Origin of the sequence: Stappia sp. TSB10GB4 (assembly GCF_900185745.1) — a bacterium.
Lineage (GTDB): Bacteria > Pseudomonadota > Alphaproteobacteria > Rhizobiales > Stappiaceae > Stappia.
This window is the reverse complement of the sequence record NZ_FYAV01000024.1, coordinates 56,111-111,322: the sequence shown is the minus strand read 5'-3', so window position 1 is coordinate 111,322 and position 55,212 is coordinate 56,111. Positions and strand designations below refer to the sequence as shown.

At 66.4% G+C, this 55,212-nt stretch carries 53 protein-coding genes, 1 tRNA gene and 1 pseudogene (1 of these 55 running past the window's edge); 18 read left to right on the top strand and 37 right to left on the bottom strand.

Going from position 1 to position 55,212, the window contains the following annotated elements; genetic code table 11:
- From TSB10GB4_RS02490 to TSB10GB4_RS02475, 4 genes are all read right to left on the bottom strand, one after another.
- Window positions 1-367, bottom strand: partial view of an FAD-dependent oxidoreductase gene (locus TSB10GB4_RS02490; protein ID WP_186394418.1) — the 5' end (the start) only. The gene continues 1,421 nt to the left of window position 1, outside the view; only the first 367 of its 1,788 coding nucleotides appear in the window; its start codon is at window positions 365-367; its stop codon lies off the left edge, out of view.
- Window positions 368-383: 16 nt separating this feature from the next.
- Window positions 384-1,274: a dihydrodipicolinate synthase family protein gene (locus tag TSB10GB4_RS02485; protein WP_186394417.1), complete on the bottom strand. Its 891-nt coding sequence runs from the start codon at window positions 1,272-1,274 to the stop codon at window positions 384-386.
- Between the two features lie 22 nt (window positions 1,275-1,296).
- Entirely contained in the window at window positions 1,297-1,989 is a 693-nt protein-coding gene (locus tag TSB10GB4_RS02480) for an amino acid ABC transporter permease (protein WP_186394416.1), read from the bottom strand.
- A 374-nt stretch (window positions 1,990-2,363) separates the two neighbouring features.
- Window positions 2,364-3,008: a GntR family transcriptional regulator gene (locus TSB10GB4_RS02475; protein ID WP_186394415.1), complete on the bottom strand. Its 645-nt coding sequence runs from the start codon at window positions 3,006-3,008 to the stop codon at window positions 2,364-2,366.
- A gap of 74 nt (window positions 3,009-3,082) precedes the next feature.
- Here TSB10GB4_RS02475 and TSB10GB4_RS02470 point away from each other — a divergent pair, with 74 nt between their 5' ends.
- A complete protein-coding gene (locus tag TSB10GB4_RS02470) occupies window positions 3,083-3,808 on the top strand; it encodes a GntR family transcriptional regulator (RefSeq protein WP_186394414.1) in 726 nt (241 codons plus the stop codon).
- A gap of 25 nt (window positions 3,809-3,833) precedes the next feature.
- Here TSB10GB4_RS02470 and TSB10GB4_RS02465 read toward each other — a convergent pair whose 3' ends face one another.
- The gene (locus TSB10GB4_RS02465; protein ID WP_186394413.1) at window positions 3,834-4,862 is read right to left on the bottom strand and encodes a phosphotriesterase; all 1,029 of its coding nucleotides are present in this window, start codon (window positions 4,860-4,862) and stop codon (window positions 3,834-3,836) included.
- Between the two features lie 117 nt (window positions 4,863-4,979).
- Here TSB10GB4_RS02465 and TSB10GB4_RS02460 point away from each other — a divergent pair, with 117 nt between their 5' ends.
- The 3 genes from TSB10GB4_RS02460 (at window position 4,980) to TSB10GB4_RS02450 (ending at window position 8,168) form a co-directional block, all read left to right on the top strand.
- Entirely contained in the window at window positions 4,980-5,855 is an 876-nt protein-coding gene (locus tag TSB10GB4_RS02460; protein ID WP_186394412.1) for an ABC transporter substrate-binding protein, read from the top strand.
- A gap of 148 nt (window positions 5,856-6,003) precedes the next feature.
- Entirely contained in the window at window positions 6,004-6,819 is an 816-nt protein-coding gene (locus TSB10GB4_RS02455) for an aspartate dehydrogenase domain-containing protein (RefSeq protein WP_186394411.1), read from the top strand.
- 32 nt (window positions 6,820-6,851) lie between these two features.
- Window positions 6,852-8,168, top strand: coding sequence for a M20/M25/M40 family metallo-hydrolase (locus TSB10GB4_RS02450; protein ID WP_186394410.1), 1,317 nt, complete (start codon window positions 6,852-6,854; stop codon window positions 8,166-8,168).
- Window positions 8,169-8,236: 68 nt separating this feature from the next.
- Here TSB10GB4_RS02450 and TSB10GB4_RS02445 read toward each other — a convergent pair whose 3' ends face one another.
- The 7 genes from TSB10GB4_RS02445 to TSB10GB4_RS02415 form a co-directional block, all read right to left on the bottom strand.
- On the bottom strand, window positions 8,237-8,578 hold the full coding sequence (locus tag TSB10GB4_RS02445) for a RidA family protein (protein ID WP_186389120.1): 342 nt from the start codon (window positions 8,576-8,578) through the stop codon (window positions 8,237-8,239).
- Window positions 8,575-9,975, bottom strand: coding sequence for an NAD(P)/FAD-dependent oxidoreductase (locus tag TSB10GB4_RS02440; RefSeq protein ID WP_186394409.1), 1,401 nt, complete (start codon window positions 9,973-9,975; stop codon window positions 8,575-8,577). Before TSB10GB4_RS02440 ends, TSB10GB4_RS02445 begins: the two co-directional genes overlap by 4 nt.
- The gene (locus tag TSB10GB4_RS02435) at window positions 9,968-10,273 is read right to left on the bottom strand and encodes a (2Fe-2S)-binding protein (RefSeq protein WP_371328843.1); all 306 of its coding nucleotides are present in this window, start codon (window positions 10,271-10,273) and stop codon (window positions 9,968-9,970) included. Before TSB10GB4_RS02435 ends, TSB10GB4_RS02440 begins: the two co-directional genes overlap by 8 nt.
- Complete coding sequence (locus TSB10GB4_RS02430) at window positions 10,248-11,348, bottom strand: FAD-binding oxidoreductase (RefSeq protein WP_186394407.1); 1,101 nt, start codon at window positions 11,346-11,348, stop codon at window positions 10,248-10,250. Before TSB10GB4_RS02430 ends, TSB10GB4_RS02435 begins: the two co-directional genes overlap by 26 nt.
- Before the next feature lie 64 nt (window positions 11,349-11,412).
- The gene (gene dctP / locus TSB10GB4_RS02425) at window positions 11,413-12,402 is read right to left on the bottom strand and encodes a TRAP transporter substrate-binding protein DctP (protein WP_186394406.1); all 990 of its coding nucleotides are present in this window, start codon (window positions 12,400-12,402) and stop codon (window positions 11,413-11,415) included.
- A gap of 54 nt (window positions 12,403-12,456) precedes the next feature.
- Window positions 12,457-13,755: a TRAP transporter large permease gene (locus TSB10GB4_RS02420; protein ID WP_186394405.1), complete on the bottom strand. Its 1,299-nt coding sequence runs from the start codon at window positions 13,753-13,755 to the stop codon at window positions 12,457-12,459.
- On the bottom strand, window positions 13,752-14,222 hold the full coding sequence (locus tag TSB10GB4_RS02415; protein ID WP_186394404.1) for a TRAP transporter small permease: 471 nt from the start codon (window positions 14,220-14,222) through the stop codon (window positions 13,752-13,754). Before TSB10GB4_RS02415 ends, TSB10GB4_RS02420 begins: the two co-directional genes overlap by 4 nt.
- Before the next feature lie 135 nt (window positions 14,223-14,357).
- On the opposite strand from TSB10GB4_RS02415, the gene TSB10GB4_RS02410 reads away from it, so the two are divergent.
- Window positions 14,358-15,278 (top strand): LysR substrate-binding domain-containing protein, encoded by a 921-nt coding sequence (locus TSB10GB4_RS02410; RefSeq protein ID WP_186394403.1) that lies wholly within the window; start codon window positions 14,358-14,360, stop codon window positions 15,276-15,278.
- Between the two features lie 160 nt (window positions 15,279-15,438).
- Here TSB10GB4_RS02410 and TSB10GB4_RS02405 read toward each other — a convergent pair whose 3' ends face one another.
- Both TSB10GB4_RS02405 and TSB10GB4_RS02400 read right to left on the bottom strand, forming a co-directional pair.
- Window positions 15,439-17,169, bottom strand: coding sequence for a cation:proton antiporter (locus tag TSB10GB4_RS02405; protein WP_208984360.1), 1,731 nt, complete (start codon window positions 17,167-17,169; stop codon window positions 15,439-15,441).
- Window positions 17,169-17,384 carry a helix-turn-helix domain-containing protein gene (locus tag TSB10GB4_RS02400; RefSeq protein WP_186389128.1) on the bottom strand — a complete coding sequence of 72 codons (216 nt, stop codon included), beginning with the start codon at window positions 17,382-17,384 and terminating at the stop codon, window positions 17,169-17,171. Before TSB10GB4_RS02400 ends, TSB10GB4_RS02405 begins: the two co-directional genes overlap by 1 nt.
- A gap of 126 nt (window positions 17,385-17,510) precedes the next feature.
- On the opposite strand from TSB10GB4_RS02400, the gene TSB10GB4_RS02395 reads away from it, so the two are divergent.
- The gene (locus TSB10GB4_RS02395; protein ID WP_186394402.1) at window positions 17,511-18,386 is read left to right on the top strand and encodes a universal stress protein; all 876 of its coding nucleotides are present in this window, start codon (window positions 17,511-17,513) and stop codon (window positions 18,384-18,386) included.
- 74 nt (window positions 18,387-18,460) lie between these two features.
- Here the strand turns inward: TSB10GB4_RS02395 and TSB10GB4_RS02390 are convergent, their stop codons facing one another.
- The 10 genes from TSB10GB4_RS02390 to TSB10GB4_RS02345 form a co-directional block, all read right to left on the bottom strand.
- Window positions 18,461-18,802, bottom strand: a complete 342-nt coding sequence (locus TSB10GB4_RS02390; protein ID WP_186389130.1) for a RidA family protein — start codon at window positions 18,800-18,802, stop codon at window positions 18,461-18,463.
- 151 nt (window positions 18,803-18,953) lie between these two features.
- Complete coding sequence (locus tag TSB10GB4_RS02385; RefSeq protein WP_186394401.1) at window positions 18,954-20,267, bottom strand: aspartate aminotransferase family protein; 1,314 nt, start codon at window positions 20,265-20,267, stop codon at window positions 18,954-18,956.
- A 14-nt stretch (window positions 20,268-20,281) separates the two neighbouring features.
- Complete coding sequence (locus TSB10GB4_RS02380) at window positions 20,282-20,950, bottom strand: cysteine hydrolase family protein (RefSeq protein ID WP_186389132.1); 669 nt, start codon at window positions 20,948-20,950, stop codon at window positions 20,282-20,284.
- Window positions 20,947-21,975, bottom strand: a complete 1,029-nt coding sequence (locus TSB10GB4_RS02375) for a branched-chain amino acid ABC transporter permease (protein WP_186389133.1) — start codon at window positions 21,973-21,975, stop codon at window positions 20,947-20,949. The genes TSB10GB4_RS02380 and TSB10GB4_RS02375 overlap by 4 nt, the downstream gene beginning before the upstream one ends.
- 11 nt (window positions 21,976-21,986) lie before the next feature.
- Entirely contained in the window at window positions 21,987-22,877 is an 891-nt protein-coding gene (locus TSB10GB4_RS02370) for a branched-chain amino acid ABC transporter permease (protein WP_186394400.1), read from the bottom strand.
- Window positions 22,878-22,879: 2 nt separating this feature from the next.
- Entirely contained in the window at window positions 22,880-23,587 is a 708-nt protein-coding gene (locus TSB10GB4_RS02365; RefSeq protein WP_186394399.1) for an ABC transporter ATP-binding protein, read from the bottom strand.
- Entirely contained in the window at window positions 23,580-24,314 is a 735-nt protein-coding gene (locus TSB10GB4_RS02360; protein WP_186394398.1) for an ABC transporter ATP-binding protein, read from the bottom strand. Before TSB10GB4_RS02360 ends, TSB10GB4_RS02365 begins: the two co-directional genes overlap by 8 nt.
- Before the next feature lie 51 nt (window positions 24,315-24,365).
- The gene (locus TSB10GB4_RS02355; RefSeq protein ID WP_186389137.1) at window positions 24,366-25,538 is read right to left on the bottom strand and encodes an ABC transporter substrate-binding protein; all 1,173 of its coding nucleotides are present in this window, start codon (window positions 25,536-25,538) and stop codon (window positions 24,366-24,368) included.
- 122 nt (window positions 25,539-25,660) lie between these two features.
- Window positions 25,661-26,311: an isochorismatase family cysteine hydrolase gene (locus TSB10GB4_RS02350; protein ID WP_186389138.1), complete on the bottom strand. Its 651-nt coding sequence runs from the start codon at window positions 26,309-26,311 to the stop codon at window positions 25,661-25,663.
- A complete protein-coding gene (locus tag TSB10GB4_RS02345) occupies window positions 26,311-27,117 on the bottom strand; it encodes an N-formylglutamate amidohydrolase (RefSeq protein ID WP_186394397.1) in 807 nt (268 codons plus the stop codon). The genes TSB10GB4_RS02350 and TSB10GB4_RS02345 overlap by 1 nt, the downstream gene beginning before the upstream one ends.
- 157 nt (window positions 27,118-27,274) lie before the next feature.
- Here TSB10GB4_RS02345 and TSB10GB4_RS02340 point away from each other — a divergent pair, with 157 nt between their 5' ends.
- Both TSB10GB4_RS02340 and TSB10GB4_RS02335 read left to right on the top strand, forming a co-directional pair.
- Window positions 27,275-28,177 (top strand): MurR/RpiR family transcriptional regulator, encoded by a 903-nt coding sequence (locus tag TSB10GB4_RS02340; protein ID WP_186394426.1) that lies wholly within the window; start codon window positions 27,275-27,277, stop codon window positions 28,175-28,177.
- Window positions 28,167-29,480 (top strand): glutamine synthetase family protein, encoded by a 1,314-nt coding sequence (locus TSB10GB4_RS02335; protein ID WP_244296422.1) that lies wholly within the window; start codon window positions 28,167-28,169, stop codon window positions 29,478-29,480. Before TSB10GB4_RS02340 ends, TSB10GB4_RS02335 begins: the two co-directional genes overlap by 11 nt.
- Before the next feature lie 242 nt (window positions 29,481-29,722).
- Here TSB10GB4_RS02335 and TSB10GB4_RS24010 read toward each other — a convergent pair.
- The 5 genes and pseudogenes from TSB10GB4_RS24010 to TSB10GB4_RS02310 form a co-directional block, all read right to left on the bottom strand.
- A pseudogene (locus TSB10GB4_RS24010) lies at window positions 29,723-29,941 on the bottom strand (transposase); the annotation flags it as partial.
- On the bottom strand, window positions 29,941-30,522 hold the full coding sequence (locus tag TSB10GB4_RS02325) for a dienelactone hydrolase family protein (protein ID WP_186389141.1): 582 nt from the start codon (window positions 30,520-30,522) through the stop codon (window positions 29,941-29,943). The pseudogene TSB10GB4_RS24010 and the gene TSB10GB4_RS02325, both read right to left, overlap by 1 nt.
- 526 nt (window positions 30,523-31,048) lie before the next feature.
- Complete coding sequence (locus tag TSB10GB4_RS02320; protein ID WP_186394395.1) at window positions 31,049-31,597, bottom strand: GNAT family N-acetyltransferase; 549 nt, start codon at window positions 31,595-31,597, stop codon at window positions 31,049-31,051.
- A gap of 43 nt (window positions 31,598-31,640) precedes the next feature.
- Window positions 31,641-34,754: a multidrug efflux RND transporter permease subunit gene (locus TSB10GB4_RS02315; protein WP_186394394.1), complete on the bottom strand. Its 3,114-nt coding sequence runs from the start codon at window positions 34,752-34,754 to the stop codon at window positions 31,641-31,643.
- A 9-nt stretch (window positions 34,755-34,763) separates the two neighbouring features.
- The gene (locus tag TSB10GB4_RS02310; RefSeq protein WP_186394393.1) at window positions 34,764-35,948 is read right to left on the bottom strand and encodes an efflux RND transporter periplasmic adaptor subunit; all 1,185 of its coding nucleotides are present in this window, start codon (window positions 35,946-35,948) and stop codon (window positions 34,764-34,766) included.
- 160 nt (window positions 35,949-36,108) lie between these two features.
- Here TSB10GB4_RS02310 and TSB10GB4_RS02305 point away from each other — a divergent pair, with 160 nt between their 5' ends.
- Window positions 36,109-36,792: a response regulator gene (locus tag TSB10GB4_RS02305; RefSeq protein ID WP_186389146.1), complete on the top strand. Its 684-nt coding sequence runs from the start codon at window positions 36,109-36,111 to the stop codon at window positions 36,790-36,792.
- Window positions 36,793-36,794: 2 nt separating this feature from the next.
- Window positions 36,795-37,925, top strand: coding sequence for an ATP-binding protein (locus tag TSB10GB4_RS02300; protein WP_186394424.1), 1,131 nt, complete (start codon window positions 36,795-36,797; stop codon window positions 37,923-37,925).
- Window positions 37,926-38,055: 130 nt separating this feature from the next.
- On the opposite strand, the gene guaA is transcribed toward TSB10GB4_RS02300, so the two are convergent.
- A complete protein-coding gene (gene guaA / locus TSB10GB4_RS02295; protein WP_208984359.1) occupies window positions 38,056-39,621 on the bottom strand; it encodes a glutamine-hydrolyzing GMP synthase in 1,566 nt (521 codons plus the stop codon).
- A 245-nt stretch (window positions 39,622-39,866) separates the two neighbouring features.
- On the opposite strand from guaA, the gene TSB10GB4_RS02290 reads away from it, so the two are divergent.
- On the top strand, window positions 39,867-41,075 hold the full coding sequence (locus tag TSB10GB4_RS02290; protein WP_186394392.1) for a tetratricopeptide repeat protein: 1,209 nt from the start codon (window positions 39,867-39,869) through the stop codon (window positions 41,073-41,075).
- Between the two features lie 71 nt (window positions 41,076-41,146).
- Here TSB10GB4_RS02290 and TSB10GB4_RS02285 read toward each other — a convergent pair whose 3' ends face one another.
- A complete protein-coding gene (locus tag TSB10GB4_RS02285) occupies window positions 41,147-42,445 on the bottom strand; it encodes an RsmB/NOP family class I SAM-dependent RNA methyltransferase (RefSeq protein ID WP_186394391.1) in 1,299 nt (432 codons plus the stop codon).
- A gap of 379 nt (window positions 42,446-42,824) precedes the next feature.
- Between TSB10GB4_RS02285 and TSB10GB4_RS02280 the strand changes: the two genes are divergently transcribed.
- Window positions 42,825-43,061, top strand: coding sequence for a hypothetical protein (locus tag TSB10GB4_RS02280; protein ID WP_186394390.1), 237 nt, complete (start codon window positions 42,825-42,827; stop codon window positions 43,059-43,061).
- Window positions 43,062-43,163: 102 nt separating this feature from the next.
- On the opposite strand, the gene guaB is transcribed toward TSB10GB4_RS02280, so the two are convergent.
- The 3 genes from guaB to TSB10GB4_RS23745 form a co-directional block, all read right to left on the bottom strand.
- Entirely contained in the window at window positions 43,164-44,666 is a 1,503-nt protein-coding gene (guaB, locus tag TSB10GB4_RS02275) for an IMP dehydrogenase (RefSeq protein ID WP_186394389.1), read from the bottom strand.
- A gap of 188 nt (window positions 44,667-44,854) precedes the next feature.
- Window positions 44,855-45,553, bottom strand: coding sequence for an RlmE family RNA methyltransferase (locus TSB10GB4_RS02270; RefSeq protein WP_186389186.1), 699 nt, complete (start codon window positions 45,551-45,553; stop codon window positions 44,855-44,857).
- Window positions 45,554-45,562: 9 nt separating this feature from the next.
- Window positions 45,563-46,648 carry a Ppx/GppA phosphatase family protein gene (locus TSB10GB4_RS23745; protein WP_244293163.1) on the bottom strand — a complete coding sequence of 362 codons (1,086 nt, stop codon included), beginning with the start codon at window positions 46,646-46,648 and terminating at the stop codon, window positions 45,563-45,565.
- Between the two features lie 1,003 nt (window positions 46,649-47,651).
- Between TSB10GB4_RS23745 and TSB10GB4_RS02260 the strand changes: the two genes are divergently transcribed.
- Complete coding sequence (locus tag TSB10GB4_RS02260) at window positions 47,652-47,828, top strand: hypothetical protein (RefSeq protein ID WP_186394388.1); 177 nt, start codon at window positions 47,652-47,654, stop codon at window positions 47,826-47,828.
- A tRNA-Gln gene (locus tag TSB10GB4_RS02255) sits at window positions 47,819-47,892 on the top strand. The genes TSB10GB4_RS02260 and TSB10GB4_RS02255 overlap by 10 nt, the downstream gene beginning before the upstream one ends.
- A 185-nt stretch (window positions 47,893-48,077) precedes the next feature.
- Here TSB10GB4_RS02255 and TSB10GB4_RS02250 read toward each other — a convergent pair.
- A complete protein-coding gene (locus tag TSB10GB4_RS02250; protein ID WP_186394387.1) occupies window positions 48,078-49,355 on the bottom strand; it encodes an FAD-binding oxidoreductase in 1,278 nt (425 codons plus the stop codon).
- A gap of 116 nt (window positions 49,356-49,471) precedes the next feature.
- Between TSB10GB4_RS02250 and TSB10GB4_RS02245 the strand changes: the two genes are divergently transcribed.
- Window positions 49,472-50,359, top strand: coding sequence for a LysR substrate-binding domain-containing protein (locus TSB10GB4_RS02245; protein WP_186394386.1), 888 nt, complete (start codon window positions 49,472-49,474; stop codon window positions 50,357-50,359).
- Between the two features lie 91 nt (window positions 50,360-50,450).
- On the opposite strand, the gene TSB10GB4_RS02240 is transcribed toward TSB10GB4_RS02245, so the two are convergent.
- On the bottom strand, window positions 50,451-51,959 hold the full coding sequence (locus tag TSB10GB4_RS02240; protein ID WP_186394385.1) for an aldehyde dehydrogenase family protein: 1,509 nt from the start codon (window positions 51,957-51,959) through the stop codon (window positions 50,451-50,453).
- A 253-nt stretch (window positions 51,960-52,212) separates the two neighbouring features.
- On the opposite strand from TSB10GB4_RS02240, the gene TSB10GB4_RS02235 reads away from it, so the two are divergent.
- Window positions 52,213-53,112: a LysR family transcriptional regulator gene (locus TSB10GB4_RS02235; protein ID WP_186394384.1), complete on the top strand. Its 900-nt coding sequence runs from the start codon at window positions 52,213-52,215 to the stop codon at window positions 53,110-53,112.
- Between the two features lie 89 nt (window positions 53,113-53,201).
- On the opposite strand, the gene TSB10GB4_RS02230 is transcribed toward TSB10GB4_RS02235, so the two are convergent.
- Entirely contained in the window at window positions 53,202-54,137 is a 936-nt protein-coding gene (locus tag TSB10GB4_RS02230; RefSeq protein WP_244296420.1) for a site-specific DNA-methyltransferase, read from the bottom strand.
- Window positions 54,138-54,277: 140 nt separating this feature from the next.
- Here TSB10GB4_RS02230 and TSB10GB4_RS02225 point away from each other — a divergent pair, with 140 nt between their 5' ends.
- Complete coding sequence (locus TSB10GB4_RS02225) at window positions 54,278-54,505, top strand: helix-turn-helix transcriptional regulator (protein WP_208984356.1); 228 nt, start codon at window positions 54,278-54,280, stop codon at window positions 54,503-54,505.
- A complete protein-coding gene (locus TSB10GB4_RS02220; RefSeq protein WP_186394382.1) occupies window positions 54,505-55,107 on the top strand; it encodes a restriction endonuclease in 603 nt (200 codons plus the stop codon). Before TSB10GB4_RS02225 ends, TSB10GB4_RS02220 begins: the two co-directional genes overlap by 1 nt.
- Window positions 55,108-55,212 lie beyond the last annotated feature (105 nt).

Genomic DNA, 55,212 nt, shown 5'->3' with positions numbered 1-55,212 from the left:
CGACGAGAACCTCGACGGCGCGCGCGGGCAGCTCCGCCGGCACCGGCGCAAGATCGGCGAGCGAAGACGAGAGAATGTTGGGGCGCGCGGCCTGCCGCTCGACCCGCATGCCGCCGCGCACCTTGGTCATGCAGGCACGCTGGCTGCTGCGCCCGTCGATGGTGACGAGACAGTCGTGGCAGACGCCCATGCCGCAGAACAGCCCGCGCGCCCGGCCCGCCGCATCGCGCGAGAAGGCGACCCGCCCGCCGGCCGCAAGGGCTGCGGCGACGGACATGTCCCGATCGACACGATGCGTCTCGCCGTCGAGATGGACGATCACGAGGTCTTCGGCCGGCCTGGCACCGTGCGGGGCCGCAGCGGACATGGGCATCTGTCTCCGGTCAGGTCTCGAAGCGCAGGCCGAACCGCTCGACCAGCGCCTTCATTTCGGCGTCGCGCGCGGCCGGTAGCGGCAGGCGCGGCGGCAGCGGCGCGCCGACGGCAAGGCCCATATGCGAGAGCAGCGATTTGGTGCCGGCGACATAGGCCTGGCCGCCGACCGCCTGGATGATCGGCAGCCATTCCAGATAGAGCGCGCGGGCCGCATCGTAATCCTTGTCGTCGGCGGCGAGCGTGAAGATCCGCGCCATCGGCCCCGGCGCGACATTGGAGGCGACCGCCACCCAGCCCTGCGCGCCCATCACGAAGGATTCGAACCCGAGAATGCCGCCGAACGGCACCATGCGGTCGCCGGCAAGGCGGACGATGTCGCGGATGCGCGTGACCTCGAGGGTGGATTCCTTGACATAGTCGCAGCCGTCGATCTGCGCGATGCGGGCCAGCAACTCCGGCGTCATGTCGACATTCGACGTCGCCGGGTTGTTGTAGACCATGATCGGGATGGAGATGGCGGCGGCGATGGTGCGGTAGTGCTCGACCAGCTCGTCGTCGGTCGGGGTGCAGTAGAACGGCGGGATGATCATGACGCCGTCGGCGCCCATCTCCTCAGCCTTGCGGGCGAGCCGGACGCATTCGCGCGTGTCCTCCGCGCCGGTGCCGATCAGCACCGGCACCCGGCCGGCGGCGGTGCCGATCACCGTGCGCGCCACCGCGTCCTTGTCGTCCTCGGACAGCGACAGGAACTCGCCGGTGGAGCCGAGCGGGATGAGGCCGTGCACGCCCTCGCGGATCTGCCAGTCGGTGAAGGCCGCGAGCGCTGCAAGATCCGGCCGGCCGCTGCCGTCGACCGGCGTGATCATCACGGTGAAGACGCCGCGAAATGTCGTGGACATGTGAAGGTACCCTTATGAAAGTTCAGCGCTTTTCCGTGAGGCCGACGGCGGCGGTCGACTGGCCGAAGCGGCGTTCGATGCGTCGCTGGACGAAGTCCCAGAGCGTTGTCAGGATGAGGTAGTAGAGGGCGGCGACCGCGAAGAGCTCCAGCACCATGAACTTCTCCTGGATGAGCACCTGCGTGCGGCGCAGCAGCTCTTCCATGGAGATGACCGAGGTGACGGAGGTGGTCTTGAGCAGGCCGTTCACCGAATTGCCGAGCGGCGGGATGATCACCTTGAAGGCCTGCGGCATGATGATGTAGCGCATGATCTGGCGCTCGGTCATGCCCAGCGCCCGCGCCGCGCGCGATTGGCCCTCCGGCACCGCCTCGATGCCGGCGCGGATGATCTCGGCGAGATAGGCCGCCTCGTTGAGCGCAAGGCCGATCAGGGCCGCCTCGATCACCGAGAAGCGGATGCCGAGCTGCGGCAGCGCGGTGTAGATGACGATGAGCTGCACCAGGAGCGGCGTGCCGCGGAACAGCCAGATGTAGAACCAGGCGACGGCGCGCATCACCCGCAGCTTCGACCGGCGCATCAGGGCGATGACGAAGCCGAGAACCAGGCCGCACAGCAGCGAGACGCAGGTCAGCCAGACCGTCGTGAACACGCCTTCGAGAATGTAGGCGTTGGTGAGATAGTTGAAGAAACCTGACCAGTTCCAGACTGACATGGTGGGCCTTCCTGTGCGGGCCTTCTATCGGGAGCGGCAGGCGGCGGACGACGGCGCCGCCCCGCGCGGCGCGGACCGACGGGCGGCCGCTGGCGTGCGGAGGCGGAACGGGTCGACCGACGGGCGCGCGCCAGCGACAGGGTCGCGGGCCTCCCGTCCGGGAGGCGTCACGGGGTGAGATGGGGCCACGGGTTGGTTTGCATTTCCCGCATTCATTTGGTATACCGATTTAATACACAGCAACGGAGCCGGCGCAAGTCCCTTTGTCGGACCTGTGCACGTCCCCTTCGGGACGCCGCGCGTCCCGCTCCTTGCGAAGACCGAGCGTGCGAAAGAACGAGATGGCGTCCCGTCCCTGCCGCCCGGCGGCGATCTCAATAGGTGGAGAGCACCCGCTGGCGGACCTTGTCGAGGTGCCGCGCCATCGCCTGGCGCGCGGCTTCGGGATCGCGCGCGGCGAGTGCGGCGAGGATCTCGCGATGGTCCTCAAGGCCGGGCTTGCGCTGCTCGAGCCGGCGCTGGCGCTCGAAGATCGTCGTATAGCGACGCATCTGGACGATGGTCTCGGCCATGAACGGGTTGCTGCTGGCCTCGCCCAGCCCCTGGTGCAGCGCATCGTCGAAGCGCCAGATCGTCGCCGGATCGGGGTCGGGGTCGGCCTCGATGGCGTCCAGCATCGCGGACCATCGGCGCAGCACCGCCTCCGGCAGGTCCGGACAGGCGAGCGCGGCGGCCGCCGGCTCGACGAGCAGGCGCATGGCGAGGCTGTTGAGATAGTCCTTCAGGGTGATCACCCGCACGGTGAGCAGGCTCTTGCCGTTGCGCACCAGGAGCCCCTGCCCCTCCAGCCGGCCGAGCGCGTCGCGCATCGGCGAGCGCGAGACGCCGAGCCGGGCGGCAAGCCGGCGCTCCTGGATGACGACGCCGCCGGCAAGCTGCGCCGACAGGATCTCCTCCAGCAGGGCGCGATAGGTCTCGTCGGCGAGACTTGTCTCCGTGCCGGTGTCCTGCTCGGCCATGCGCCGTCTCCACTTCCCTATTTGACGATCAGGACTGCTATGCCGCATGGCTGTAGCCAAGGAAAGTCTTTCGCATGAGGCAGGATCCGCGCAGCGACGAGACGGGGGAGGAGCAAGCCAAAGTGAGCGTGACGGAGGAAAGCGGCGGCAGCGCAGCGGGTCGGGGAAGCCACAGCCTCGCCGCGCTGGCCTACAACGCCGTGTCGGACATGATTCGCCACCGCAAGCTCAGTGGCGGCCATGTCATCGTCGAGGCGCGGCTGGCCGAGACGCTGGGCGTGTCGCGCACCCCCTTGCGCGAGGCGCTGCAGCGGCTGGAGGGCGAAGGCCTCGTCCACAAGGGCGAGGGGCGCAACTACGTGGTCCGGCATGTCGATATCGGCGAGTATATCCAGAGCCTGAAGCTGCGGCTGCTGATCGAGCCGGAAGCGGCGGTGCAGGCGATGGGGAGCATCCCGCGCCGCAAGCTGATCGAGGTCCGCCGCGAGATCGACGAGTTGATGGGGGCGACCAGCTATCACACCGACGCCCACTGGTTCTCTGACGACCACCTGCACGGGCTGATCATCGACCATTGCGGCAACGACGTGATGGCGCAGGTGCTGCGCAACCTGCGCGCCACGACGCGGCTGTTCGAGATCGGCCAGTTGAAGGACCGGCTGACGCCGGATTCGACCGAGCACCTGATGATCATCGACGCACTTCAGCGGCAGGACGCCGACGACGTGCGCCGGACAGTGGCGAACCACATCGTCAGCCTGATCGACTTCGCCCGCAAGCACCTGAACATGGCCGACTGAAGGCCCCTCGCCCGCCCCATCCGACTCACACCAGCGTCAGCAGCCGCGCCGGCGTCTCTTTCAGCAGCAGGTCGATCTCGGATTGCCCGAAACCCCGGTCGCGCATCAGGGGGATGACGTTGCGCAGCATATGCGCATAGCCGTGGCCGCCCTGGCATTGCAGGCGCGAGCGGGTGCAGATGTCCTGCGACAGGACGACATTGCCACTGAGCCCCTCGTCGAACAGCCGACGCACCGCATGGATGCGCATGTAGTCGGTCGGCAGGTCGGCGACCGCCATCCAGTATTGCGACTGCTCGATGCCGAAGAAGTCGTATTCGACGACGCAGCCGCGCCGGGCCAGCGCGACGACCGCGTCGACGCCGTCATAAGTGCGGTCCATATGGTCGATGATGACGCGGGAGAGGTCGGCGCCTGCGGCCTGAAGGATATCGAGGATCTCGTGCGGGGCGTCGGGATGGCGACCCGGATGCACCGTGATCGCCGCGCCGGTGCGCTGCTGGGCGATGGCCCCGGCGGCGAGCGAGCGCCGCTCGAACGGGGTCAGCGGCCAGGAACAGCCGATCTCGCCGATGATGCCGCAGCGGATATCGGTGCCCCAGGCGCCCTCCTCGACCTGCGCCGCGACGATGTCCGCCAGCGCCTCGACCGGCAGCGCCAGCGTCGCCGCGTCCTGATAGCCTTGCGTATAGAAGCCGGCGCCGAGCACCACATGCACGCCGGTCGCCGCCGAGATCGCGGCGAGCCCTTTCGGGTCCGGACACAGCCCGCCGGTGGTCATCTCGACGATGGTGCCGCCGCCCGCCTGCGCGAAGCGGCGGGTCTCGGATGTCGCTATGCCGAGGTCCTGGAGCCGGTGATTGCCGTGATAGTCGTTCGGCCGGTAGGTGACGTCGAAGACGTTTTCCAGCGTGATCTCGACCTCGGGCAGGCCGCGGCCGCGAAGCGCGGGCGGGGTGAGGTCGCACAGCAGATGCTCGTGCATCAACGTGTAGCCCAGCGCCTGCGGCGCGACCGGCCCGCACACCGTCCGAACCGTTCCCGCATGCGCCATGCCGCCCTCCCGAATTCGTCGATTTTGCCCGCTTGCAGATCGCATATAAATGGTATACCGTCCTAATACAATAAATAACAAGCCCCGTCCCATCCCCCAGAGCGGAAGACAACTCCCATGAAAAACAAAGGATTCGATCACATTCTCGGCGCAGGCGTCTCCCGCCGGAGCGTGCTTCTCGGCGCGGCGGCGGCTGGTGCCGGCCTTGCCCTTGGCGGGCGCGCCGCCTTCGCCCAGCCGGCGCTGGCCCCGCCGCACATCATCAAGCCGGGCACGCTCGTCATGAGCACCAACCCGACCCTGCCGCCGCTCCAGTTCGTCGACGACAAGGGCGAGGTGCAGGGCATGCGCATCGAGCTCGGCAAGGAGATCGCCGCCAAGCTCGGCCTGACGCCGGAATATATCAAGGTCGAGTTCGCGGCGATGGTGCCGGGCCTTGCCGCCGGCCGCTGGGACATGATCAACACCGGCATCTTCTGGACCGAAGAGCGCTCCAAGCTGATGTACATGGTGCCCTATGAGCGCGCCGCCGTGAGCTTCCTGGCGCCCAAGGGCAACCCGAAGGGCATCACCAAGTGGGAAGAGCTGGCGGGCCTGTCCGTCGGCGTCGAGCTCGGCGGCATCGAGGAGCGCCGCACCCGCGAGGTCGACGAGATGCTCAAGAATGCCGGGCTCGAAGGCATCACCGTCCGGGTGTTCAACAACTTCTCGGAAGCCTTCCAGGCCCTGCGCGCCGGCCAGGTCGACGCTGCGACCTCGATCGACGCGACCGCCAAGTTCCTCGAGGACCGCGACGACTTCACCCGCGCCATCGCCGGCCTGTTCCCGCAGATCGCGACGCTGGCCTTTGCCGACAAGACGCTGGCCGAGGCCACCGTCGGCGTGCTCAACGACCTGCGCGCCAGCGGCTTCTATGACGAGCTGTTCGACCGCTACGGCGTGCTGACCATCGAGGAAGAGAAGTTCGCGATCAGCGGCCCCGGCCCGGCCTGATCTCCGGCTTAAAATCCGGTCTGACGCCTTTCCCCGTAAACGGACCCGCCCGGCCCTCCCCCGCGCCCGGCGGGTCCCGCGGCGGGCGGCGGCGCCTCCCCGCCGCCGCCCCTCCTCCCGCTGTTTTCGATACGGTCTGGACATCGTGATGAGCACCCGCCCCCGCGACCGGCTCGGGATCATCGGCTTCGGACCGATCGGCAGACGCTTGGCCGCGCGCTTTTCCGGTGGGAGCGACGGTCCCCGGCTCGCCGCGCTGCTGGTGCGCGAACGCCAGGCGGCGGACGCGGCCGCCCTCGCGCCAGACGCGGCGATCTGCACCGACCTTGCGAGTTTTCTGAAAGCGCGGCCGACCGTCGCCGCCGAATGCGCCTCCGCCGCGACGCTGGTCGCGGCGGCCCCCGCCCTGCTCTCCGCCGGCTGCGATATCCTGCCGCTGTCGCTCGGCGCCTTTGCCGACCGCGAGACCGAACGCCTGCTGAGGCAGGCGGCCGCCAGGGGGCCGGGCCGGATCGAAGTGCCGGCCGGGGCACTGGGCTCCATCGGCTTCCTGACGGCGGCGCGCGAGAACGGCCTTTCCCGCGTCGCCATGCGCATCGGCTATCCGCTGGAGCGCTGGCAGGCGATGGGGGCGGACCGCTACATCGACCTGGAGAGGGTCGCGGTGCCGACGACCTTCCTGGAGGCGAGCGCCCGCGAGATCGCCGCGCAGTTTCCCGGTCATCTCAATGTCACCATCGGCGTCGCGCTGGCCGGTCTCGGCCTCGACGCGACGCGGGTGACGCTGGTCGCCGACCCCACCATCACCCAGGCCTGGTTCGAGGTGGAGGCCGACTCGGCTTGCGGCCCCGTGCATCTTCGCGTCGACGGGCGCGATGCCCCCGTCCATGACGACCCGCTGGACCATACGACGTTCAGCCTCATGCGCCTGCTGCTGCGCCGCTCGGCCACCATCGCGACATGACGGCTGGCGACGGACACCGACAGGAGACCACCGTGACATCGATCCTGCAGGACATCGCCAGCGCCTCGGCGCGCGAGCGCACGCGCATCCTCGACGGGCTGCGGGCCTATATCCGCGCCGGCAAGGGCGGCGAGACGGCGGTGCAGGCCCTGTTCGCCGAGACCGCCGAGGCGCTCGGCTGTACCATCGAGGCCAGCTCCTACAATCCGGCGGAGGTGCGGATGATCGAGGAGTTCGCCGGCGCGGCGGCGATCGACCCGCAGGCGCGCACCAGCATCGTCGCACGCTGCAAGGGGACGGGAAACGGGCGCAGCCTGATCCTCTTCGCCCATCCCGACGGCGAGCCCGTCACCGGCACCGAGCGCTGGCGGCACGACCCGTTCGCGGGCGAGATCGAGGATGGCAGACTGTACGGCTGGGGCGTTGCGGATGATCTCTCTGGCGTTGCCGCCGGATTGCAGGCGCTGGACCTGCTCGCCTCGCTCGACCTGCGCCCGGCCGGTGACGTGCTGATCGCCAGCACGCCGAGCAAGCGTCATGCCCGCGGCGTCTCGCGGCTGATGCAGCAGGGCATGACGGCGGATGCGGCACTCTACCTGCATCCGGCCGAATCCGGCGCCGGGCTGCGCGAGATCAAGGCGTTGGCCTCCGGCCAGGTCGAGTTCCGGGTGATCGTCGAGGGCTGCCCGCCGCCGACGACCGAGCCGCTGCAGACCGCCTTCGGGCATCTGGGCGTCAATGCCATCGACAAGGCCTTCGTCATCTGGGAGGCCTTGAGACGGCTCGATGCCCGGCGCGGCGAAGAGGTCCGGCATCCGGCGCTGCAGGGCGAGGTCGGCCGTTCGACCAACATCATGATGTCCCACATCTCGGCCGGCGATCCGAAGCGGCTCGCCCGCCTTGCGACACGCTGCACGCTCGGCGCGGCGCTCGCCTTTCCGCCGCCGGAAAAGCTCTCCGACGTCTGCGCGCAGATCGAGGCGGCGGTGGCGGAGGCCGCCGCGAGCGATCCCTGGCTGGCGGAAAACCCGCCGCGCATCGTCTGGGACAGCGGCACCACCGGCGCGGAAGTGCCACAGGACCATCCGCTGCTGATCGCCGCCCATGATGCGATCCGCGAGGTCTGCGGCCTTAATGCCCACGTCAACCCGATGCATACGGGCAGCGACATCCGCAACCCGATGATCCAGAAGGGCATCCCGACCATCGGCATCGGCCCGCTGTGCGGCGATCTCAGCCAGAACGACGGCACCGACGAATGGGTCGATGCTGAGGATCACGTGCGCTTCGTCGGCGCCGTCGCCGGCATCATCGCCAAGTGGTGCGGGGTCTCGAAGATCGAGGCATAGGCGCACCCCCGCCCCTTCAGCTTCGGGCACATGCAGGCGGCGACGGTGTTCCGCCGCCGCAGGGAGCGTCAATCGCAAGCGGCAGTGACGATGATCTCGACCTTGAGGTCGGCGCGGGCGAGCCTGGCCTCGCCGCAGGCACGAGCTGGCGCGCAGCCGGCCGGCACCCAGGCATCCCAGACCGAGTTCATCTCGGCGAAGTCGTTGATGTCCGCCAGCCAGACGATGGCCTGCAGCATCTTCTCGCGCGAAGAGCCGGCACGCTCGAGCAGCGCCTCGACCCGGGCAAGGCATTCGCGGGTCTGGTCCGCGACGGTCTCGCCCTCGCCGACCTGGCCGCACAGATAGGCGACGCCGTTGTGCTTGACGATCTTGCTCATGCGCGTCGCCACATCGATGCGTTCAATCATTCCGCAGTCTCCTTGCTTTGCGAGGCGGCCAGTGCCGCCAGTTCACCCAATGTCACCGGCTTCAACGGCGGCCGGATGCGGTAATAGCCGGTCTCGCCCTGGCTGCGCCCGTTGGCGTCGGCCAGCAGCTCCGTCACGGTCAAGCCGCAATAGCGCCCCTGGCACGGTCCCATGCCGACGCGGCCGAAGGCCTTGGTCTGGTTGGGACCAAGGCAGCCGATGGCGGCATAGCGCCGGACGTCGCCCGCCGTCACCTCCTCGCAGCGGCAGACGAGCGTGTCATCCCCCGGACGCAGCGCGCCAGCAAAGGGCGGATAGGCGCGATCAAGGAACGGACGCACCGCCAGCTCGAGCGCCAGCGCCGCCCGCAAGGGCCGCGCGGCCCGATCCCGCTCGCCCTGTGTCAGGCGGCCGAGGTCGCCGGCAATCGCCAGCGCGGCGAGGCGGCCGGCCAGCGCCGCCGCCCCGGCCCCGCCGATGCCGCCGCCGTCGCCGGCGATGAAGACGCCCTCCAGTCCCGCCGCACGGCCCCAGGGATCGCGCTCGGGCAGGAAGGCCCGCTGGGCATCGTCCCAGCGATGCGGCACGCCGATGGAGCGGGCGACCTGGGTGTTGGGCACGACGCCGTGATGCAGCAGCACGGCCGAACAGGCGATCCGGTGCGCGCGCCCGCCGGCGGTAAAGCGCAGCGCCTGTGCCTGCGCGCCCCCTTCGACGGCAAGCTCGCTGGCGCCGGTGTAGCGGCGCACGCCGGCCCGGCGCAGTTCGGCCAGCAGGCCGAGACCCTTGGCAAGCGCCCGCCAACCGCGCAGCGCACCGCCGATGTGGCGCAGGGCGGCGAGCCGGTCGGCAGCCGTCTGCGTCTCGACCAAGGCGAGCGGCGGCGTGCCGGCACGGCACATCTGCGCTGCGACGAGATAGAGCAGCGGCCCGCAGCCGGCGAGCACCGCCCCCTCGCAGACGAGGCCCGACTGTTTCAGCAGGATCTGCGCGGCGCCAGCCGTCATCACGCTGGGCAGCGTCCAGCCGGGGATCGGCATCGGCCGCTCCAGCGCGCCGGTCGCGATCAGCAGCCGGCGCCCCTCGACCAGTTCGGCCTCGCCGTCGAGGGTGAAGGCAACGCGGCGCCCCTCCTCCACCTGCCAGGCGGTGGCGCCGGCGAGATGCCGGATATTCGGATACGGCAGGCCGCGGACGAGATCGGCGCCCTTGAGATAATCAGCCCCGAGGATCGCGGCGCGCCGCTCTCCCGCCCGCTCGACATCGCGGTAGATCTGGCCGCCGGCGCGCGGCTGCTCGTCGAGGAGCACCACCGCAAGTCCGGCCTCCGCCGCCGTTCGGGCAGCGGCCATGCCGGCAGGTCCGGCGCCGAGGATGACGAGATCGGCGTCACGCATCCCCGTCCCTCTCCGCAAACGGCATCGCGATCTCCATGCCGGGGCCGACCTCGCACAAGCAGGCCTGGCGGGTGACGCCGTCGATCTCCACCAGACAGTCGAAGCAGGCGCCCATCATGCAGAACGGAGCGCGCGGTGCCCCGGAAACGGGCGTGCGGCGAAACAGGGTGACGCCGGCGGCAAGCAACTCGGCCGCCAGATTGCCGCCCTTGCGCAACAAAAGGTCCTGGCCGGCGAAACGGACGCGGACCCTCGCCCCCTCCGGCTCCAGCTCACGAAAGGTCGAAGCGGTCTTCACTGAACACCTCCAGGTCGGGGGCCTGCGCCGTGCCTTCCAGCCAGTCGGGCAGGAAGCGCGCATGGGCGGCGGCGAGCGTCACCCCGCTGTGACAGGTCACGAGATAGGCGCCGGGCATCGCGCGGCTTTGCTGGTAGATCGGCAGCCCGTCGGGCGACAGCACCCGCAGCGCGCCCCAGGAGCGCACGAGCTGGGCCTTCGCCAGCACCGGATAGGCGGCGATGGCCTGCGCGGCGATCCCGGCCATGCCCTCCACCGTCACCGTGTCGTCGTGGCCGACCTCCTCGTTGGTCACGCCGATCTGGACGCCGCCCTCGTCCACCTGACGGGCGAGCAGCGACGGGCGGTTGAGGAGATTCGGCAGTTTCTCGGTGATCAGCACCTGGCCGCGCTGCGGCCGGATCGGCGCGCGAAACCCCATCTTCGGCCCCAGCGCCGCCGAGCCGAGCCCGGCGGAGAGCACCGTGCGCGCCGCCTCCACAAGGGTGCCGTCGGTGCATTCGATGCGGAACACGTCGTTGCGGGTGACGGACTGGACCGTCTTGCCATTGAGCACGCGCCCGCCCCGGCGCCGGACATCGGCGGCGAGCGCCCGCAGCAGCTTCAGCGGATTGGCGTGGCCGTCCTGGTGATGCAGGATCGCGCCTGCGACCTTCGGCCCGATCGCCGGCTCCTCCATGCGCAACTCGTTGTGGCCGAGCACCTCGTAAGGATAGTTGCCGCCGAGCTTCGCCTTCAGCACCTCGTAGCGGGCGACGGTCTCGGCCAGCGTCTCCTCGGAGAAATGCAGATCGTAGCCGCCGTCCTGCCGCAGCGCCGGATCCTCGCCCGTGCCCTCGCGCAGCTCCTCGGCAAAGCCGCGCCAGGCGGCCACCGACGCTTGCGACCAGCTTGCATAGCGCGGCTGGTTCATGCCTTTCGACTGCACCCAGACGAGGCCGAAATTGCCGCGGCTGGCGCGAAAGCTGCCGTCGTCGCCGTCGATCACGGTGACCGAGCGCCCGCGCCCGAGCAGGCCCCAGGCGACGGAAAGGCCTACAACGCCCCCACCGATGATGGCGTAGTCAGAATCCATGACGATGTCCGATCGGATTGGAAAGGATGCCGGGCAGCGCGGGACCGCCCGGCAGCAGGCAGGATCAGTCGCGGGTAGTCTCGAGAACGGAGCGCGCCCAGTCCTCGCCGATGTCCTTCAGCACCTCGGGCCATACGGTCTCGCGCACCTTTTCGGCCATGGCCGACAACTGCTCGTCGGTGAGCGCCACCAACGTGGTGCCGAGTTCGTCCGCAAGCCGTTGCTCGTTCTTCGCCTGGTCCTGTTCGGCAACGGTCCAGCGCAGGGTCTCGAACTCGGTCGCGACGCGCTGCATGGCCGCCTGGACATCCGGGTTAAGTCCGTCGAACACCTCGGTCGAGATGATCATGAACCAGACCTCGAAATGGGTGTTGGCGGGGATGTAGGTCTTGGTCACGTCGCGGAAGGAGGAATAGTAGCCCTCCGCTCCCGAGCCGATCACCCCGTCGACGACGCCGGTCTGGACCGCGGTGAAGGCTTCCGAGAACGGGATCGGCGAGGGAATGTAGCCGAGCGCCTCGCCGGTGAGCTGAAAGCTCTTGATGCCGGGAACACGCACCTTGATGCCCTTGGCCTCGGTCGTGCCGGGGGTGACCGCGTCGCGGTTGAGGGCGATGCCGCCGAAATAGACCGGATAGGCCGCCAGCATCGTGATGTCCTGCTTGGCGAAAAGCTCCGCCATCGTCGCGTGCATGGCCCCGCCACGGCCGTAGACCTTGCGCGCCTCCTCCCAGTTGGAGGCGAGGAACGGCAGGGAGGCGATCTGCATCCGTCGGTCGGCGGCGGTCGCCGCCGGCTGGACCGACATGTCGATGGCGCCGACCGACACGCGCTCCTGCACGGTGGTGTAGTCGCCGAGCGCCGAGGCCGCAAAGATCTGGATATTGACCTCTCCCCCGCTCGCCTCGCGGATCGCATCGGCGAAGACCTTCAGCTCGGTGTCGATGGTCGTGCCCTGCGGGCGGACATGGCTCATCTTCAGGTCGGCGGCCTGGGCAAGGCCGGCGGTGGCCAGCCATAGGGCGGCGGCGGTGACATGCAGCATATGTTTCATGAGGACCTCCTCTTCAGGTTATGCAGTTCAGGGTTCTTCTTGTTGTTGTCGGGGTCAGTAGCCGAACAGCCGCGGCAGGTAGAGCGACAGGTCCGGCCAGAACGACACTAGGAAGACCACCGGCAGGTATCCGGTGACGATCAGCAGCATCGCCGGCGGGATCACCTTGGTAACCTTCACCTTGCCGATGCGCGCGCCGAGATAGAGGATCGAGGCATAGGGCGGCGTGACCCCGCCCATCGCCGTGTTGACCCCCATGATCGCGGCGAACTGCACCGGCGAGACGTCCATCGCCTGCATCAACGGCATCAGGAGCGGGGCGACGAGCAGGATCGCCGTCGTGTCGTTGACCACCATGCCGATCAGGAAGAGCAGCACGTTGATCATGATCAGCAGCAGGATCTTGTTCTCGGTGATGCCGAAGATCGCCTGGACGAGCTGCTGCGGGACGCCCTCATAGACGAACATCTGGCCGACGATCATCGAGAACAGGATCATCAGCATGATCGCGCCGACGGCGGTGGCCGCTTCCTTGCCGGCGAACAGGAAGTTGTCGAGCTTCAGCCCCTTGTAGACGAGGAAGCCGACCGGCACGGCGTAGATCACCGCGAGCGCCGCCGCCTCCGTCGGCGTGACGATGCCGCCATAGATGCCGCCGAGAATGATCACCGGCATCAGCATCGCCGGGAAGGCATGGACGCCGCGCCGCGCCACCTCGCCGGCAAGGTCCCCGAGCGCCGGCTTTTCATCCAGCACCAGGTTGAACTTGCGCGACATCCACAGGTTGACGAGCGAGAAGTTGACCATGATCAAGAGGCCCGGCCCAAGCGTCGCCAGGAAGCAGGCAAGGATCGAGGTCTCGGTGACCCAGCCGAACAGGATCATGCTGAGGGATGGCGGGATCAACAGGCCGAGGATCGAGGAATTGGCGATCAGGGCCGTGGCGTATTCGCGCGGATAGCCGCGCTTTTCCATCTCCGGGATCAGGAGCGGGCCGATCGCCGAAATGCCGGTGAGGCCGGAGCCGGAGATCGCCCCGATCACAGCGCAGCTCACCGCCGCGACGATGCCGAGGCCGCCGCGCACATGGCCGACAAAGGCGTTGACGAAGCGCAGCAGCGAGGCGGCGATGCCGCTTTCCGACATCACCGCGCCGGCAAGCACGAAGAGCGGAATGGCCAGCAGCACGGGGTTGCCCAGTTGCTGGAAGCCCCAGAGCACCATACCCTTCATGGTGACGTCGCCGAGATAGTACATCACCATCAGCGCGGCACCGAAGCACCAGGGCAGCGGAACCCCGAAGGACAGGGTGACGACGAGGGCCGCGATGGCCAGAAGCGCGATCTCGATCATCGTGCGCCCTCACCCGCCAGGGCACGGACATGGCCAACCATGTGGATCGCCGTGTAGAGCATCATCAGCGCAAGGCCGACCACCAGCGCCACATCCGAATAGAAGGTCGGGATGTAGAGGGTCGGGCTCTCCTTCCACACGCGCCAGGCGTAGCGGGTGAAGTCCCAGGCCCAGTAAAGCAGCCAGAGGCCGATGATCAGGCTGAGGATCTCGCCGATAATGGCAAGGATCGTGTGCTGACGCTTCGTCTTGAGGAAGATCTCCAGCACGTTGGCGCGGATGTGGCTGTTCTCCCGCGACGCATTGACCGCTCCGAGAATGTAGAGCCAGAGCGTCGGATACATCATCGTCTCCTCCAGCCCCATCACCGGAATCTGGAAGACGTAACGCGTGAGTGCCTGAGCAAACTGACCGAGCGCCACGATGCAGATCAGCGTCGTCAGCAGGTATTTCGCAAACCGGTCCAAAACACGCCCCCCTCTCATGGCGGTCTTGCGAGCGCCACAGCAACCTCCATTGCAGTTGCCATTGTCGGATCTGCTATGGCATAAAATCAAATTAGAATTACTGCTATATCGATAAAGTTGGCCTATGGGATGGACATGAACCTGTCATTCCGCCAGTTGCAGACTTTCGTGGAGGTGATGCGCACGGGCTCGGTCTCCGAGGCGGGCCGTTCCCTCGGGCGGACCCAGCCGGCGGTGAGCGCGATGATTTCGGGGCTGGAGCGGGAAATCGGCTTTCCCCTGTTCGAGCGCGAGCGCGGCCGGCTGGTGGCCCGGCCTGAGGCCCATTACTTCCTGGAGGAGGCGGAATTCGTCCTGGAGCGCCTGTCACACTCGGCGCGCACGCTGCAGGAAATCGGCAACCTGGAAAAGGGCAAGCTCAGGATCGCCTGCAATCCGGCCGCATCCGGCTTTTTCATGCCCAAGGTGGTGGCAGGGTTCCTGCGCGGCCGCCCGCAGGTCGAAGTCTCGCTGATGATGCAGTCGTCGGTGGTCATCACCGACTGGATCGCCTCGCAGCAATACGACATCGGCCTTGCCGAGACGTCCGAGCCGCGGCGCACGATCCGTTCGCAGGACTTCGTCTTTCCCGGGCTTTGCGCGATGCCCGCGGACGATCCGCTCACCGAACGGGAGGCGATCACCCCGGCCGACCTCGACGGCCGCCCGCTCGCCATGCTGTATGACGAGCACATCACCGCGGTGCAGACCTACCGTGCCTTTCGCGACGCGGGCGCGCGCCTCAACCGCCGCTTCGAGCTGCGCACCTTCCTGCCGGCACTGCAACTCGTCTCGGAAGGATTGTGCTGCACGATCTGCGACAGTTTCACCGCCATCAGCCATGAGGAAACGTTCGGGACGTCGAGCCGCATCGTCTTCCGTCCCTTCGCCCCCGAACTGCACCACAACCTGTCGCTGATGACGCCCGCCAACCGGCCGCTCTCCATGCTGGTGCAGGAGTTCGCCGCGGAGCTGGCCGATCAGCTTACCGAGCTTGCCGCAAGGCGCGACTGGTAGCCAGGCCCGCGCAAAGCGTTGCGGAAGCCAGGTCGTGAACCCATCGATATGGCGGCTGGCTCGCCGAGCGCATCCCCGGCGTCACCCGGACCTATCTGGCCCGCGAGAGCGCCGAGATGGACGAGGCGAAGCGCTGACCGAAAACGGCGGCAGGGCGGCCTCAGGAGGCCTCCCTCGCCTCGCTCTCGATCAGCGGAATGACCGTGCGCTCCTCCTTGCGGGCGCCGCAGAGCAGCTCGACGGCACGGTCGGCAGCGTCCTGGAACGGCTCCAGCACCATGTCCGCCCCGGCCTTGAACATCGTCTCCGTATCGCTGGCGTGATGCGAGGAGACGGCGATCCGTCCGCCGAAGCCGGCGCTGCGGGCCAGTTGCAGCAGGGTCGTGCGCGGATCCTCCTGGCTGAGCCCGGTGACGTGGCTCGGCACGGTCGACACCAGCCACTCGGCATGGGACATCGGCAGTTCGGAGATGAACTCCGGATCGGTGGCGTCGCCGAACTCTGTCTCCAGGCCGAGTTCGCGCCAACGCCGCACCGCCAGCGGATTGAAGTCGACGCCGAGCACGCGGATGCCCCGCCGCTGCAGCCGCAGGCCGATCGCCGTGCCGAAGCGGCCGAGGCCGAAAACGATCACCTTGTGGCCGGTGTCCTCATGCGCGGATGCCTCGCTCGGCTCGCGCGGGGTGCCCCGGCGCTCGAACAGGCCGAGCAGCGGCTCGCACAGGGCATAGAGCTGGTGGGAATAGGTGATCATATAGGTCGAGGCGGCAATGGTGACGAGGCCGACCATCGTGACGAGGCCGAGCGCATCTTCCCGCACATGCCCGAGCGAGACGCCCATGGCGATGAAGATCAGCGAGAACTCGCTGATCTGCGCCACGGTCAGGCCGGCCAGGAAGCCGGTGCGCTTGCGGTAGCCCATCGCCCCCATGATCGCCAGCACGATCAAGGGATTGCCGATCAGCACGAACAGCGAGAAGATGATGGCGCCGGTCACATGCGCGCCCAGCAGCGACAGATCGAGCGTCGCCCCGAGCGCGATGAAGAAGAACAGCAGCAGAAAGTCGCGCAGCGGCGCCAGCCGCGCCGCGATGGTCTCGCGATAGGGCGTCGAGGCGAGCGAGACGCCGGCCAGCAACCCGCCGACCTCCTTGCCGAGCCCCACCGCATCGCCGATGGCGGCGAACATCGCCGCCTGGGCGATGGCGAAGATCACCAGCAGCTCCGGCGCCCGCGCCAGCCGCTCGGTCAGCGGGGTGGCGACGAAACGGACGAACAGAACCACCAGCGCGACCATGGCGATGCCGGAGACCAGCACCGTCAGCACCGAGCCGCCGCCATGTCCCCCCGCCCCCTCAGTGGCCGCGCCGATGCCGATGGCCGACAGCACGATCATCGCCAGCACCACGACCAGGTCCTGGACGATGAGGAAGCCGAGGGCGATCTGCCCGTGCAGCGAATCGATCTCGCGCTTGTCGGACAGCAGCTTGACGATGATGATCGTCGAGGAGAAGGTCAGCGCCACCGCCACATAGAGGCTCGTCGTGTGGCCGAGCCCGAGCGCAAGGCCGATCAGATAGCCGAAGAACGAGGTGAAGGCGACCTGGCCGAGCCCGGTCAACAGCGACACCGCGCCGAGCGAGCGGATCAGCTTCACGTCCAGCTTGATGCCGACGAGAAACAGCAGGACGGCAATGCCGAGCTCGGCGAGGAACGCGATCTGCTCGTCCGCATGGACGAGGTCCAGCGCCGAGGGTCCGGCAATCAAGCCGACCGCGATGAAGCTGACGATCAGCGGTTGCCGGAGCAGGATGCCGACCAGCCCGACGGCCGCGGCCATCACCAGCAAGGCGGCAATCTCGGCAAACGGAGACTGGATCAGCACGTCCATCAGGCACTCCTGTCCTCGGGCGACGCCATATCCGGCCGTGCCCTTGTCGCATGATTGTTCAGGAAGGTATCGAAATCACTGTCTGCAATCCGCCATCCCTTGCCGATGTCGATCGCCCGCAATTCGCCGCTGCGGATCCACAGCCGCACCGTCGCCTCGCTGATCTTCAGGCGCTCGGCCACCTCCCTGACTGTCTGATACTGCTCTCGGGTCATGGGTATGCCATTTTGCACGTGTTTGTCGCAGAATAGCGAAACATGATGATCCCCGCCTGATCCAGATCAAGGAAAGTGTCCTTTTCTCGTGTCTGTGTAGGTCGGGAACGGCGGAGAACACGCGCAATGAAGACAATCATGGTGGCCACCGATTTTTCCGAGCGGTCCGACCGCGCGCTGCGGCGCGCCACGCTGCTGGCACGGCAGACCGGCGCCAGCCTGTCGCTGGTTCATGTGGTCGACGACGACCAGCCGCAACGGATCGTCGACGCCGAGCGCGAGGTGGCGTTGCGCCTGCTTTACGAGCAGTCCGCGACGCTGCGCCGGATCGACGGGGTGGCTTGCGAGACCCGCGTGGTCCTCGCCTCCCCCTTCGCCGGCATCGCGCAGGCGAGCGAAGATGAGACGCCGGACCTGCTGGTGCTCGGCCCGCATCGCCGGCAGGTGCTGCGCGACGCCTTTGTCGGCACCACGGCCGAACGTGCCATCCGCTTCGTCGCCTGCCCGGTGCTGATGGCCAACGCGCCTCCGGTCGGCCCCTATCGCAACGTCCTGCTGGCCACCGACCTGTCCGACGCCTCGCGCGCGGCGATCGAAACCTTCCGCGCGCTCTCCCTGCACGGGCATGCGCGGCTTTCCGCCCTCCATGTCTTCGACGCCCCGGCGATCGGCCTTGCCATGGGCCATTCGCTGAACAAGGAGGACAAGGAGCATTATCTGGAACGGGAGCGGAGCGAGGCGACCGGCAAGCTTGCGGCCTTTTTCGACGGGCTCGACATCGCGCCGGCCGAATATCTGGCGCGCCACGACGCATCGGGCACGGCCGACGAGATCCTGGCCGCGGCGCGGCAGGACGAGGCCGGGCTGGTCGTCGTCGGCACGCGCGGACGCGGCGGCCTTGCCAAGTTCCTGCTCGGAAGCGTCGCCGAGGAGGTTCTGCGCAACGCCACGATGGATGTGCTTGCGATCCCGCCGGGTCCGGCCGCGCCGGACGCCGGTTGACGCACGGCACGACGCCGGCCCGCAACGCGGGAGCGAAAAAGGGACGGCGGGTCGCCCCGCCGTCCGCGATCAGATCAGTCGCAGGCGGCGGTGACGATGATCTCGACCTTGTATTCGGGCGTAGCCAGCTTCGCCTCGCCGCAGGCGCGCACGGGCGCGCAGCCGGCCGGCACCCAGGCGTCCCACACCGAGTTCATCTCGGCGAAGTCGGTCATGTCCGCCAGCCAGATGATCGCCTGCAGCATCTTCTCGGGCGAGGAGCCGGCGCGGGCGAGCAGCGCCTCCACCTCAGCGATGCAGTCGCGGGTCTGCTCGGCGACGGTCGCGCCCTCCCCGACCTGGCCGGCCAGATAGACAACGCCATTGTGCTTGACGATCTGGCTCAGGCGCGTCCCGACATCCATACGTTCGATCATTCCAAGTCTCTCCTTGTGTGCCGACCCGGCCAGACGACCGGCGCGGCCCGTCCGCCCGGAATCGCCGGCCTCAACGACGGGCCGAGGGTCTGTCTGACAGGCTTCGGGCCAGCCATGCAAGGGATGATGGGAGCGCCGGGACGAAGGAGCCTTACCAGCCGGCGAATCCGGCAAGCAGGTTCTCGTCGACGCGCCCGTTTTGAACATCGTCAAGCGCCTGGCCCAGAATGGCGGCGCCCTCCAGGGCCTGCGCCTCGGTAAGCGTCAACGGCGGCGTCAGTTCCAGGACATTGGAATGGACTCCGACATAGTAGAGCACGAGCCCCAACTGATAGGCGCGGTAGACCGTCAGTGCCGCCTGCCGCGATGCCGGCCGACGGGTGCCCCTGTCGGTGACGAGCTCGATCCCGAGAGCGAGACCGCGGCCGCGCACCTCCCCGATCAGCGGCTGCGTTGCCGCCAGCCTGCCGAGAGCCTCGAAGAGCACACGGCCTGTGGCGTTGGCATTCTCCGCCAGCCTGTCGCCCTCGATGGTTTCAAGCACCGCCAGAGCCGCGGCCGAACAGACCGGATTGCCGTGGACGGTCTGCAGCGAGAACGCCACCGCATGGTTCATCACGGTTTCGGGCCCGACGACGGCGGAGATCGGCAGGCCTCCGCCCAGTCCCTTGCCGAAGACGACGATGTCCGGCTCGATGCGACAATGCTCGAACGCGTTGAACCGGCCGGTGCGACCGAGTCCGACCTTCACCTCGTCGGCGACGATGAGAATGCCGTGCTTCCGGCAGATCGCCTCCACGGCCTGGAAGTAGCCGTCCGGCGGCACCAGCATCCCGCCGTCGGACTGAACGGGCTCGATGAAGAAGGCTGCGATCTCCTGCGGCGGGGCTTCGCTGGCGAGAGCCCGCTCCAGCGCCTCCAGCGCTTCCCGCTTTGCGGCTTCCGGACCGCCGCTGGCATAGCTGTCGGGATAGGGCACGAGCGTCAGCCCCGCGGCGCGCGCCCCCTGCTGGGCCGGATGGCCGGACACCGCCATCGAGCCGACGGTGCCGCCATGATAGGCACCTTTGAAGGCAAGGATGCGGGGGCGGCCGGTTGCGGAGACGACCATGCGCGCGACGGTCTCGTTGGCATCGGACCCGGAATGGCCGAACCAGACGCGGCCGCGGGCACGCTCCGGCACCAGCGTGAGCAGTTTCTCGGCCAGCCGCACGCAAGGCTCGTTGGCGCTCGACAGATAGCTGGCACCGGCCTGGTTCGACAGCGCCCGGTTCACCGCATCGCGCAGCGCCGGGTGGGAATGACCGAGGCTCGCAGCCCCCCAGGAGGCGGAGAGGTCGAGAAGCCGGCGCCCATCCTCCCCGGTCAGATACGATCCGTGACCGCCTGTCACCGCCTGCGGAAAGAACCGCAGATGCGCCATCGTGGAGACCGATCGGCTTTCTCGGGCATAGAGACCGGACATCGGCGCGCGCCCTTTCACTTGAAGAAGGTCACGACCTCGTCGAGCTGCGCGACGTGGCAGTAGATCATGTTGATGATCTCGAGCTCGCGCCTGTGCAGCTCATCCGTTGCGGCGGCGGCGCAATCATCGACGACGATCACCCCGAAGCTCTCGTCCGCCAGGCTGCGCACGGTGGACGACACGCACTGGTCGGTGAAGATGCCGCAGCAGATGACGTCCTTGATCCCCATGTTGTGAAGGATCAGGCGCAGGTTGGTTCCGGTCAGGGCGCTGTCGGTCGTCTTGGTGATGACGATCTCGTCCGCCCTCGGCGCAAGCTCGTCGACGATCTGCCCCTCGGGCAGGTCCTTCGGCAACAGCAGGTAGTTGAAGCCCGGCTTCTTCTGGCTCAGCGAGCGGTCGCGGCCGTCGGGTTTCAGGCAGGCGATGCGGGCGAAGATCACCTCGACCTTGCGCTTGCGGCAGTCCTCGATCAAGCGCGCGGTGTTCGGGATGACGGTCTGGCGCATGCGATCATAAAAGGGCTGCCAACGGGCCGTTTCCTCGGGCGTGTCCTTGGGCGCGAGATAGGTGTTCTGGATGTCGATGACCAGCAACGCCGTGGTTTCCGGGTCAAGGACGATATCCTCCGGCTCCTCGGCATTGGCATAGTAGAAGGAGCGATAGTCGGTCTTCCAGGTCATGAACGTGTCTCCTTCCTGGCGCGGAGGCGGGCGAGGATGTCGCCGATCTCGCGACTTGGGAAAATGCCGCCGGGCTTGAGGATCATCACGGCGATCATGGCGAGCGCCAGCACGATTTCCGTCAGGCCGATGACCTGTCCGGCGCCGAACGACGTGGCGTTGAGCATGCTTTCGGTTCCGCGCAAGCCTTCATAGGCCACGGTTATCAGCACGGTTCCGACAACCGCGCCGGTTACGGTGTTGGCGCCGCCGACGACCAGCATGGTGACGATCAGGAAGGTCTCCTTGAGGTAGAAGGCCTTGGGCGAGAACGACGTGATGAAGTGCCCCCAGAGCGAGCCGCCGACGCCGGCGAGGAAAGCGGCAAGGATGAAGGCGCGCCACCGCAATGCGGGAATGTTGGCGCCAAGCGCGGCGGCGGCGACCTCATCCTCGCGAGAGGCGCGCAACAGCTTGCCGGTGCGGGACTCCTTGAAGACCAGCGCGGCGATCACCGCCAGCACCGCCACGCTCGCCGCCGTGGGAAGGTCCGTCGTCCGTGGCAGGCCGAAGAGCGTGCGCGGACCGTTCGTCAGGGCACTCCAGTTGTTCATCACCGTGTAGAGCACGACCAGCAGCGCGAAGGACGTGATGACGGCCGCCGCATCGGACAGGCGCATCAGCGGATAGGCGATCGCCGCCGCCACTGCCGCCGCGACCAGGCCGCCGGCGACCATCGCGAGAAGCGGCGAGACCTCGACGGCCGTCAGGAACGGGTAGAGGTCGGGCAGCGCCATCCCCTTCATCTGCGAGGGAATGGTGAGAACCGCCGATGTGTAGGCACCAAGGCCCATGAAGCCGATATGGGCGAAGGACAGGAGGCCCGAATTGCCCATGAAGGTCTGCAGACCCACCACAAGCACCAGCGAGATCATCAGGTTCGTGGCAATGCGGTCATAGAGACGGATGCCGATGAGGTGGCTGCCGACACCGATGATCACGATGACGGCAAGCAGGACGAGGGCGGTGAGATGGGAGGGTTTCAAGGCAGCGCTCCTCAGGTCCGCTGCCCGCTCGCCGGGCCCTTGATGAGGCCATCGGGACGCCAAAGCAGGATCAGGATCACGAGTCCGAAGGTGAAGGCGTCGCGGAACTTCAGGAGATCCTGCGACAGGGTGTAGTTGAGCGTGGTGTCGATGAACGCCAGCAGGAAGCCGCCGATGACCGCCCCCGGCAGGCTGCGCATGCCGCCGATGACCGTGGCAATGAAGGCGACGAGCAAGGGTTCGAGGCCGATCCCCGGCACGACCGTGCCAATGCGGCCGATCCACAGGATGCCGACCACTCCGGCGAGAAAGCCCGACAGGGCGAAGGCCAGCGAGATGATGAGGTTCGCCGGAACGCCCAGCATGCGCGCCATGGTGAAGTTGCTCGCCGCCGCACGCATCGCGATGCCGAGCGTCGTCTTCCGCATCAGGAAGGCGACGGCCGCCAGCAGCACGATCGACGCGGCGATCGTCAGCAGGTTGCGGACCGGCGTGATTGCGCCCGCGATCACCACCGTTTGCGAGAAAATCTCCGGCAACGGCACATAGCGGGGACGCGGCGAGATGAACAGAAGCGCCGCGTTCTGCAACAGGTTGGAGAACGCGAAGGAGGTGATCAGCACCGCCGTCACGGATTTGGCGCGCACGGGACGGAACGCGGCATAGTCCGTGAAGATGCCGAAGACGACCGCCATGGCCAGGGCAAGGACCGCCATGACGATCCAGGGCAAGCCGGAGCCGCCGGTCAGATACAGCGTGTAGCCCGCGACCATGATCAGTTCGCCGTAAGCGAAGTTCACGAGGCGCAGGATGCCGTAGATGATGACGAGGCCGAGGGCCATCAGCGCATAGGCACCGCCAAGGCTCAGCACGTCGATGACGAATTGGACGGTGAACGCCATGCTCAGCCTCCCAGATAATGTGCGCTGAGATCGGTGGTCGACCTGATCTCGTCGGCGGTTCCGGAAGCGACGATTTTTCCGAGCCGCAGAACATAGGCGCGGTCGGCAATGGCCAGCGCCTGGTTCACGTTCTGCTCCACCAGGAAGATGGTGAGGCCCGTCCGCTTCAGCGTGTCGATCATCTCGAAGATCCGGTCGACGATCGCCGGCGCCAGACCGAGCGACGGCTCGTCGAGCAGCAGCACGGTGGGACGCGACATCAGGGCGCGGGCGATGACCAGCATCTGCTGCTCGCCGCCCGAAAGCGTCCCGGCCGCCTGATGCTTGCGCTCCGCAAGACGCGGAAAGAGCGTGTGGACCCGTTCGAGATTGTCGCGATTGCCGGCGCGGTCCCGGCGATGGATATAGGCGCCGAGCATCAGGTTTTCCGCGACCGTCAGATCGGGGAAGACGTCGCGGGTCTCCGGCACGGTCGCAAGACCGGCACGCACGACCTGCTCGGGGCTGCTGGAGGTGATCGCGACCCCGCCGAGCGTGATGGAGCCGCTGGAGGCCTTCAACGCGCCGGCGATACATTTGAGCGTGGTGGACTTGCCGGCGCCATTGGCCCCGAGCAAGCTCACCAACTCGCCCTTTGCGAGATGGAAGCTGATGCCGCGAACCGCCCGGATCGAGCCGTAGTCCACGGAGAGGTCCCGGACATCAAGCATGGGTCGCCCCCTTGCCGAGATAGGCTTCGATAACCGCCGGATGGCTGCGGACATGGGCGGCATCGCCTTCCGCGATGGTCCGGCCGGACGCCAGCACATGCAGCCGGTGACACAGCCGCATGATCAGGCTCATGTCGTGATCGATGATGATGAGACCGAGCCCCCGGCTTTTCGGAAGCTCGGCAAGGGTGTGAAGCAGCGTTTCGGTCTCGGCATCGTTCATTCCCGCGGCCGGCTCGTCGAGCAGCAGGAAGCGCGGTTCGGCAGCAAGCGCGCGCGCGATTTCCACCCGGCGCTTGTCGCCATAGCTCAGGCTCTCGCCGAGTTCGTCGGCCTTCTCGCCGAGGCCGAATTCGCCGAGCAGGGTCCTGGTCCGCTCCCGCGCCTCGTCACGCGACGTCCCCTTGGCCAGCGCTGCGGCTTCGACATTTTCGAACACCGTCATCGCGTTGAAAAGCCGGACGATCTGGAAGGAACGGCTGACACCCTGAAGGGCGATCTCGCGCGGCGAGAGGCCTGAAATGGTCGTATCGCCGATGCTGACACGGCCGGCGGCCAGCTTCACATGGCCGGTGATGGCGTTGATCAGCGTGGTCTTGCCGGACCCGTTCGGCCCGATAAGTCCGACGATCTCACTGGTCGAAACGGCAAGAGACACGTGGTCGAGGGCGCGCAGGCCGGCGAACTCCACCGACACGTCGTTCAGCGCGAGGCGCGATTCTGACATGGCTTTTCCAAACGAAGATGGGCCGGCCTGTCAGCCGGCCCAAAAGTGCAATCAGGGCTTGGGAAGCGAGTCAGGCTTGCGCCAGCCGACGAAGCTCGGCGTGCCGCCCTTCAATTCGATCATCGCCGCGGCCTTGTTCGGAACATGCCCCTCCTCGGCGGTGCCGTAGTCGAGATCGCCGGTCAGAAGCTTGAACTGGCCGTCCTCGAGAGCCTTGGCGAGCGCCGCGCCCTCGGTGGTTCCGGCGGCCTTGATGCCCTCGGCGATCAGCATGATCGTGTCCCAGCCCGTGGAGACGAAGGACGTGTCGGGCGCCGAACCATGCATGGCGGTGTAGAGCTCGATGAATTCTGCCATGTCGGGATGCGCCTCGGGGCCCATCCAGGTATGCGTGACGAAGAAGACGTCGTTGCCGAACTTCTCGCCGAGCGCCTCGTGCATCGCCGGATCGTCATAGGCGTCGCCGCCCAGCACAGGCGCGTCGTAGCCGACTTCACGCAGAGCGCGAATGATGATGCCGATGTCCTGACCATAGGACGAGACGAAGATGACGTCGGGCTTCGTTCCGAGCGCCTGCAGACGCGCAAGCTGCGCCGAGAAATTGTTGTCGCCGTTGGTATAGGTGTCTTCCAGAAGGATCTCGCCGCCATTCGCCTTGAACTGCTCGACGAAATACTTGGAGAGCGACTTGGTATAGGCGATGAACTGATCGGTGACGACATAGGCCGTCTTCCAGCCCTTCTCCTTGATCGCGAAATCGGCCGCCGCCGCCCCCATCGTGGTGTTCCACATGGAGAGCGTGAACTGCTTGTCGCCCAGCGACCACGACGAATAGAGCGGATCGGACGCGCAGGTCGAGATGCCGACGAGGCCGGCAGCCTGGGCTTCGCGGCTGGCGGGCGAACCGAAATCGAAATCGCAGGGCGCAACGATGACCGCCGCGCCCTTGTCGATCAGTTCGACCGCGACATTGCCGACCGTGACCGGATCGGACTTGCCGTCGATATTGATGAACTCGATCTGCTTGCCGAGCACGCCGCCATTGTCGTTGAGGTATTTCACCGCCACCTGGGCGCCGTAGTAGCCGGGCGTGTCGAGCGGAGCCTGAATGCCGGTCATCGACAAGGCGCCGCCGATCACGATCTTGCCGTCGTCGGCGAGCGCCGCGGAGCCGGCCAGCGCCACGCCGGCGGCTGCCATCAGAATTCTGGACGTCTTCATCATGGTTGTTCCTCTTTTCTGGAAGGTGCCTTTCGGCTGCGAACTGACAAGCGGGCCTGCCTTCTTGGGCTTATTCGCCGCGTTCTCGGGTGTCTCCTTGGTCCTTTCCTCAATCCGCCTTTCGCTTACTGGCCGATCTCCTTCAGAAGATCGGCGGTCGAGATCTGTCGGCAGTAGCCTTTGATGGCGTTGAGCGAGAAGTCGTGACGCTCCTGCGAGTAGGTGCCGCAGGCATCCGGCACGAGCGTGACCAGGTAGTTGAGGTCGCAGGCGTCACGAACGGCGGATTCGACGCACTGATCGGTGAGCAGTCCGCACAGCACGATCTGCTTCACGCCGAGATTGCGCAGCACATAGTCGATATGGGTCGAAACGAAGACGCTGGACGAGCTTTTCGGAAAGACGATTTCGTCCTCAAGCGGCGCCAGCTCGTCGATCACCTTGCCGTCATGCGATCCCTTCGCCACGTTGAAGCCGGTGATCTTGTAATCGAGGCTCCGGTCGCGGCCATCCTTCGTCAGACTCTCGATCGTGGTGTGCAGAACCTCGATCCCTGCCCTGCGGAACCCCGCCAGCAGCCGCTGCATGTTCGGGATCGCCACCTCGTGGATGCGCTTGAAATAGTACCCGTATTTGCCGGCGATATCCTCGTCCGAGACATCCTTGAACTCGCCGCCGTCCCGCAGGACCGAGAAGTTCTGGACATCGATAAAGAGGATCGCGGAGGCAGCCGGATCGAGCGGGATATCGCGTGTGGTCGGATGGGCTGCGGCCATCATACGCTTCCTTCAAGGCTTTGCGCCGCCAGACGAAGGGAGGCGGCCAGCCGGTCCGCCCACTCCCGCTGTCCGCGGTCATCGGTGATGAGATCGTTGCGCGTTTCGATCAGCACGTGCGGGATGCCGCGCCTTTCGCCGTGAACGGGTATCGTGTAGTCGGAGAGATCGTCGACGACATAGGGCTCGTTGAGCTTGACCGTGACATGCGGATTGGCGCGCGCGAACAGGTCGGCCAACCGCTCGGCAAGACGGGCGTCGCGATTGTACAGCAGGCCGAGCTCGAAATCCCGCCGGGCGCCCGTTGCGCGCATGACCGGAGTGAAACTGTGGACGGTGACGAGAAACAGCGGGCCGCCGCCGGCTTGCCGATCATCGAGCGCCGCCGCGATCGCGGCATGCAGCGGCCGGTGGATTTCCTCGAAGCGGCGGCGCCGGTCGATCTCGGCAACCTCCGCATTGGCGGGCACCACGGTGCCGTCGCTCTGCCTGACGACACAGCCGTCGGACTCGTAGGGACGATTGCAATCGATCACGAGGCGGCTGTAGCGCTGCAGGATGAGAGGCGCGTCAAGGCGCTCGGAAAGCCCCCGGGCAAGCCCCTCCGCGCCGACGTCATAGGCGATGTGCCGGTCCATTTCCTCCGGATCGATGCCGAGATCGCCAAGCGCCGAAGGCACGGCACGCCCCGCATGTTCGCAGATCAGGAAAATGGCGGATCGGCCGGAGATGTTGACCCATTCCACCGGATGCGGGTCGCCCGACTGCAGCAGTCCAGTGATGTCGGGATCTGCGAACCTGAGCATGGAGGACGGTATCCGTGAGGCGGCCAGGACGATCTCGGCACGCGGGGCTTCGATACCGCAAATCAAAGAAATTTATCGATCATAGTCAATCGCATTTTTCCATTTGACTAATTTTTTCCAAAAAGGGAATATCCGCTCCAACAAGGGGAACTCGCCAATGAGCGATGTGACTTCGTCTTCGACGATCCGCACAAGAATTCGGGAAGCATCCAGCCAGCTCACCGCAAGCGAACGCAAGATCGCCAACGCCATCCTTGCCGACTATCCCTTCGCTGGTCTGGAGAATATTCAGGAGCTTGCCGCCAGGACCGGCGTCAGCGCTCCGTCGATCACGCGATTTGTCAGCAAGATCGGCTGCGGCGGGTTCCAGGATCTACAGCGGCAGTTGATCGCCGAGCTGAAAGCCGGACAGAGCTCGCCTGTCGACCTGATGTCCAGCCAGACCCCGGTCGGCCACTCGGATTTTCTTTCGGAGTATGTGGCGCGCCTCTCGGCCGTGATGCAGGAAATGGTCGAGACCGTGCCGCAGGCACAGTTCGACAGTCTCGCCAGCCTCCTTGCGGACCCAACCCGCAACATCTTCCTGCTTGGCGGCAGGGTGAGCGACTGCATCGCCTCGTTCCTGTCCGTTCATCTCCGGCAGATTCGCAGCGGCATCTATCACATGGCCGACAATCCCGAGTTCTGGCCGGAACATGTGTTGCGCATGCGCAAGAAGGACGTGGTGCTGATCTTCGACTTCCGCCGCTATCAGATCAGCTTCTCCCGGCTTGCGAAATCCATTGCGGAACAGCGCGGAGCGACGATTATCGTCGTGACCGACAAGTGGATGTCGCCGGCGGCAAGACACGCCGATCACATCGTGGCGCTGCCGATCGATGCCGGCACGGCCTGGGATACGGCCGCGGCCGCCCTGGCCCTTGTCGAGGCACTGATCGTGCGCGTCTCCGAGACCGACTGGGAAGCCACACAAAAACGCATCAGGGACTGGGACGGCATTCGCTTCGCAATGCCCGGATACGACCAGGACAGACTGAACGGGGATGTCGATGAGACGTGAGGAAATGATGGTCGCCTGCTGCGGCGACCTTTCGGGCAAGGTGCGCGGCAAGGCTTTCCCTGTGTCGCAGTTCGACAAGCGCCTCAAGCGGGGCGTCGGCTGGACGCCGACCAACGTGCAGATCACCTGCTTCGATGCGATCGCCGACAGCCCGTTCGGCTCGCTCGGGGATCTCGTGCTCATTCCCGATCCCGCGACCCGCGTCAGCATCGAGAGCGAGGCGGGAGCGCCGAACGAGAACTTCGTGCTCGGCAACATCCGCTATCTCGACGGCCGCCCCTGGGAGTTCTGCACGCGCTCGATCCTCGAGGCCGCGCTCGCGCGGTTGAAGACGGTTGCGGGCGTGACGCTGTACGGCGCTTTCGAACACGAGTTTCAGATCAAGCAACTGACCGGGGAGATCGGCAAGGCCTTCACGCTCGCCGCTTTCCAGGAAGAACGCCATTTCTGCGAAGCCGTCGTCGCCGCCATGCGCGATGCGGGCGTGACCCCGGACACGATCCTGAAGGAATTCGGCGCCGGCCAGTTCGAGGTGACGATGGGGCCGCAAAAGGGCGTGACGATCGCCGACCATTCGCTGGTCACACGCGAAATCGTCGGTCTCGTGGCGCGTGAACTCGGCTACGATCCGACGTTCACCCCGATCCGCGATCCGGCCGGCGTCGGAAACGGCGTCCATGTTCACCTGAGCATGCTCGATGATGCGGGCACTCCGGTGACCCACGACCCGCAGGGCAAGCACGAGCTCTCCGACGTCGCCGGCATGTTCGTCGCCGGGATCCTGAAATATCTGGATGCGATCATCGCCATCACCGCCCCGAGCGTCGTGTCCTATCTCCGGCTGACGCCGCACCGCTGGAGCGCTGCCTTCAACAATCTCGGTTTTCGGGACCGCGAAGCCTCGGTGCGCATCTGCCCGGTGTCCGACATCAGCGACATCGCCCGCGCCGCCCAGTTCAATTTCGAGTTCAGGGCAGCGGATGCGGCGGCCAACCCGCATCTGGCCCTGGCGGCGATCGTGCATGCCGGTGTCCAGGGCATTGAAGAGCGATTGCCGGTGCCGGAGGCAACGCAGGAGGATCTGTCGCTGCTCGACGCCGACGCCCTTGCCGCCCGCGGCTTCATTCGGCTCCCGCAGACGCTCGAGGCCGCCCTGGAGCGGTTCGAAGGAAACCCGGTCGTTCGCGACTGGTTTCCCGCCGGGTTTACAGAAGTCTATGTCAAACACAAGAAGGGCGAGATCGCCTACCTGGACGGCAAGACGCAGGGCGAAATCTGCGCGGCCTACGAAGCTGTCTATTAGCGCGGCGACCCGCGCGATCCGAAACGCACCGCCGGTCCCCGAAGGGCCAAGCGACAGCCCTTCGGGATGCCGAAGACGTCACGCCACTCTATTTTTCCGAAACAAGCATCTGATATCCCTGGAGAAAGAAAATACTGGGGCGAGAATACCATGTGATCTGGGCCCTGGGGGCCCTGGGGTCCCTGCCGCTCAGCGCAGAGCCCTTGGATTGATTTTTGGCCCCATGCGGCCTGGTTTCCCGGTCTCCATTTGATGGCGTGTTCGTACGGCGTCATGTTACCGAGCGCCGAATGTGGCCGGGTGCGATTGCAGTCCTTACGCCACCTGGCGATGCCCGGCCTCGCCTGACCGAGGGTGGTGAACAGCGTCTCGTTCAGGCATTCGTCGCGGAAGCCGCCGTTGAACGCGTCCACCCCGGCGTTCTGGGCCGGTTTGCGCTCAAGCGAGGCGCGCGCCTGGATCATAGGCGATCCAGGAACTCAAGCACTCGGAGGGTGAGCAGCGCGGTCGCATCCGCGTCGTACGACGGAAGCGAACTGTCAGCGAAGTAGTGCTGATCGCCTGGGTACAGGAAGAGTTCCGCCTCCGCGACTTTCTCCACCAACTCGCGGGCGGCGTCGATATCGCCCTCGCCGACGAACATCGGGTCATTGTCCATCCCGTGGATTTGAGCTGCCACGCCGTCCGGCCAAGGCCCGAAAGCCCACTCGCCAGTTATCGGCAGGCAAGAGTGGAAGAGCAAGGCCCCACGGGCGCCGGGCCGGGTCTGCGCAAGCTGCTGTGCCGGCAGCACACCGAACGAGAACCCTGCGTAGACAAGTTCGAGAGGCAATCCGTCGGCGGCTCTGACGCCGCGCTCCCGCATTTCATCGAATCCCGTCTCCCCGATATAGGCAAGCCCCTCGTCGATACTTTGAAAGGTGAGCCCGTTGAACAGATCGGGCGTGTGAACGACGTGCCCCCCGGCTCGCAAGTCGTCGGCGAAAGCGCGCACACCCGGGGTCAGCCCCTGCGCGTGATGGAACAGCAAGACCTCAGCCATATGGAACCTTCCGGTTGGATGATCGCGGGCATGTCTGACCTGCTACTGCGCGACGAATGCCGTCAACATGCAGAGAGTATTGGAGCGCGGATCGGGACGGAAGGCGCCCGCGAAACAAACTGCAGCCATCAGCAAGGCGCGATCTTGAGACTTCCCGGAAACCAGCCTCGTTCATCCAGGTGCGAGAGAGACTTTCGGGGTATGAGCCACCGTGCCGGTAGGGGTTCAAAAAAGTCAGGTTCATGAAAACGCCTTCGAACGGCCCCATCCCCATCGGCGAGGTGCACCGCCACGGTCCGCGGCCTTGTACCTTCGCCTTTGATATCAGTGCCTTAAAAGCCGCGTCGGTGAGCTTGGACACTCCCCATTCTGATTTTTCAATGCCATAAGAGATTGATTTTATTTCAAAAAAACTTGCTTTGCCCGTCAGCGCCGAGGAGTAGGCCGTCAAAGCTGGCGCAGTCAACGCTCACCCTGCCATCGCCGATCGCCGCGATGGCGGACGTCCAAGACGCCATCCTGTGCTCTACGCGACCAGGCCCCGCATATGCTTCTCGAAGCGGAACATGTCGTCGTCGCCGGGCAGACCCGGCTCACTCGGACGGTGAGGATCCGGGTGGCCGGCGTGGTGGTATTCGACGATGTGGAAGCCGCAGACGTTGACGTAGAAGTGGATGTTGCGCTTCTCGAAGTAGGGCGTGTGGGTGATCCAGACCTGCGTATCCGGATACGCCGCCTCGATGGCGGCCCAGGCCTTGCGGCCGATGCCGCGCCCCAGTTCATCGGAGCGCACGTAGAAAAAATCGAGCGAGTTATGCTGCGTTTCGGTGTCGATCGACACCACGGCACCGCCGACCCAGCGGCCGTCTTCGAGAATCCGGTGAACGACGGCGTTCGGCGCCGCAAAGGAGGCGGCCACGTCGTCGTCGGACGGAATCGGGGCGTCATCGACCGATCCGAAGGTTTCCACGACCGCGACCGCGAAGGCGTCCTGAAGATCTTTGCGGAAGCGCGGCAGGTCGTCCTCGCGCGCGATGTCGAGGGTTACCTGGCCAGTTGTGGTTGCGGATTTCATCAATATTCTCCGAAATCTATGTTGAGATGCGGTTGGCCATTGGTCACGTTGTGACCGCTTCGGCAGTTTCTTGCTTCGTTTTCCGCCCAGCAAATCGCATCACTAGCGTGAAGAAGACAGGCACGAAGAGCACGGCAAGGACCGTGGCCGAGATCATGCCGCCGAAGAGGCCCGTCCCCAGCGCGTTCTGCATCTCGAAACTCGGCCCCTTGGCGACGACCAGGGGCACGATGCCGAGCGTGAAGGCAAGCGAGGTCATCACGATCGGCCGCAGGCGGAGGCGCGATGCCGCTATGGCCGCCTCCCCGAGGCTCCTGCCCTCCGCGTGCAGCTTTCGCGCGAACTCCACGATCAGCACCGCGTTCTTCGCCGACAGGCCGATCAGCGTGATGAGGCCGACCTTGAAAAACACGTCGTTTTCCATGCCGCGCAGGTGCATCGCGATGACCGCTCCGAGAATGCCCAGCGGCACGACCAGCATGACGGACAGCGGAATGGCCCAGCTTTCGTAGAGCGCTGCCAGAACCAGGAACACCACCAGGAAGGAGAAGGCGACGAGGATCGGCGCCTGCGCCCCGGCCTGGCGTTCCTGGAACGACTGCCCGGTCCATTCCACGCCATACCCACCCTGCAACTTCGATGCGAGGCGCTCGATCTCGGTCATCGCAGCACCACTCGACACGCCCGAGGCGGCATCGCCGGAGATGCTCAGCGAGGGATAACCGTTGTATCGGTTAAGCTGGAGAGGGCTGACCGACCACTCCGGCGTGACAACTTCAGCCAGCGGAACCATCCCGCCCTTGTCGTTGCGCACGTGAAGCTTGAGGACGTCTTCGACCTGCATGCGGTCCTTGGCTTCGGCCTGTATGATGACCTGCTGAAGCCGGCCCGCACGCGGGAAATCGTTGATGTAGGTCGAGCCCATCGCGGCGGCAAGCGTATCGCTGATCATCGAGAAGTTGACGCCGAGCGCCCCGGCCTTCGCGCGGTCGATGTTGAGGCGGACGCTCGGACCGCTCGGCAATCCGTCGACCCGGACGTTCTGCAGGAGCTTGCTGCCTCCCGCCAGCTTGATGAGGTCGTCGGCAACTTTCTGCAGCGCCTCCGCCCCGTTGCCGCTGCGATCGACAAGGCGCATCGCGAAGCCGGACGTCGTGCCGAGTTCCTCGATGGTGGGCGGCTTCATCACGAGGATTTCGCCTTCTGTCGTTTCCTGCATCGCCGCGCTGGCAGCCGCCACTTCTGCGTCGGTGCTGCCCGTCCGTTCGCTCCAGTCGCGCAGCGTCGTGAACGACATGGCGGTATTTGGTCCAGATCCGGAGAAGCTGAAGCCCATGACGGAGAGGTTGTTCGCAATATCGGGACGCGTCGCGACATGGCGGTCGAAGCCTTCCACGATCGCCTTGGTGCGCTCGGCCGTCGCGTCGGCCGGGAGCGTGTAGGACGTCATGAATGCGCCCTGGTCTTCGTCGGGCACGAAGGCGGTCGGCAACGAAGTGTAGCCGAAGGCCAGCGCGCCTACGATCGCGGCGTAGACCAGCATCACGCGCATACCGCGTTTCACCAGTGCTCCGACCCAGGCAGTGTAGCGGCCCGTCAGCCGCTCGAAACCGCGGTTGAACCACGCGAAGAAACCCTTGCGCTCGTGATGAGGCGCGACCGGCTTCAGGATCGTGGCGCAGAGCGCAGGTGTCAGGCTGAGAGCGAGGAAGGCGGAGAAGAGGATCGAGACCGCCAGCGAGACTGTGAACTGGCGGTAGATCGCGCCGACAGAGCCCGTCGCCAGGCCCATCGGCAGGAACACCGCGGTCAGCACCAGCGTGATGCCGATGACGGCGCCCGCGATCTCGCGCAGGGCGCGACGCGTGGCATCCCGCGGCGAAAGGCCCTCGGTCGCCATCAGGCGCTCGACGTTCTCCACCACGACGATCGCGTCGTCGACGATGATGCCGATGGCCAGCACCATGCCGAACATCGTCAGCGCGTTGATCGAATAGCCGATCATCCACATCACCGCGAAGGTGCCGAGCAGCGCGATCGGCGCGACGATCGCCGGGATCAGCGTGTAGCGGATGTTCTGGAGAAAGAGCAGCATGATGAGGAACACCAGCACCATTGCTTCGATCAGGGTCTGCACGACCTTGGTGATCGAGACCTTCACGAAGGGTGCGGTGTCGTAGGAGACCGCGTGAGTGACGCCGGACGGCATCGACGGTGCCAGTTCGGCCAGTCGCGCGCGTACACCCTCGGATGTGCTGACGGCATTGGCGCCGGGCGCGAGCTGGATCGCCGCCGCCGTCGCCCGCTTGCCGCCGTCGAAGATCGAAAAGCCGGAGGACTGGGCACCGACCTCGATGCGGGCGACGTCGCCGAGCGTCAGCTTCGATCCGTCGGTATTCGACCGCAGCACCACCGCTGCGAACTGTTCCGGCGTCTCGAGTTGTCCGCTGACACTGAGGGGCACGCTGATCGTCTGGCCGGGGACAGCCGGCTCCTCTCCGAGCCGCCCCGGAGCAACCTGAACGTTCTGCGTCTGAATGGCTTGAATGATCTCGGCCATCGACAGCGAGTAGGAGGTCAGCAGCGCGGGATCCACCCAGACGCGCATCGCTGCCTCCGAGCCGAACGACTGCACGCGGCCAACGCCGGGCACTCGCTTCAATTCAGGCGCAAGGCTTCGGGCGAGATAATCATCGAGCGCGAGAGGATCGACCGCGCCGTCGTCCGACCGCAGCGAGACGATCATGAGGAAACCCGAAGACGCAGCCTCCACGGACAGTCCGCCGCGGCGCACCTGCTCAGGCAGGCGGGGCTCGACCGACTTCAGACGGTTCTGCACGTCGACCTGAGCAAGCTCGGGGTCGGTCCCCGGCTTGAAGGTCACCGTGATGGAGGCGTTGCCGGAAGCGTCTGCCGAGGATTCGAAATAGAGGACGTTCTTGACAGCCGACAGCTCGCGCTCGATCGGCGCCGTCACGCTGTCGGTGACGGTCTGGGCGCTCGCGCCGACATAGCTCGCATTGATGCTGACGCTGGGCGGCGCGATCACGGGAAAGCGCGAGACAGGCAGTTGCGGGATCGCGACGATGCCGGCGATCGTGATGAAGATGGCGATGACCCAGGCGAAGACGGGGCGGTCGATGAAGAATTGGGGCATGGGGCGTCTCTACTGTGTGTCCGTCCGGACGACAGGCTGGTGCGCCACCGTCTGGAGCTTCATTCCGTCGGTCGCGCGATCCTGGCCCCGGACCACGACCTCGTCGCCGGCGCTGATGCCTGACAGGATCACGTACTGCCGGTCGACCAGCGGACCCAGTTCGACATTGCGGCGCCATGCCGACTTGTCGGCTCCGACGACCGTCAACTGCGGCCGGCCGGAGCTGTCACGCACGATGGCTTCCTGCGGCACCGTCAGGGCGTTGGGATGGACTGAGCGAGGGAGTCTTGCGCGAAGGTACATGCCGGGCAGCAGTTGATCATAAGGGTTCGGCACCTCGACGCGGATCGTAATGCTGCCCGTTCCCGGATCGACAGCGCTGTCGGAGAAACGGATGGTGCCTTGATACTCATAGGGCTTGCCCGTGATGGTGAGAATGTCGACCGGCAGCCCGCCCGCCTCGTCTGCCTGTCCGTTCGCAAGCGCCTCTTCGAGTGCCTCACGGCGCATCGACGGCTGGTGGACATCCAGGAAGAGGTGGTCCAACTGCTGGACGACGGCCATTGGGTTGGTAGCGCCCGCCGTAGCGAGTCCGCCTTCGGTGATGAGTGCTTGCCCCACCCGCCCGGCGATCGGGCTGGTCACGGTGGCATGGGCCAGCTCGAGCAGGCGACGCGTCAGGTTTGCCCGCGCCTCTGCCACGCTCGCACGCGCCTGTGCCAGCGCCGCCTTCGCGTCTCCCAGGGCGGCGGCGGTCGCGGTCCGGCTTTCGGCCAAGGCCTTGATACGATCATGCTTGAGGGAGGCGTTGAGCTCGTCAGCCTCAGCGCGCGCCAGCACCGCCGAAGCGGCCTCCACATCGGCAGCGAATGGCGCGGGATCGATCTCGAACAGAGGCTGGTGGGCAGAGACCTCGGAGCCCTCCTTGAAAAGCACCTTGCGGACGATCCCGCTGACCTGTGGCCGTATCTCCGCGGTGCGCCGCGCGGACACGCGTCCCGGCAACTCCTCGTAGACGACGACGCGACGGGGCTGGACGGTCAAGGTCGCCACGCGTGCGACCGCCGGTTCAGCCTGTTCCCGCGCACTTGCAGCCTGAGACGCTCGCGGCTCCCCGTTGTCGGAACAGGCGGCGAGAACCAGCAAGGCAATGCCGAGAACTGTGCGGGTGAAGTGCCTGCGGACACGCATCATCGGGACATCCTTCAAGACCATCGATCGCTCGAAGCGACGACGCCCATATCAACCCGGACCGTTTGCGCAATGTGGAGGTTTTATGGAGACTTGATGGACGAGAGGCCAAAGCACTCGACGGCAGTCGCTACGGATGGCATCCCTTGAGCAGGAGAACGCCATGGCCGCCCTTGTCCTGATTGCCGAAGACGACGAAGAAATCGCTTCTATCCTGGACGCCTACCTCCAGCGGGAGGAGTTCAGGACCGTGCTCGCCCGCGACGGCCGCACCGCCCTCGATCTCCATCTCGCTTTGAAGCCGGATCTCGTCCTGTTGGATGTGAACATGCCCCGTCTCGACGGCTGGGAAGTCCTGGCGGAACTTCGCCGGCGCGGCACCACCCCAGCCATCATGATCACTGCGCTCGACAAGGATATCGACCGCCTTCAAGGTCTTCGCATCGGCGCTGACGATTACGTCGTGAAGCCGTTCAATCCGATTGAGGTTGTGGCGCGCGCCAAGGCCGTGCTCCGGCGCTCGGGGCTGGCGACGGCGGGCGGCGTTCTGCGCGTGGGCGATCTCTCCATCGATCTCGATGGCTATCAGGCGAGCTTCGGGACCGGCAGCGAGGCCAGGCCGCTGGCGCTGACCCTGACCGAGTTCCGCATCCTCGCCCATATGGCGCGCAACCCCGGCAAGGTGTTTACGCGCGGCGAGCTTGTCGATGCTTGCCTCCCCGGATCGGACGCCCTGGACCGGACGGTGGACAGCCACCTCAGCAAGCTGCGCAAGAAGCTCGAACAGGCAGGGGCACACGGGCTCCTGCCCGGCGTTCGCGGCATCGGCTACAGATTGTCGGCGTGACGATGGACGCGCGCACTGGGCTGAGCCGTCAGATCCTTATCGCCATGTCAGCGATCACCGTCCTGGCTGGCATCCTCGTGTTCTTCGGCACCTATCTCATCTACTCGGTTTTCGTCGCCGTCTATCCATTGCCGGAAGCGGATGGCTGGCTGACATCACTTGACCTCGTGATCTTTGCCGTGTTGGTCCTCGTCACCCTTCCGATTGCCGCCTTGGTGGCGCTGCGGCTCGCGCGCCGCATCCTCGATCCGTTGGAGTCGCTGGCCCGCAGCGCTCGCCAGATCGCCGCTGGCGACCTGTCGGCCCGGGCTACGGCAAGCGACAAGGCGCTGGGCGAAACGGCCTCACTCGTCGGCGACTTCAACACGATGGCGCAACGACTGCAGGACATGGCCGCCGACATGGCGCTGTGGAACGCGACGATCGCACACGAACTGCGTACACCGCTGACCATCCTCAAGGGGCGCCTCCAGGGGATCATCGACGGGGTGTTCGAACCGGACGAGCCCACGCTTCGACGGCTGATCCTTCAGGTCGACGGCCTCGCCCGGTTGGTCGAGGATCTGCGCACGGTGACGCTTGCCGATAGCGGCCATCTCGATCTCCGTATCGTGCCGACCCGCCTGGCCCAGGAGGTCGAGGAAATCGCCGCGCTCCTATCGCCCGATCTGGCTTCAAGCGGTTTCGCTCTGGCGCTCGACCTCGACGACATCGTTGTCGACGCGGATGTGACACGCGTGCGTCAGGCGGTTCTCGCCCTGATCTCGAATGCGCGGCGCCACGCCATCCGGGGCACGATCACCATCAGCCTGAAGGCGGTTAACGGAACAGCGGTGCTCGCCATCTCCGACCAAGGACCAGGCATCGACACCGATCTAGTCGGCCGGGTGTTCGACCCGTTCGTGCGCGGCGATCCCGAGCGTGCGAAGGAAACTGGAGGAAACGGGCTCGGTCTCTCCGTCGTGCGCGCGGTCATGGAGGCGCATGGGGGAAATCTTCGGTACAGGACCGCGTCAGGCGGCGGCGCACTCTTCGAGATGGATTTTGCAGCATCCAAGGAAAAGCGCTCTGCCTTTGAGGCGTATAGCTCGCTGGCTCGTAGCAGTGTCACCGACCCGCGCACCCGTTCTTAGCCCTGAGACCACGGCAGCTTGACTTGTGGAAGATTTGAGCGCTGACAGAAGGCTGGTTGGAATTACCCTGCACTTCAATGTGTTATGGCGTATCGGAGCGTAGAAATGGATACTGCCGGAGGGGCCAAAATCATTCCCACTCGATGGTGCCCGGCGGCTTCGAGGTGATGTCGTAGGTGACCCGGTTGATGCCCTCGACCTCGTTGATGATCCGCGTCGCGGTTTCGCCGAGGAACTCGTGGCTGAACGGGTAGTAATCCGCCGTCATGCCGTCGACCGAAGTCACCGCGCGCAGGGCGCAGGCATAGTCGTAGGTCCGCCCGTCGCCCATCACGCCGACGGTGCGCACCGGCAGGATCGCCACGAAGGCCTGCCAGATCTCGTCATAGAGCCCATGGCGGCGGATCTGGTCGATATAGACCGCATCCGCCTTGCGCAGGATGTCGAGCTTGGCCCGCGTGATCTCGCCGGGACAGCGGATCGCAAGGCCGGGGCCGGGGAACGGATGGCGGCCGATAAAGCTGTCCGGCAGGCCGAGCTCGCGCCCGAGCGCCCTCACCTCGTCCTTGAACAGCTCGCGCAAGGGCTCGACCAGCTTCAGGCCCATCTTCTCCGGCAGGCCGCCGACATTGTGGTGGCTCTTGATCGTCACCGACGGGCCGCCCGAGAAGGACACGCTTTCGATCACGTCCGGATAGAGCGTTCCCTGCGCCAGGAACTCGGCACCCTCGATGCTGTTCGCATGCTTCTGGAACACGTCGATGAACAGCTTGCCGATGGTCTTGCGCTTCACTTCCGGGTCGCTGACGCCCTCCAGCGCCGACAGGAACAGCTCCTGCTCGTCGGCATGGATCAGGCGGATATTGTAGTGGTCGCGGAACATCGCCACGACCTCCTGCGCCTCGCCGAGACGCAGCAGGCCGTGATCAACGAAGACGCAGGTGAGCTGGTCGCCGATCGCCTCGTGGATCAGCACCGCCGCAACCGAACTGTCGACGCCGCCGGACAGGCCGCAGATCACCTTCTTGTCGCCCACCTGCTCGCGGATCTTGCGGATCGCCTCCTCGCGATAGGCGCCCATCGTCCAGTCGCCGGTGAAACCGGCCTGTCTGACGAAGTTCTCGTAGAGCCGCCGGCCGTTCGGCGTGTGGTGCACCTCCGGGTGGAACTGCACCGCATAGAAGCGGCGGGCCGGATCGGCGGTGATGGCGAAGGGCGCGTTGGGCGAGGTGCCGAACACTTCGAAGCCCGGAGCAAGCCGGCTGACATGGTCGCCATGGCTCATCCAGACCTGCTCGCGCCCCTCCTCGAACCAGCCGTCGAGGAACGGCAACCGCTGCTCGGTCGGTGTCACATAGGCGCGGCCGAACTCCGCCGTGCCGCCGCCGCCGGAGATCTTGCCGCCCTCCACCTGGCCGCCGAGATCCTGCATCATCACCTGCTGTCCGTAGCAGATGCCGAGGATCGGCACGCCGAGCTGATAGACGGAGGCCGGCGGGCGCGGCGATCCCTCGCGGACCACCGAGTCCGGGCCGCCGGAGAAGATCACCGCCTTTGGCCGGAACTCGGCCAGGAAGGCGTCGGTGACGTTCTGGAAGGGATGGATCTCGCAATAGACGTTCAGCTCGCGCAGCCGCCGCGCGATGAGCTGGGTTACCTGCGAGCCGAAATCGATGATGAGGAGCTGGTCGGTCATGGGCAGCTAATAGCCAAAGCGCCGCAGGTTTTGAACAGGAATCTTGTCCTCACGGCCCTGCGCCTGCCGCAATGCCGCAATCTCGCCGGACGGCTGCGGATAACTGCGGGAACGGGCGTGGGAACTTTGACCATGCGGGCGAAGAACCCTACGCTCCCGCAATGACCTGCCCTCCGGAGGCGCGGCCGAATCGCCGCGACCCGAGCCGGGGAAGCACAAGCGCGGCTCAGGAGCCCACCCGATCCATGGCCTCATTCCTCTCGCCGCCCGAAGCCTCCGACGCCCTCATCGCGGCCGCCGCGCGCGAGGCCGCCGGCGACTTCGACGGTGCGCTCGACATCTACCGGGCGCTGATGACCCGCGACCCGGACGATTTCGAGGCCCGCTACCGCGCCGGCACCGCGATGATGCGCAAGGGCGACCTCGACGAGGCGGTGACGCTGCTGCGCCAGGTGGTGTTCTCCCGGCCCGAGCACGGCCCCGCCCGCGCCAATCTCGGCAATGCCCTGCTGCTGCTCGGCCGCGACGAGCAGGCCCGCGAGGCGTTTCTCGCCGTGCTCGACTTCGACCGCGACAACCGCAACGCCCTCTATGGCCTGTCCACCATCCTGATCCGCTCCGGCCGCCACGCCGAGGCCGCGCCCCATGCCCGCCGCCTGCTCAAGGCGATGCCGGAAAGCGCCGCCGCCCTCACGCTCGACGCCGACGCCCAGGCGCCGCTCGGCAATGTCGCCGCGGCCATCGCCCAGTACCGCCAGGCCCTGCGCCTCGACGAGACCTATGTGCCGGCGCTCAAGGGACTTGCCCGGACCCTGTTCCGCCAGGCCCGCGTTGAGGAGGCACTCGACGCCGCAACCCAGGCGGTGGTGCGCGGGGCGGCAGATGCCGAGATCATGGCGCTGCTCGGCTCGATCCATCTTGCCGGCGAGCGCTGGAGCGAGGCGATCGAGGCCTTTGCCGGCGCGCAGGAGCTCGAACCCGACAATCCCGACCACCCGATCCAGCTCAGCCATGCCTGCCGCAAGGCAGGCGACCTGGCCGGCGCCCTGTCCAATGCCCGCGCTGCATGGGAGCTGGATGGCGACAACCGTGCCGCCGGCAACGCGCTCGGCACCGCGCTCGCGGCCGCCGGCGCCGGGCTGCAGGCGCGCAGCGTGCTGATGGCTGCGGGCCAGCGCGACCGGGTGCCGGAAGGGGTCTGGCGCGATCTCGACGTGCTGGTGCCGCAACTCGAGCGACAAGCGCTGGAGCGGGCGCAGGAGGCCGCCGAGCGTGCCGAGCGCCTGCTGTCCGAACGACAGCAGGACGACGCAGCGGCCACAGTCGCGCCGACGGGACCCGCAGCCGAGGACATTGCCCCGCAGGGCGCGCAAGAGGCTGCGCAGACGGAAACCGACCCACCGGGCGAGACGCGACGGGACCAGGAGAACCTGCCGCTCTTTCCCGGCATATGACGAGGGCCCGGCATCTGAGGCGGGCCCGGCATCTGACACAGGACGGCATCTGACGCAGGACGGCGACGGTCTCAGGCTTCCTCGCGCCGCCGCAGCAAGGCGATGAAGAAGCCATCGGTCGCGGTGCGCGCCGGGCTCAGCGTTGCAAAGCCGGGCGCCTCGAAACGCGGACGCGGCGCCGCCTCCCCGAACAACTCCGTCCAGCGCGACTCCAGCGAGATCGCCTCGAAGCCGGGAACCTCGGCCAGAAAGCCCCGCACCTGCTCGCCATTCTCGCAAGGCAGCAGCGAACATGTCGCGTAGAGGAGATGGCCGCCCGGGCGCACATGCCGGCTGGCCGATAACAACACCTCGTGCTGCTCGCGCACCCGCGCGGCAAGGGCATTGGGCGTGATACGCCACTTGGAATCCGGCCGCCTGCGCCACACGCCGGTGCCCGAACACGGCACGTCGACGAAAACGAGATCCATCCGCCCTTCCAGGTCGGTGAGGGTCGCCGCCTCCGGGTCTCGCACCTGGACATTGCGCGCGCCCGCCCGCTGCAGACGCTCGAAGATCGGCGCGAGCCGCAGCTTGCTGGCGTCATGAGCGTAGATCTGCCCGCGATTGCCCATCTCGCCGGCCAGCGCCAGCGTCTTGCCACCGCCGCCGGCGCAATAATCCAGCACCTGCGCCGGCTCGACGGACGCAGCAACGAGCGCCGCCACCTGGCTCGCCTCGTCCTGCAACTCGAACCAGCCCTTGCGGAAGCCCTCTTCCGCCTGAACGTGCGGCGCCCGCTCCTTGCCGAGCGGCGGCTCGATCCGCAGCCCCACCGGCGAGATCGCGGTCGCGTGCAAGGAGAGGTGAGAGAGCTTGCGCAGCAGGCGCTCGCGGTCGCCCTTCAGCAGGTTGACGCGCAGGTCGATCGGCGCGCGGGCGGCAAGCGCCCTGCCCTCCTCGATCGCGGCATCGCCGAAAGCCTCGTGGAACTGCGGCCACAGCCACTCGGGAATGTCGGCCGCCACATGCGGCGCCATCTCGACCGGAGCCTCTGCGGCAAGCCGCGCCGCCTCCTCCTGCGTCACCGCCTCGGGCGCGAAACGGTCGCCATCGAGCACCGCGGCAAGACCGTCGACGCCGAAGCCCCAGATTCGCGCATAGGTGGCCAGCACCAGCGCGCGCGGGCTCTCGTCCTGCATGATCGCAGCCAGCGACAACCGCCGCCGCAGCGCATCGAACACGAGGTTGCCAATGACCAGCCGGTCGCCGGAGCCGGCAAAGCGATGCTGCCGGCCCCAATCGCGCAACGCCTCCTGCACCGGCCGGCGCGCCTGCTCGACATCGCCGAGAATCTCGATTGCCGCAGCCAGGCGGCCTCCGTCCTTCATGCTTCGTGTCCTCGAAATCCGTCCATGCGCGCCAGCAGGTCGCGACATCGCCCGCGTCGCGCCGCTGCCCGACGGCACGACGCCAAAGACCCTGCCAGCCGATCCCGGCCTGACCGGGACTGCACCCTTTCGGCTGCTTTAGCCGATCCTCCGCGCCTTGCCAATGTCTGGCACCGCCGCGACAGGGTGGCGTGGCATGTCGTTTTCGCGAGCAGCCTTCACCCTGGGATTGTTTGAAAGTCAACCTTAAGTAGTGACGCCTCGATATTATTGACAGAGCACACCAAACATACAACCAATACGTGCTTATGAGTAGAATACAAATAACGCTTCCATAACGTCACTGAGTGCCAAATCTTGTTTATCGGAGGAGGATGCCATGAAAAGCGACATCAGACAGCCGACCGAAAGTACATTTACCGACCCGGATAAGGAAATTCGGGCGTGGAAAGCGTTCTTCTCCTATGCCGCCCAGGACGTTGACGGAGCCTCGCCCGAGTTGCTCGTCGCCTGCGCCCATCGCCTTCTGGAGATGTCGCGGGAACCCCGCGCGCCGCGCCGCGGCGGCCGGCGGCGCGGCCCACAGGCGCAGGTTGCGGACGCCGCTCTCGGGTAATCGGCCGGCACGATCCGGAAAAACCGGTCCAGAAAACGACACCGGGCGGAAGATCTCTTCCGCCCGGTGCCGGCTGATATTCCTTCTCGACCGTCGCCGTCCTCAGACGCCGCCGGGGTAGTTCGGGCTCTCGCGGGTGATAGTCACATCGTGGGCGTGGCTTTCACGCAGGCCCGCGCCGGAGATCCGCACGAAGCGCGCCTTGTCCTGCAGATCCGCGATGGTACGGGCCCCAACATAGCCCATGGCCGCGCGCAGGCCGCCGCCGAGCTGGTGCAGGACGCTGGCAAGCGGCCCCTTGTAGGGAACCTGACCCTCGATGCCTTCCGGCACCAGCTTCAAGGTGTCGCGCACTTCCGCCTGGAAGTAGCGGTCGGCGGAGCCGCGCGCCATCGCGCCGACGGACCCCATGCCGCGATACGCCTTGTAGGAGCGGCCCTGGTGCAGGTAGACCTCGCCGGGGCTCTCGTCCGTGCCCGCCAGCAGCGAGCCGACCATCGCGGCGGAGGCACCGGCCGCCAGCGCCTTGGCAAGATCGCCCGAGAACTTGATGCCGCCGTCGGCGACGATCGGCACCCCGTCCTTCTCGGCAACCGCGCAGGCCTCCATGATCGCGGTGAGCTGCGGCACCCCGACGCCGGCGACGATCCGGGTGGTGCAGATCGAGCCCGGACCGATGCCGACCTTGACCGCGTCGGCACCGGCGTCGATCAGCGCCCGCGTGCCGTCGCCCGTGGCGACGTTGCCGGCAAGGACCTGCACGGCATTCGACTGCGCCTTGACCCGGCGCACCATCTCCAGCACCCGCTCGGAATGACCATGGGCGGTGTCGACGACCAGAAGGTCGACGCCGGCATCGATCAGCCGCTCGGCCCGCTCGAAACCCTCCGGCCCGACGCTGGTTGCCGCCGCGACCCGCAGTCGGCCCTGCTCGTCCTTGGAAGCGTTGGGGTTGAGCTGAGCCTTCTCCATGTCCTTGACGGTGATCAGACCGATGCAGTGGTTGCGGTCGTCGACCACCAGCAGCTTTTCGATCCGATGCGCATGCAGCAGCCGCTTGGCCTCGGCCTGGCTCACGCTGTCGCGCACCGTGACCAGCCCCTCGCGGGTCATCAGCTCGGCGATGCGCTGCGCCGGATCGGAGGCGAAGCGCACGTCGCGGTTGGTCAGAATGCCGACCAGCCGGCCGACATGATGCCCGCCCGAGCCGCCGTTCTCGACCACCGGCACGCCGGAAATGCCGAAATGCTGCATCAGGTCCAGCGCTTCCTGCAGCGTCGCCTCGGGGCCGATCACCAGCGGGTTGACCACCATGCCGGACTCGAACTTCTTGACCTGGCGGACCTGCTCGGCCTGCTGATCGATGGTCAGATTGCGGTGAATCACGCCGATGCCGCCGGCCTGGGCCATGGCAATGGCAAGCCGCCCCTCGGTGACGGTGTCCATGGCGCTCGACAGGATCGGCAGGTTGAGCTCCAGCTCCCGCGTCACCCGGGTACGAAGATCCGTTTCCGCCGGCAGGACCTCCGAATGGCCCGGCATCAGCAGGACGTCGTCGAAGGTCAGAGCCTCCGTACCGTGAATGGACTGGTAGAATGCGGGCATCGGCCAATTCCCCTTTCAGGAAAAACGACCCTGGTCCGGACGGGAGGCGTCCGGAGGAGCGGTCGCAGATGGGAGAAGTTGGCGCGGGTCATTAACACGCGTACGACGGGAAGGGAAGCGCGATCACGGAAGGACTTGTCCCTTCGCGGTCTTTTCTTAACGGCACCGATGCGGCGAGTGTCTTTCGCTCAGTCCTTGCGGCCGCGAAAACCCTTCGCCAGAACATAAAGTTCCGGGCTTTCCTTGCGGCTCGCCGGCGGCTTGATGTGATGCACCGTCTGGTAGTCGCGCTTCAGTTCGGCGAGCTGGTCGTTCTCGGCTCCGCCGCGAAAGACCTTGGACAGGAAGGCGCCGCCCGGCGCCAGGGTCTCGCGGGCAAAAAGGGCGGCGACCTCGAACAGGTGAGTCGTGCGCAGGTGGTCGGTCTGACGGTGGCCGGTGGTCGGCGCCGCCATGTCGGAGATCACCAGGTCCGGCGCATGGCCGCCAAGCGCCTGGAGCAGGGCTTGCGGCGCGTCGTCGTCGAGAAAGTCCTTCTGCAGCAGCACCACGCCGGGGAGCGGCTCCATCTCCAAATAGTCGATGCCGACGATCAGCGGATCCTCATCGGTGGACCCGGTCTTCGCTGCCGCCACCTGGCACCAGCCGCCGGGCGCAGCGCCGAGATCGACGATCCTCTGGCCCGGCTTCAGCAGCTTGTGCTTCTCATCGATCTCCAGCAGCTTGTAGGCCGCGCGCGAGCGATAGCCGTCGATCTTCGAGCGGCGGACATAGGGATCGTTGAGCTGGCGCTGCAGCCAGCGGGTAGAGGAATTCGACCGCTTGCGCGCGGTCTTCACCCGCTCGAACATGCCGCGGTCGCCGCGTCCGCGGCCCGAAGTGGTCATTGCCTTGTCCTATCTCGTGCGCCCGCGCGGGCGCTGTCGGTGCGGCGGCTTTCGGCGCCAGACATTGTCGGCCGCCATCAGCTCCATCAGGATGCCCTCGCGCAAGCCCCGGTCGGCGACACGCAGCCGCTGGCACGGCCAGCGCCGTCGGATCGCCTCGAGGATCGCACAGCCCGCCAGCACGAGATCGGCCCGGTCGGCGCCGATGCACGGGTTGTCGACGCGCTCCTCATACGGCATCGCACGCAGCCGCTCAATCATCGCCGAGACATCCTCGGTGTCCATCCACGCCCCGTCGACCCGGCGCCGGTCGTAGCGCTTGAGGCCGAAATGCACGCCGGCCAGCGTCGTGACGGTGCCGGATGTGCCGAGCATGTGCACCTTGCCGTCGCAGATCGCCGCGCTGAGTTCCCGTCCCAGCGAGAAGGCCTCCAGATGCGCGCGGGCATCGTTGACCATCGCCTCGAACGTGTCGGTCGTGACATGGCGTCCGCCATGGCGTTCCGCAAGGTTGACGACGCCGACGGGCAGCGAGATCCAGGCGCGGATGAAGCGGGTGAGCGCCACGCCGCGCGCGCCGCAGCGGTTGCGCAGGTCCAGCCAGACGATCTCCGACGATCCGCCGCCGATGTCGAACAGCACCACGCCATTGGCATCCGGACACACGAGCGACGCGCAGCCCGCGACCGCGAGCCGCGCCTCGGTCTCCCGCGAGGCGATCTCCAGGGCAAGTCCGGTTTCCTGCCGCACCCGCTCGATGAATTGCGGCCCGTTTTCCGCCGCGCGGCAGGCTTCCGTAGCGATCAGGCGGAAACGATCGACCCCCCGCTCCTCCAGCTTGTCGCGGCAACAGACCAGCGCTTCCAGCGCCCGCTCCATCGCCGGCTCGCTCAGCCGGTTGGTATGGCCCAGCCCCTCGCCCAGCCGGACGATGCGCGAATAGGCATCGACCACGCGAAAGCCGCGCTGCTCGGGCCGTGCCACCAGCAGGCGGCAATTGTTGGTGCCAAGATCGAGCGCCGCATAGAGCCGCCCCGGCGGCTCCGCCTCTGGCCCGGCTACCGCATGCCCATGCGGCGGCGGCCGGTGGGCCACGGGTTCGTCCCGCCCGCGCGCCGGCAACCCGGACGCGCAGTGGGGCACCGCCGCGTGCACCTGGTCCGCCGGGCGGCCGTGTTTCCCAGAGCCCTCGCCATGGCTGCCGGGGCCCGATTGCCCAGCCCCCCACCCTGCCTGCTGTCCGGTCGTCGGCACACCACGCCGCAGCGCCGCAGCCTCCCGCGCCCCTGCTTGCGGCTGTTCCTTGTACCGGATCGCGGCCCTGCCGGCCTGCGGCGCAGTCTGCGCGCGCGTTGCCGGCTCGGCTTGGCCCGCCGTCTCGGCGGGTGTCTGCCCTTCGGCCCGGCTCGCAGCCGTTCGGCTGGCATCCGTGCGGCTGGCATCTGTCTGGCTGGTGTCCGTCCGGCTGGCATCGGCACGCCGCTCCGCCCGGTTGGGGCGGTGGCGCTTGCGCGCCCGCTTTCGGCTGCCCGCGGATGCAGCTTTCCCGTTCACGCCCCCTGGTGGTGGCGCGCCGACGGCGTTCGCTCCGGCATCCCGGTCTCCGGCCGTGCGTGCCGCACCTTGCCCGGAGCCCCCGGCCGGGGCGCCAGCGGCGCCCTTCGGCCTGCGTCTCTTCCGGGACCTCTTGCGCTTGGCGGGCCCTGTGCCGGCGCCTGTCGCGTCGTTCTGTCCCGGTGTCGAGCCGGGATGCAGCCGGCTGTCGCCCGGCTCCATCTGTCCCGATTCGCTCACAGTCTGTCCTTACCGGCACCCATGGGTGCCTCTGCCTTCCTGTGTCGGCCGCATCGTGGCCGCCGCCAGAAAACGCATTGTCGTTGGGGAGAGTTTACCACCATATCCGCCGCCCGCAACGTTCTGCCCCACGGGAAGCCCCCCGACAGCCGCAAATCCCATGGCACGCGCTGCCCCGCGCGCGTCCCGACCTTGCGCGCGCGCCCTCTGCCAACCCCGGATATGCACAGGCTGGGGCAGCATTTTTTCCAAGGACCGGCATCCGTGCTTGACAGCGCGGGTCCAGATTCATAAAAAGCCGCCCATGGATGCGCTGCCGTTCGCGCGGCAGGCGCCGGGGAGTTTTTTCCTGAAGGGCATCTTTCCTGAAGAGCATCTCCGGCCGGACTGCATCGCCAAAGGCTCCAGAGCCGGCATGGCTGTTGCAGGTCCAGATGTCCGGTCACATCCGGAAAGAGCATCCATCGGCATTGGGGAATAGGTTAACGGTAGACCCACGGACTCTGACTCCGTTAGTCCTGGTTCGAATCCAGGTTCCCCAGCCAACCTCCCTGTCTCATAGGCTCACCCTCCCCGCCAGACTTGCCCTCCCCCGCGGCGCTTCCGGTCACGGTATCTGTCATCGCGTGTGAAAGCACTCCAGTCCACGGCCTGAAGGGCGCGTACCACCATAGAGGCCGCGCGCGCCGCTGCACCGCGCCGCAAGAACGGGCGGACGGGCCCGCCCGCGTCAGGTGCCGCCCCTCGCCTTGACGGCATGGGTCAGGACGGCGCCCATCTCGTAATAGGCCTCGCGCACGGGAACGAAGCTCTCGCGGTGGCTGGTCACCGGCGCGACGGGCAGGACGGTGTCGTCGCCGGTCAAAAGCGCCTCGGCCGCAAGCGTGCCGAAAGTGGTGCCCGGCCCGATCCCCCGGCCGGAATAGCCGAAGCAGGCCAGGGCCGAGGTGCCGAAGCGCAGGATCTTGGGGATGTGATCGCCGGTCATGGCGATGCGGCCGGACCAGTCATGTTCGAACGGCAGGTCGCCCAGTTCCGGGAAGGTCTGACGCAGCTTGCGGCGCGCCCAGCTCATGTGGACAGCCCGTCCCGGCCCTTCCAGATTGCCGATGCCGCCGATGATGAAGCGGCCCTGCGCGTCCATGCGGAACGAGGACATGACCAGATCCGTATCCCAGCAGCCCTGGCGCCCCGGCAGGATGCGCAAGCGCAGGTCCTGCGGGATCGGCACGGTCGCGGCCTGGAAATAGTTGACGGCGACGATCTCCGGGCGTGTGCCCATGTCGATCCCGTCGAAATAGGCGTTGGTCGCCAGCAGCAGGCTGCGCGCCCGCACCGGCTGACCGTTCACGCTCAGATGCCAGTGCTGGTCCTCGCGCCGCACCCGGCTGACGCGGCTGTGCTCGAACACCTGCGCCCCCGCCGAAATTGCCGCCCGCGCCAGACCCAGCGCATAGGACAGCGGCTGGATCGTACCCGCACGCGGATCGAACAGCGCGCCGTGAAAGGCCCTGCTGCCGGTGCGGCGGGCCGCTTCCGCCGCATCCAGCAATTGCAGCGGCCAGCCGAGGGCCGTACCCTGGCGGTGCCGCTCGGCCAGATCGCGAAAGCCGGCAGGCGCATGAGCCAGATGCAGCGTGCCCTGCCGCGTCGCCTCGCACTCGATGCCCTCGCGCTCGATCAGCGACCACACCCGGCGCGGCGCATCGGCCAGCAGCGCCATCAGCCGCCCGCCCGCCTCGGCGCCCATTGCCCTGACGACCTCTTCGGGGGGCAGCCAAAGCCCCGCATTGACCAGCCCGACATTGCGCCCCGAACCACCGTGGCCGAAGGTCTCGCCCTCGAACACGGCGACCGAGGCGCCGCGCCGCGCGCCCTCCAGCGCCGCGGCCTGGCCGGTGAAGCCGCCGCCGATGATCGCCAGGTCCACGTCCAGCGGGCGGTCCAGCGCCGGTGCCTCGACCCGAACAGCAGAACTCGCCCGCCAAAGATTTCCCTTGCTGGTCATGGAAGCGTCCCCGAACGTGCCCGCCTGATCCGGGCGATTTGACATTGGCGTGAGCATAAATCGCGAAACCTGCTAAAAAAGCGCGATTTCGTCACCGATACTCAAGGAAAACTCACATGATCGCGCCGCGTCGGTTCCTGCCCTCGATCCCCTCGCTGCTGGCGCTGGAAGCGGTGGACCGGCTGGGGTCGGTGACGGCAGCGGCGCAGGATCTGGCGCTGACCCACTCCGCCGTCAGCCGTCAGTTGACCGTACTGGAAGAGCAGCTTGGCGTCGAACTGCTGCGCCGCGAAGGGCGCGGCGTCCGGCTGACCGACAGTGGCCGCGACTATGCCCAATCCGCGCGGAACTGCCTGCAGGATCTGGCCGACGCCAGCTTGCGCATCCGTGCCGCCGGGACGCGGATCAGCCTGAACCTTGCCATCCGCCCGGCCTTCGGCATGTCCTGGCTGGCGCCGCGGCTGCGCATCTATGCCGCGCGCCATCCCGACATCTCGATCAATCTCGGCACGCGCTTGACGCCTTTCGACTTCGCGCAGGAGCGCTTCGACGCGGCGATCCACTTCGGGCTGCGCGACTGGCCGGGCATGTGCTGGCTGGATCTTGCCGGCGAAGAGGTCATCCCCTGCTGTGCCCCGGCCCTGCTCCCGGATCGCATCGACGATCCGCAGGCGCTGCTGGCGCTGCCGCTTCTGCATCTGGAAGGCCGCCCCGGCGCCTGGGAGGAGTGGTTCCAGGCCCAAGGAACCGAGGCCTCGCGCCTGCGGGGCATGCTGTTCGACCAGTTCGCCACCCTGGCCGAGGCGGCGGTGCTGGGCTTTGGACTGGCCCTGTTGCCCCGCCCCATGGCCGAGGCCGAGTTCCATCGTGGCCGGCTGGTGCCGGCCTTCGATCGCTATGCCCCCACGCAGGGCCGCTATGCGCTGGTCTGGCCCGAGGCGCGCCCGCCCTCGCCCGCCCTGGCGGATCTGATCGCGCTGCTTGAGGAGCTGCGCGAGCCCTGATCCCCGGCAGTCTCGCGCCGGGGGAAACACAACACGGCCGCCACTGGGCGGGAGCCCGGCGGCGGCCTGCATCGCGGGGTCTTGCCTCGCCTCAGATGTCGAACTTGACGCCCTGGGCCAGCGGCAGCGCGGTGGAGTAGTTGATCGTGTTGGTCGCGCGGCGCATGTAGCCCTTCCACGCGTCCGAACCGCTTTCACGGCCGCCGCCGGTCTCCTTCTCGCCGCCGAAGGCGCCGCCGATCTCGGCGCCCGAGGTGCCGATGTTCACGTTGGCGATGCCGCAATCCGAGCCGGCGGACGACAGGAACATCTCCATCTCGCGCATATCCAGCGTGAAGATCGAGGACGACAGGCCCGCGCCCACTGCATTGTGCTGGGCGATGGCGTCGGTCAGGTCCTGGTAGCGCATCACATACAGGATCGGCGCGAAGGTCTCCTCCAACACCGGGCCGGTCTGGCTGGGCATCTCGACCAGCGCCGGGCGGGCGTAATAGCCGTCCTGGCCGACGGTGACGCGCTCGCCGCCATGGACGGTACCGCCGGCCGCGCGGGCAGCATCCAGCGCCGACTGCATGGCATCGAAGGCGGCCTTGTCGATCAGCGGGCCGACCAGCGCATCGGTCTCCAGCGGATTGCCGACGCTGACCTGGCCATAGACCTTGATCAGTTTCGGCACGATCTGATCGTAGACACTGTCATGCACGAACAGCCGCCGCATCGTCGTGCAGCGCTGGCCCGCCGTGCCCATGGCGCCGAAGGCAACCGCGCGCAGCGCCATGTCCAGATCGGCGGACGGCGTGACGATGCCCGCATTGTTGCCGCCCAGTTCCAGGATCGCCCGGCCGAAGCGCGCCGCGACCTTGGGACCGACGATCCGCCCCATGCGGGTCGAGCCGGTGGCCGAGATCACCGGCACGCGCGTGTCCTCGACCAGCGCCGCGCCGATCTGCGGGCCGCCGATCAGCACCTGCGACAGGTTCGCGGGCGCATCGCCAAAGCGCGCCAGCGCGCGGTCCAGGATCGCCTGGCAGGCGAGCGCGGTCAGCGGCGTCTTCTCCGAGGGCTTCCAGACCACGCTGTTGCCGCAGACCAGCGCCAGCGCCGCGTTCCACGACCAGACCGCGACCGGGAAATTGAACGCCGAGATGATGCCGACCACGCCCAGCGGATGCCAGGTCTCCATCATCCGGTGGCCGGGACGCTCGGTGGCGATGGTCAGGCCGTAGAGCTGGCGCGACAGGCCGACGGCGAAGTCGCAGATGTCGATCATCTCCTGGACTTCGCCCAGCCCTTCCGAGGTGCTCTTGCCCGCCTCGATCGAGACCAGCCGGCCCAGGTCGCTCTTGCTGGCCCGCAGTTCCTCACCCAGCAGGCGCACCAATTCGCCCCGCCGCGGAGCAGGAACGCCGCGCCAGTCCAGAAAGGCCTTGTGCGCGTCGGCGATGATGCGATCGGTCGTGGCGAGGTCATGGGTCGCGATGGCCGCGACCTGCTCGCCCGTCAGCGGCGAGAAGGTGGCCAGATCGCCGCCGGTCAGCAGGTCGGGCGAGAGGCTAAGCCGGGAAAAGATCTCGGCGGTGGCGGCGGTCAGCTTGGTCATCGGAATGTTCCCTTGTCGACGTTCAGCTATCGGCGGTCATGTATCGGTTTTCAGGCCCTGTCGGCGGCGCGGCGGCGTTGTCCAGGTCCGGTCACCGGCCTCACGCGTCGGGCCCGTTCCGGTCGAGCGGATCCGGTCGAGCCGTTCTGCGCCACGTCAGCTCCTTGAGCGGGTGATCGCCTCTTGCATCTGCATAAAGCATGGATCATCGATTGAATCGTGCTAATATCTCATGAGTTGATGCAGGATGCGCATGGATCTTCGCCGCCGACTGATACCCGACATGATCATGCTGCAGTCGTTCGACAGCGCGGCACGACACCTGAACTTTACCCGCGCGGCCGAGGAATTGCACCTGACGCAGAGCTCGATCTCGCGCCATGTCCAGGATCTCGAGGCGCAACTGGGCGTCGCGCTGTTCAACCGGGTGCGCCGGCAGGTCGTGCTGACGCCGGCGGGATTGCAATTCCAGCGCGAGGCGGCGCGGCTCTTGCAGGACAGCCGGACGATGATGATGCGCGCCTTGCACACCGGCGACAGCCCCGAGGTGCTGCGCATCGCCACGCTGCCGACCTTTGCCGGCCGCTGGCTGGTGCCGCGCCTGCCCCGCTTCTGTGCCGACCATCCGGGCTTGCAGATCGACGTCATCACCTATGACGCTCCCTTTCCGCTGGAGCGGGAGCATTGCGACCTGGCCTTTCACTTCGGCGACCCGGTCTGGCCGCAGGGCGAGTGCCGTTATCTGTGCAGCGAGCAGGTCGTCGCCGTCTGCGCGCCGCAGCTCCTGCCAGACCCGGCCGAGCCGGTCGAGACGGTGTTGGCACGCCTGCCGCTGTTGCAGAATGCCGGTCGCCCGCTGCAATGGCAGGACTGGCTGACCCAGGCAGGGTTTGAACGGGATTTCAGCCTGCGCGGGCCGCGCTTCGACAGCTTTGCCACCACCATTGCCGCGGCGCAGGCGGGGCTCGGCGTGGCGCTGCTGCCCGACTATCTGATCGAGACCGAACTGGCCACCGGCGAGTTGCTGATGCTGGATGCCCCGGCCCTCGTCTCCTCTGCCGCCTATTACATCGCGATGCCCGATCAGAGCCCGCGCGGCCAGTTGGCCCAAGCCTTCGCGAACTGGGCCTGCGCGCAGGTCCGCAAGCGCTAGCCTTATCGGTCGTGCCCGTGCAAGCCCGTCGAGCGCGAGCGCGCATGTTGGCTTCCCCGTCACTGGCCATGTCAGCGATCGGACCCGGACTATTCCGCGGCGTCGCCGAAAATCGACTTGGATTGAGAACCATAGCTCGTGAGATCGACCGAGGCCCCGGCTGCGATGGCAGCAAACGCCTCCCGCACCACGTCAGGCTTGGCGTCCTTTGGAAGAAACCGAAACACACTGGCCGCCAGATAATCGAGGCGTTCCTCGAACGCGAGCCAGCGGCGCTCTTCCGCCTCGGCCACCTGACCCGTGGTGTTCGACCCAGCGAAGATATCGAGGACGACATCTGCCGGATCGGTCAGGAACCTTATGAAGAACTCCGGTAGCTTCGCCGGGAACCGCGCAGGATGTGGGGGCGTCTCGACCAGCTTGCATCCCGACACATACACGCCGTTGGATTCCGTGTTGGAGATCTGCAACAAATTCGACGGGATCGCACCACCGTTGTTCTTCGCGAAACCCTTCCCAATTCCATGTCCAGACGGACGGGTTCCGGGTTTGTAGAACTTAGCCGGATCCTCCATGAGCTTGAGCATCCTGTCCGAATACGGCACCAGGACCTTCGAAATGTCGGCCTTCGGCCACTCGGTTTTGGAAAACCACCAGAGGTTATTGACGGAGTCCTTTGCCCGAATCTTCCGCTTGTTCACCCATTCGATGGGCGAAGGCAGCTTCGCCGGATTGTGCCAGTAGAAGTCCTCGGCAAGGAAAAAGCCGATTTCGTCACAGAAGCGAATAGGCAGCCGCAGATGATGCAGGCTCCGGGTCGGAATGCCTTTCTGGTATGCCCCTCCGATGTCCATCACCATGCTGCCTGTGGGCTTCAGCTTGGCGTGAACGAGGCTGGCAAACTCCGCAAGCCAGTCGAGATACTCCGCTTGTCCCTTGTTCCCATAGGCCTTCTGGCGCTGCAACGCGAAAGGGGGAGACGTCATCACTAGATCGACGCTGTCGTCCGGAAGCTGCTTGAGCAACTCTCGCGAATCCCCGCAATACGCCGCCCCAAGAGCGGTCTTATACGCAACGGGGGTTTCAAGCATCTGCAACAGGCCTCGTCTCAAAATCACACTCATAGTGTGTAGACTCATAGTGGTCACAGGTCAATCTCGAAGACGTGACCGACTCGCACACCATATCAGCCAGAGTGACGCTTGCAACAAACCTGAAGCGCCTTCGGCAAGAACTGGAGATCAGCCAGGAAAAGCTGGCTGGCGTTGCTGGCATTCACCGAAATTATCTCGGTGGAATAGAGCGATGCGAGCGAAATGTTGGGCTAGATAACCTGGAGAAGATCGCAAAAGCCCTTGGCGTCTCCCCCGCAGATCTTTTGAAGGAGAGTTGATGCCACCTCATCCGGACTGGGAGCGGCTCGAAACACTTATGCCGGCCGTTCGCGAATTCCAGGCACTTGCCGTGGAACACGGCATCGACGACATCTTTCAAGACAACGGCGGGAAAATTCTGCAAATGCTGCTTGCTCTCAACCTGCAGGGAATTCCCGGGCGAGAGGGCAATGATGCTGTCGATGCCGAAGGATTCGAGTACGAATTGAAAAGCGTCAACATCTGGCTGACGGACAGTTTCTCGACCAACCATCATGTCAACATCCCGATTATCAAAAAATACCGAGAGGTTAAGTGGATCTTCGCGATCTACGAAGGCATAGAAATGCGAAGAGCATACTCGCTGGAGCCGGCCAAACTCGAGACATACTTCTCTGCATGGGAGGAGAAATGGCTCAGATCGGAAAAGGATATCAACAATCCGAAAATTCCGCGCAGTTTCGTCATGCAGGAAGGCACACTTCTCTACACGGACCAACGCGAGTTGGATCTGACGACGGCAGCCGCGATCCGACGCGCAAAAACGAAGGCGTCGGCGGATCGCAGGGCGGCCAAGAAAAAAGCTCAAGCTGATCTCATTGCATTGCAGAAAGAGCCGTGATTCCGCCATTCCCTCCTGACCGTTCAGGATGCCGCAGTTTCCCCCTTGAGAGCACCGAACCGGAAATCGCGATATCCCACCGGCCTCCTCACGCGCGGAGCCTTC

Excerpts from the sequence above, each read along its gene's own strand:
- TSB10GB4_RS02460 (WP_186394412.1), top strand. The coding sequence starts at position 4,980 with ATGAAAAACAAAGGATTCGATCACATTCTCGGCGCAGGCGTCTCCCGC.
- TSB10GB4_RS02470 (WP_186394414.1), top strand. The coding sequence starts at position 3,083 with ATGAGGCAGGATCCGCGCAGCGACGAGACGGGGGAGGAGCAAGCCAAA.
- TSB10GB4_RS02335 (WP_244296422.1), top strand. The coding sequence starts at position 28,167 with ATGAGACGTGAGGAAATGATGGTCGCCTGCTGCGGCGACCTTTCGGGC.
- TSB10GB4_RS02385 (WP_186394401.1), bottom strand. The coding sequence starts at position 20,267 with ATGTCCGGTCTCTATGCCCGAGAAAGCCGATCGGTCTCCACGATGGCG.
- TSB10GB4_RS02345 (WP_186394397.1), bottom strand. The coding sequence starts at position 27,117 with ATGCTCAGGTTCGCAGATCCCGACATCACTGGACTGCTGCAGTCGGGC.
- TSB10GB4_RS02270 (WP_186389186.1), bottom strand. The coding sequence starts at position 45,553 with ATGACCACTTCGGGCCGCGGACGCGGCGACCGCGGCATGTTCGAGCGG.
- TSB10GB4_RS02465 (WP_186394413.1), bottom strand. The coding sequence starts at position 4,862 with ATGGCGCATGCGGGAACGGTTCGGACGGTGTGCGGGCCGGTCGCGCCG.
- TSB10GB4_RS02325 (WP_186389141.1), bottom strand. The coding sequence starts at position 30,522 with ATGGCTGAGGTCTTGCTGTTCCATCACGCGCAGGGGCTGACCCCGGGT.
- guaB (WP_186394389.1), bottom strand. The coding sequence starts at position 44,666 with ATGCCCGCATTCTACCAGTCCATTCACGGTACGGAGGCTCTGACCTTC.
- dctP (WP_186394406.1), bottom strand. The coding sequence starts at position 12,402 with ATGAAACATATGCTGCATGTCACCGCCGCCGCCCTATGGCTGGCCACC.
- TSB10GB4_RS02315 (WP_186394394.1), bottom strand. The coding sequence starts at position 34,754 with ATGCCCCAATTCTTCATCGACCGCCCCGTCTTCGCCTGGGTCATCGCC.
- TSB10GB4_RS02475 (WP_186394415.1), bottom strand. The coding sequence starts at position 3,008 with ATGGCCGAGCAGGACACCGGCACGGAGACAAGTCTCGCCGACGAGACC.
- TSB10GB4_RS02300 (WP_186394424.1), top strand. The coding sequence starts at position 36,795 with ATGGACGCGCGCACTGGGCTGAGCCGTCAGATCCTTATCGCCATGTCA.
- TSB10GB4_RS02485 (WP_186394417.1), bottom strand. The coding sequence starts at position 1,274 with ATGTCCACGACATTTCGCGGCGTCTTCACCGTGATGATCACGCCGGTC.
- TSB10GB4_RS02440 (WP_186394409.1), bottom strand. The coding sequence starts at position 9,975 with ATGCGTGACGCCGATCTCGTCATCCTCGGCGCCGGACCTGCCGGCATG.
- TSB10GB4_RS02240 (WP_186394385.1), bottom strand. The coding sequence starts at position 51,959 with ATGACCAAGCTGACCGCCGCCACCGCCGAGATCTTTTCCCGGCTTAGC.
- TSB10GB4_RS02480 (WP_186394416.1), bottom strand. The coding sequence starts at position 1,989 with ATGTCAGTCTGGAACTGGTCAGGTTTCTTCAACTATCTCACCAACGCC.
- TSB10GB4_RS02305 (WP_186389146.1), top strand. The coding sequence starts at position 36,109 with ATGGCCGCCCTTGTCCTGATTGCCGAAGACGACGAAGAAATCGCTTCT.
- TSB10GB4_RS02250 (WP_186394387.1), bottom strand. The coding sequence starts at position 49,355 with ATGACCAGCAAGGGAAATCTTTGGCGGGCGAGTTCTGCTGTTCGGGTC.
- TSB10GB4_RS02350 (WP_186389138.1), bottom strand. The coding sequence starts at position 26,311 with ATGGCCGCAGCCCATCCGACCACACGCGATATCCCGCTCGATCCGGCT.
- TSB10GB4_RS02280 (WP_186394390.1), top strand. The coding sequence starts at position 42,825 with ATGAAAAGCGACATCAGACAGCCGACCGAAAGTACATTTACCGACCCG.
- TSB10GB4_RS02430 (WP_186394407.1), bottom strand. The coding sequence starts at position 11,348 with ATGGATTCTGACTACGCCATCATCGGTGGGGGCGTTGTAGGCCTTTCC.
- TSB10GB4_RS02390 (WP_186389130.1), bottom strand. The coding sequence starts at position 18,802 with ATGATCGAACGTATGGATGTCGGGACGCGCCTGAGCCAGATCGTCAAG.
- TSB10GB4_RS02445 (WP_186389120.1), bottom strand. The coding sequence starts at position 8,578 with ATGATTGAACGCATCGATGTGGCGACGCGCATGAGCAAGATCGTCAAG.
- TSB10GB4_RS02370 (WP_186394400.1), bottom strand. The coding sequence starts at position 22,877 with ATGGCGTTCACCGTCCAATTCGTCATCGACGTGCTGAGCCTTGGCGGT.
- TSB10GB4_RS02410 (WP_186394403.1), top strand. The coding sequence starts at position 14,358 with ATGAACCTGTCATTCCGCCAGTTGCAGACTTTCGTGGAGGTGATGCGC.
- TSB10GB4_RS02235 (WP_186394384.1), top strand. The coding sequence starts at position 52,213 with ATGGATCTTCGCCGCCGACTGATACCCGACATGATCATGCTGCAGTCG.
- TSB10GB4_RS02340 (WP_186394426.1), top strand. The coding sequence starts at position 27,275 with ATGAGCGATGTGACTTCGTCTTCGACGATCCGCACAAGAATTCGGGAA.
- TSB10GB4_RS02395 (WP_186394402.1), top strand. The coding sequence starts at position 17,511 with ATGAAGACAATCATGGTGGCCACCGATTTTTCCGAGCGGTCCGACCGC.
- TSB10GB4_RS02310 (WP_186394393.1), bottom strand. The coding sequence starts at position 35,948 with ATGATGCGTGTCCGCAGGCACTTCACCCGCACAGTTCTCGGCATTGCC.
- TSB10GB4_RS02360 (WP_186394398.1), bottom strand. The coding sequence starts at position 24,314 with ATGTCAGAATCGCGCCTCGCGCTGAACGACGTGTCGGTGGAGTTCGCC.
- TSB10GB4_RS02290 (WP_186394392.1), top strand. The coding sequence starts at position 39,867 with ATGGCCTCATTCCTCTCGCCGCCCGAAGCCTCCGACGCCCTCATCGCG.
- TSB10GB4_RS02320 (WP_186394395.1), bottom strand. The coding sequence starts at position 31,597 with ATGAAATCCGCAACCACAACTGGCCAGGTAACCCTCGACATCGCGCGC.
- guaA (WP_208984359.1), bottom strand. The coding sequence starts at position 39,621 with ATGACCGACCAGCTCCTCATCATCGATTTCGGCTCGCAGGTAACCCAG.
- TSB10GB4_RS02420 (WP_186394405.1), bottom strand. The coding sequence starts at position 13,755 with ATGATCGAGATCGCGCTTCTGGCCATCGCGGCCCTCGTCGTCACCCTG.
- TSB10GB4_RS02355 (WP_186389137.1), bottom strand. The coding sequence starts at position 25,538 with ATGATGAAGACGTCCAGAATTCTGATGGCAGCCGCCGGCGTGGCGCTG.
- TSB10GB4_RS02400 (WP_186389128.1), bottom strand. The coding sequence starts at position 17,384 with ATGACCCGAGAGCAGTATCAGACAGTCAGGGAGGTGGCCGAGCGCCTG.
- TSB10GB4_RS02220 (WP_186394382.1), top strand. The coding sequence starts at position 54,505 with ATGCCACCTCATCCGGACTGGGAGCGGCTCGAAACACTTATGCCGGCC.
- TSB10GB4_RS02455 (WP_186394411.1), top strand. The coding sequence starts at position 6,004 with ATGAGCACCCGCCCCCGCGACCGGCTCGGGATCATCGGCTTCGGACCG.
- TSB10GB4_RS02260 (WP_186394388.1), top strand. The coding sequence starts at position 47,652 with ATGGATGCGCTGCCGTTCGCGCGGCAGGCGCCGGGGAGTTTTTTCCTG.
- TSB10GB4_RS02365 (WP_186394399.1), bottom strand. The coding sequence starts at position 23,587 with ATGCTTGATGTCCGGGACCTCTCCGTGGACTACGGCTCGATCCGGGCG.
- TSB10GB4_RS02245 (WP_186394386.1), top strand. The coding sequence starts at position 49,472 with ATGATCGCGCCGCGTCGGTTCCTGCCCTCGATCCCCTCGCTGCTGGCG.
- TSB10GB4_RS02405 (WP_208984360.1), bottom strand. The coding sequence starts at position 17,169 with ATGGACGTGCTGATCCAGTCTCCGTTTGCCGAGATTGCCGCCTTGCTG.
- TSB10GB4_RS02285 (WP_186394391.1), bottom strand. The coding sequence starts at position 42,445 with ATGAAGGACGGAGGCCGCCTGGCTGCGGCAATCGAGATTCTCGGCGAT.
- TSB10GB4_RS02380 (WP_186389132.1), bottom strand. The coding sequence starts at position 20,950 with ATGACCTGGAAGACCGACTATCGCTCCTTCTACTATGCCAATGCCGAG.